The sequence below is a fragment of the Synechococcus sp. UW105 genome (assembly GCF_900473935.1).
GTDB lineage: Bacteria > Cyanobacteriota > Cyanobacteriia > PCC-6307 > Cyanobiaceae > Synechococcus_C.
This window is the reverse complement of the sequence record NZ_UCNN01000012.1, coordinates 56204-105745: the sequence shown is the minus strand read 5'-3', so window position 1 is coordinate 105745 and position 49542 is coordinate 56204. Positions and strand designations below refer to the sequence as shown.

At 58.6% G+C, this 49542-nt stretch carries 60 protein-coding genes and 2 tRNA genes (1 of these 62 running past the window's edge); 39 read left to right on the top strand and 23 right to left on the bottom strand.

Annotation, left to right across the window (positions count from 1 at the left end; genetic code table 11):
* The first annotated feature begins 331 nt into the window (after positions 1-331).
* The 5 genes from DXY16_RS14645 (at position 332) to aroC (ending at position 3300) form a co-directional block, all read left to right on the top strand.
* Complete coding sequence (locus tag DXY16_RS14645; RefSeq protein WP_206749546.1) at positions 332-472, top strand: hypothetical protein; 141 nt, start codon at positions 332-334, stop codon at positions 470-472.
* Between the two features lie 31 nt (positions 473-503).
* Positions 504-857, top strand: coding sequence for a hypothetical protein (locus tag DXY16_RS05050; protein WP_115120079.1), 354 nt, complete (start codon positions 504-506; stop codon positions 855-857).
* A gap of 94 nt (positions 858-951) precedes the next feature.
* Entirely contained in the window at positions 952-1347 is a 396-nt protein-coding gene (locus tag DXY16_RS05045; RefSeq protein ID WP_244281553.1) for a hypothetical protein, read from the top strand.
* 295 nt (positions 1348-1642) lie between these two features.
* Positions 1643-2143: a cupin domain-containing protein gene (locus DXY16_RS05040; RefSeq protein WP_115120077.1), complete on the top strand. Its 501-nt coding sequence runs from the start codon at positions 1643-1645 to the stop codon at positions 2141-2143.
* A 68-nt stretch (positions 2144-2211) separates the two neighbouring features.
* Positions 2212-3300 (top strand): chorismate synthase, encoded by a 1089-nt coding sequence (aroC, locus tag DXY16_RS05035; RefSeq protein WP_115120075.1) that lies wholly within the window; start codon positions 2212-2214, stop codon positions 3298-3300.
* Between the two features lie 39 nt (positions 3301-3339).
* Here aroC and DXY16_RS05030 read toward each other — a convergent pair whose 3' ends face one another.
* From DXY16_RS05030 to psbO, 5 genes are all read right to left on the bottom strand, one after another.
* Positions 3340-4041, bottom strand: a complete 702-nt coding sequence (locus tag DXY16_RS05030; RefSeq protein WP_115120073.1) for a hypothetical protein — start codon at positions 4039-4041, stop codon at positions 3340-3342.
* A 39-nt stretch (positions 4042-4080) separates the two neighbouring features.
* Positions 4081-4695, bottom strand: coding sequence for a bifunctional 4-hydroxy-2-oxoglutarate aldolase/2-dehydro-3-deoxy-phosphogluconate aldolase (locus DXY16_RS05025; RefSeq protein ID WP_244281552.1), 615 nt, complete (start codon positions 4693-4695; stop codon positions 4081-4083).
* Positions 4696-4741: 46 nt separating this feature from the next.
* On the bottom strand, positions 4742-6589 hold the full coding sequence (gene ftsH, locus DXY16_RS05020; protein ID WP_115120069.1) for an ATP-dependent zinc metalloprotease FtsH: 1848 nt from the start codon (positions 6587-6589) through the stop codon (positions 4742-4744).
* Between the two features lie 47 nt (positions 6590-6636).
* On the bottom strand, positions 6637-7797 hold the full coding sequence (gene sat / locus DXY16_RS05015) for a sulfate adenylyltransferase (RefSeq protein WP_115015988.1): 1161 nt from the start codon (positions 7795-7797) through the stop codon (positions 6637-6639).
* 101 nt (positions 7798-7898) lie between these two features.
* Complete coding sequence (psbO, locus tag DXY16_RS05010) at positions 7899-8720, bottom strand: photosystem II manganese-stabilizing polypeptide (protein WP_115015986.1); 822 nt, start codon at positions 8718-8720, stop codon at positions 7899-7901.
* A 24-nt stretch (positions 8721-8744) separates the two neighbouring features.
* On the opposite strand from psbO, the gene DXY16_RS05005 reads away from it, so the two are divergent.
* The gene (locus DXY16_RS05005) at positions 8745-9155 is read left to right on the top strand and encodes a hypothetical protein (protein ID WP_371410868.1); all 411 of its coding nucleotides are present in this window, start codon (positions 8745-8747) and stop codon (positions 9153-9155) included.
* A 10-nt stretch (positions 9156-9165) separates the two neighbouring features.
* Here the strand turns inward: DXY16_RS05005 and coaBC are convergent, their stop codons facing one another.
* Positions 9166-10434, bottom strand: a complete 1269-nt coding sequence (coaBC, locus tag DXY16_RS05000) for a bifunctional phosphopantothenoylcysteine decarboxylase/phosphopantothenate--cysteine ligase CoaBC (protein WP_115120067.1) — start codon at positions 10432-10434, stop codon at positions 9166-9168.
* Positions 10424-10636, bottom strand: a complete 213-nt coding sequence (locus DXY16_RS04995) for a DUF2555 domain-containing protein (RefSeq protein WP_371410867.1) — start codon at positions 10634-10636, stop codon at positions 10424-10426. Before DXY16_RS04995 ends, coaBC begins: the two co-directional genes overlap by 11 nt.
* A 61-nt stretch (positions 10637-10697) precedes the next feature.
* Between DXY16_RS04995 and DXY16_RS04990 the strand changes: the two genes are divergently transcribed.
* The 5 genes from DXY16_RS04990 (at position 10698) to DXY16_RS14320 (ending at position 14799) form a co-directional block, all read left to right on the top strand.
* Positions 10698-10770, top strand: a tRNA-Ala gene (locus DXY16_RS04990).
* A 339-nt stretch (positions 10771-11109) separates the two neighbouring features.
* Positions 11110-11712: a hypothetical protein gene (locus DXY16_RS04985; protein ID WP_137007023.1), complete on the top strand. Its 603-nt coding sequence runs from the start codon at positions 11110-11112 to the stop codon at positions 11710-11712.
* A 32-nt stretch (positions 11713-11744) separates the two neighbouring features.
* A complete protein-coding gene (locus tag DXY16_RS04980) occupies positions 11745-12440 on the top strand; it encodes a response regulator transcription factor (protein WP_115120063.1) in 696 nt (231 codons plus the stop codon).
* Between the two features lie 840 nt (positions 12441-13280).
* Positions 13281-13598 (top strand): DUF3303 domain-containing protein, encoded by a 318-nt coding sequence (locus tag DXY16_RS04975; protein ID WP_115120103.1) that lies wholly within the window; start codon positions 13281-13283, stop codon positions 13596-13598.
* 628 nt (positions 13599-14226) lie between these two features.
* Positions 14227-14799 (top strand): hypothetical protein, encoded by a 573-nt coding sequence (locus DXY16_RS14320; RefSeq protein WP_206749545.1) that lies wholly within the window; start codon positions 14227-14229, stop codon positions 14797-14799.
* A 160-nt stretch (positions 14800-14959) separates the two neighbouring features.
* Here the strand turns inward: DXY16_RS14320 and DXY16_RS04955 are convergent, their stop codons facing one another.
* The gene (locus DXY16_RS04955; protein WP_115120101.1) at positions 14960-15400 is read right to left on the bottom strand and encodes a hypothetical protein; all 441 of its coding nucleotides are present in this window, start codon (positions 15398-15400) and stop codon (positions 14960-14962) included.
* Positions 15401-16047: 647 nt separating this feature from the next.
* Between DXY16_RS04955 and DXY16_RS04950 the strand changes: the two genes are divergently transcribed.
* The 3 genes from DXY16_RS04950 to DXY16_RS14315 all read left to right on the top strand — a co-directional run bounded on the left by DXY16_RS04950 (position 16048) and on the right by DXY16_RS14315 (position 17939).
* Positions 16048-16296, top strand: coding sequence for a hypothetical protein (locus tag DXY16_RS04950; RefSeq protein WP_244281551.1), 249 nt, complete (start codon positions 16048-16050; stop codon positions 16294-16296).
* 989 nt (positions 16297-17285) lie between these two features.
* Entirely contained in the window at positions 17286-17420 is a 135-nt protein-coding gene (locus tag DXY16_RS15245; RefSeq protein WP_256359585.1) for a hypothetical protein, read from the top strand.
* Positions 17421-17741: 321 nt separating this feature from the next.
* Positions 17742-17939 carry a hypothetical protein gene (locus DXY16_RS14315; protein WP_137007021.1) on the top strand — a complete coding sequence of 66 codons (198 nt, stop codon included), beginning with the start codon at positions 17742-17744 and terminating at the stop codon, positions 17937-17939.
* Between the two features lie 92 nt (positions 17940-18031).
* Here DXY16_RS14315 and DXY16_RS04935 read toward each other — a convergent pair whose 3' ends face one another.
* Both DXY16_RS04935 and DXY16_RS04930 read right to left on the bottom strand, forming a co-directional pair.
* Positions 18032-18259, bottom strand: a complete 228-nt coding sequence (locus DXY16_RS04935; RefSeq protein WP_115120047.1) for a hypothetical protein — start codon at positions 18257-18259, stop codon at positions 18032-18034.
* A gap of 215 nt (positions 18260-18474) precedes the next feature.
* Entirely contained in the window at positions 18475-18720 is a 246-nt protein-coding gene (locus tag DXY16_RS04930; protein WP_115120045.1) for a hypothetical protein, read from the bottom strand.
* Positions 18721-19259: 539 nt separating this feature from the next.
* On the opposite strand from DXY16_RS04930, the gene DXY16_RS04920 reads away from it, so the two are divergent.
* The 5 genes from DXY16_RS04920 (at position 19260) to DXY16_RS04900 (ending at position 22077) form a co-directional block, all read left to right on the top strand.
* On the top strand, positions 19260-19424 hold the full coding sequence (locus DXY16_RS04920) for a PCP reductase family protein (RefSeq protein WP_115120041.1): 165 nt from the start codon (positions 19260-19262) through the stop codon (positions 19422-19424).
* A 2-nt stretch (positions 19425-19426) separates the two neighbouring features.
* On the top strand, positions 19427-19621 hold the full coding sequence (locus DXY16_RS04915; RefSeq protein WP_115015884.1) for a hypothetical protein: 195 nt from the start codon (positions 19427-19429) through the stop codon (positions 19619-19621).
* A gap of 28 nt (positions 19622-19649) precedes the next feature.
* Entirely contained in the window at positions 19650-19850 is a 201-nt protein-coding gene (locus DXY16_RS04910) for a hypothetical protein (protein ID WP_007099795.1), read from the top strand.
* A gap of 251 nt (positions 19851-20101) precedes the next feature.
* Positions 20102-20443, top strand: coding sequence for a DUF565 domain-containing protein (locus DXY16_RS04905; RefSeq protein WP_115120038.1), 342 nt, complete (start codon positions 20102-20104; stop codon positions 20441-20443).
* A 119-nt stretch (positions 20444-20562) separates the two neighbouring features.
* Positions 20563-22077 carry an NAD(P)/FAD-dependent oxidoreductase gene (locus tag DXY16_RS04900; protein ID WP_115120036.1) on the top strand — a complete coding sequence of 505 codons (1515 nt, stop codon included), beginning with the start codon at positions 20563-20565 and terminating at the stop codon, positions 22075-22077.
* Here the strand turns inward: DXY16_RS04900 and DXY16_RS04895 are convergent.
* Both DXY16_RS04895 and DXY16_RS04890 read right to left on the bottom strand, forming a co-directional pair.
* The gene (locus tag DXY16_RS04895; RefSeq protein WP_115120034.1) at positions 22020-23066 is read right to left on the bottom strand and encodes an aspartate carbamoyltransferase catalytic subunit; all 1047 of its coding nucleotides are present in this window, start codon (positions 23064-23066) and stop codon (positions 22020-22022) included. The genes DXY16_RS04900 and DXY16_RS04895 overlap by 58 nt on opposite strands.
* Positions 23063-23701: a DNA-3-methyladenine glycosylase gene (locus tag DXY16_RS04890; RefSeq protein WP_115120032.1), complete on the bottom strand. Its 639-nt coding sequence runs from the start codon at positions 23699-23701 to the stop codon at positions 23063-23065. The genes DXY16_RS04895 and DXY16_RS04890 overlap by 4 nt, the downstream gene beginning before the upstream one ends.
* 89 nt (positions 23702-23790) lie before the next feature.
* Between DXY16_RS04890 and DXY16_RS04885 the strand changes: the two genes are divergently transcribed.
* Positions 23791-24042 (top strand): Nif11-like leader peptide family natural product precursor, encoded by a 252-nt coding sequence (locus DXY16_RS04885; protein ID WP_115120030.1) that lies wholly within the window; start codon positions 23791-23793, stop codon positions 24040-24042.
* Between the two features lie 259 nt (positions 24043-24301).
* On the opposite strand, the gene DXY16_RS04880 is transcribed toward DXY16_RS04885, so the two are convergent.
* Together DXY16_RS04880 and DXY16_RS14640 are read right to left on the bottom strand one after the other, a co-directional pair.
* Positions 24302-25087, bottom strand: coding sequence for a transposase (locus DXY16_RS04880; RefSeq protein WP_115120028.1), 786 nt, complete (start codon positions 25085-25087; stop codon positions 24302-24304).
* Positions 25088-25110: 23 nt separating this feature from the next.
* A complete protein-coding gene (locus DXY16_RS14640) occupies positions 25111-25266 on the bottom strand; it encodes a hypothetical protein (RefSeq protein ID WP_170953847.1) in 156 nt (51 codons plus the stop codon).
* Positions 25267-25573: 307 nt separating this feature from the next.
* On the opposite strand from DXY16_RS14640, the gene DXY16_RS04870 reads away from it, so the two are divergent.
* The 6 genes from DXY16_RS04870 (at position 25574) to gatC (ending at position 29155) form a co-directional block, all read left to right on the top strand.
* Entirely contained in the window at positions 25574-26002 is a 429-nt protein-coding gene (locus tag DXY16_RS04870) for a hypothetical protein (protein WP_115120024.1), read from the top strand.
* Between the two features lie 154 nt (positions 26003-26156).
* Complete coding sequence (locus tag DXY16_RS04865; protein ID WP_115120022.1) at positions 26157-26975, top strand: VanW family protein; 819 nt, start codon at positions 26157-26159, stop codon at positions 26973-26975.
* A gap of 11 nt (positions 26976-26986) precedes the next feature.
* Entirely contained in the window at positions 26987-27718 is a 732-nt protein-coding gene (locus DXY16_RS04860) for a queuosine precursor transporter (RefSeq protein WP_115120019.1), read from the top strand.
* Between the two features lie 10 nt (positions 27719-27728).
* Positions 27729-28013, top strand: coding sequence for a hypothetical protein (locus DXY16_RS04855; protein ID WP_115120017.1), 285 nt, complete (start codon positions 27729-27731; stop codon positions 28011-28013).
* 63 nt (positions 28014-28076) lie between these two features.
* Complete coding sequence (locus DXY16_RS04850) at positions 28077-28865, top strand: creatininase family protein (protein WP_115120099.1); 789 nt, start codon at positions 28077-28079, stop codon at positions 28863-28865.
* Positions 28862-29155: an Asp-tRNA(Asn)/Glu-tRNA(Gln) amidotransferase subunit GatC gene (gatC, locus tag DXY16_RS04845; RefSeq protein ID WP_115120015.1), complete on the top strand. Its 294-nt coding sequence runs from the start codon at positions 28862-28864 to the stop codon at positions 29153-29155. The genes DXY16_RS04850 and gatC overlap by 4 nt, the downstream gene beginning before the upstream one ends.
* 57 nt (positions 29156-29212) lie before the next feature.
* Here gatC and crtR read toward each other — a convergent pair whose 3' ends face one another.
* Both crtR and DXY16_RS04835 read right to left on the bottom strand, forming a co-directional pair.
* Positions 29213-30235, bottom strand: coding sequence for a beta-carotene hydroxylase (gene crtR, locus DXY16_RS04840; RefSeq protein ID WP_115120013.1), 1023 nt, complete (start codon positions 30233-30235; stop codon positions 29213-29215).
* 56 nt (positions 30236-30291) lie between these two features.
* Positions 30292-30373, bottom strand: a tRNA-Leu gene (locus tag DXY16_RS04835).
* Positions 30374-30402: 29 nt separating this feature from the next.
* Here DXY16_RS04835 and DXY16_RS15365 point away from each other — a divergent pair.
* Entirely contained in the window at positions 30403-31320 is a 918-nt protein-coding gene (locus DXY16_RS15365) for a hypothetical protein (protein ID WP_371410866.1), read from the top strand.
* Positions 31321-31345: 25 nt separating this feature from the next.
* Positions 31346-34252, top strand: coding sequence for an isoleucine--tRNA ligase (gene ileS, locus DXY16_RS04825; RefSeq protein WP_115120010.1), 2907 nt, complete (start codon positions 31346-31348; stop codon positions 34250-34252).
* 1 nt (position 34253) lies between these two features.
* On the opposite strand, the gene DXY16_RS04820 is transcribed toward ileS, so the two are convergent.
* Positions 34254-34562: a hypothetical protein gene (locus DXY16_RS04820; RefSeq protein ID WP_244281550.1), complete on the bottom strand. Its 309-nt coding sequence runs from the start codon at positions 34560-34562 to the stop codon at positions 34254-34256.
* Positions 34563-34566: 4 nt separating this feature from the next.
* Positions 34567-35178: a DUF3177 family protein gene (locus DXY16_RS04815; RefSeq protein ID WP_115015856.1), complete on the bottom strand. Its 612-nt coding sequence runs from the start codon at positions 35176-35178 to the stop codon at positions 34567-34569.
* A gap of 69 nt (positions 35179-35247) precedes the next feature.
* Here DXY16_RS04815 and DXY16_RS04810 point away from each other — a divergent pair, with 69 nt between their 5' ends.
* From DXY16_RS04810 to DXY16_RS04795, 4 genes are read left to right on the top strand one after another with little or no spacing between them, the layout of a single operon-like run.
* Entirely contained in the window at positions 35248-36537 is a 1290-nt protein-coding gene (locus DXY16_RS04810; protein ID WP_115120006.1) for an FIST N-terminal domain-containing protein, read from the top strand.
* A 2-nt stretch (positions 36538-36539) separates the two neighbouring features.
* Positions 36540-37247: a tRNA (guanosine(46)-N7)-methyltransferase TrmB gene (gene trmB, locus DXY16_RS04805; protein WP_115120004.1), complete on the top strand. Its 708-nt coding sequence runs from the start codon at positions 36540-36542 to the stop codon at positions 37245-37247.
* Between the two features lie 12 nt (positions 37248-37259).
* Positions 37260-38597: an IctB family putative bicarbonate transporter gene (locus DXY16_RS04800; protein ID WP_115120002.1), complete on the top strand. Its 1338-nt coding sequence runs from the start codon at positions 37260-37262 to the stop codon at positions 38595-38597.
* Positions 38591-39559 carry a BadF/BadG/BcrA/BcrD ATPase family protein gene (locus DXY16_RS04795; RefSeq protein ID WP_115120001.1) on the top strand — a complete coding sequence of 323 codons (969 nt, stop codon included), beginning with the start codon at positions 38591-38593 and terminating at the stop codon, positions 39557-39559. Before DXY16_RS04800 ends, DXY16_RS04795 begins: the two co-directional genes overlap by 7 nt.
* On the opposite strand, the gene glmM is transcribed toward DXY16_RS04795, so the two are convergent.
* A complete protein-coding gene (glmM, locus tag DXY16_RS04790; protein WP_115119999.1) occupies positions 39546-40946 on the bottom strand; it encodes a phosphoglucosamine mutase in 1401 nt (466 codons plus the stop codon). The genes DXY16_RS04795 and glmM overlap by 14 nt on opposite strands.
* Before the next feature lie 46 nt (positions 40947-40992).
* Entirely contained in the window at positions 40993-41208 is a 216-nt protein-coding gene (locus DXY16_RS04785; RefSeq protein ID WP_244281549.1) for a hypothetical protein, read from the bottom strand.
* Positions 41209-41246: 38 nt separating this feature from the next.
* Between DXY16_RS04785 and DXY16_RS04780 the strand changes: the two genes are divergently transcribed.
* Positions 41247-43316 carry a transglycosylase SLT domain-containing protein gene (locus tag DXY16_RS04780; protein WP_371410865.1) on the top strand — a complete coding sequence of 690 codons (2070 nt, stop codon included), beginning with the start codon at positions 41247-41249 and terminating at the stop codon, positions 43314-43316.
* Positions 43317-43338: 22 nt separating this feature from the next.
* Here the strand turns inward: DXY16_RS04780 and DXY16_RS04775 are convergent, their stop codons facing one another.
* The gene (locus tag DXY16_RS04775; RefSeq protein WP_115119994.1) at positions 43339-43842 is read right to left on the bottom strand and encodes a hypothetical protein; all 504 of its coding nucleotides are present in this window, start codon (positions 43840-43842) and stop codon (positions 43339-43341) included.
* Between the two features lie 79 nt (positions 43843-43921).
* Here DXY16_RS04775 and DXY16_RS04770 point away from each other — a divergent pair, with 79 nt between their 5' ends.
* Both DXY16_RS04770 and thyX read left to right on the top strand, forming a co-directional pair.
* Entirely contained in the window at positions 43922-44482 is a 561-nt protein-coding gene (locus DXY16_RS04770; protein ID WP_115119992.1) for a thioredoxin domain-containing protein, read from the top strand.
* A gap of 50 nt (positions 44483-44532) precedes the next feature.
* Positions 44533-45258, top strand: coding sequence for an FAD-dependent thymidylate synthase (gene thyX, locus DXY16_RS04765; protein ID WP_115119990.1), 726 nt, complete (start codon positions 44533-44535; stop codon positions 45256-45258).
* A 12-nt stretch (positions 45259-45270) separates the two neighbouring features.
* On the opposite strand, the gene dcd is transcribed toward thyX, so the two are convergent.
* A complete protein-coding gene (gene dcd, locus DXY16_RS04760) occupies positions 45271-45864 on the bottom strand; it encodes a dCTP deaminase (protein WP_115119988.1) in 594 nt (197 codons plus the stop codon).
* The gene (locus DXY16_RS04755) at positions 45864-46472 is read right to left on the bottom strand and encodes a cob(I)yrinic acid a,c-diamide adenosyltransferase (protein WP_115119986.1); all 609 of its coding nucleotides are present in this window, start codon (positions 46470-46472) and stop codon (positions 45864-45866) included. Before DXY16_RS04755 ends, dcd begins: the two co-directional genes overlap by 1 nt.
* Before the next feature lie 191 nt (positions 46473-46663).
* Here DXY16_RS04755 and rph point away from each other — a divergent pair, with 191 nt between their 5' ends.
* From rph to DXY16_RS04730, 4 genes are all read left to right on the top strand, one after another.
* Positions 46664-47410: a ribonuclease PH gene (gene rph / locus DXY16_RS04745; RefSeq protein WP_115119982.1), complete on the top strand. Its 747-nt coding sequence runs from the start codon at positions 46664-46666 to the stop codon at positions 47408-47410.
* A gap of 68 nt (positions 47411-47478) precedes the next feature.
* On the top strand, positions 47479-48207 hold the full coding sequence (ntcA, locus tag DXY16_RS04740; protein WP_115015822.1) for a global nitrogen regulator NtcA: 729 nt from the start codon (positions 47479-47481) through the stop codon (positions 48205-48207).
* A 61-nt stretch (positions 48208-48268) separates the two neighbouring features.
* A complete protein-coding gene (locus DXY16_RS04735) occupies positions 48269-49474 on the top strand; it encodes a DUF3084 domain-containing protein (RefSeq protein ID WP_115119980.1) in 1206 nt (401 codons plus the stop codon).
* Positions 49461-49542: the 5' portion of a resolvase gene (locus tag DXY16_RS04730; RefSeq protein WP_115119978.1), read on the top strand. The gene runs 389 nt beyond the window's last position; only the first 82 of its 471 coding nucleotides appear in the window; the start codon lies at positions 49461-49463; the stop codon falls past the right edge of the window. The genes DXY16_RS04735 and DXY16_RS04730 overlap by 14 nt, the downstream gene beginning before the upstream one ends.

The window sequence follows — 49542 nt, the reverse complement described above, 5'->3', positions numbered from 1 at the left end:
TGCCAGCCAGTCGCGCCGGAGCGCTGTTGGATGGTGGTGGTCATGAGAACGGAAATAATGTCTCCGAAGAGACGGTTACGGAAGGGCAGGAATGCCCTGCCTCAAGCAATGTAACGCAAGATTGCGCTTTGTAAAGAGACCTTTGTGTAAATCGCCTCTCCCTTGGACGGAGCGCCATTGGGGGGCGTCTTTTCGCCCAACGCCCCCCAATGGCGAAGGAAAAGCCGGAATCGGTGAAGAGTTCTTGAGCAAATCCAAACCAAAGGCCCAGCCCCGAGCAAAGGGAAGTCAACAAAGACTTAAGATTCTCGGATTGAGATTCGGTGACCTCGTGGTTCTGATCCGCTGGCTCCATGCCGGACGACGCCTGGAGGAGACCGTCCCCTTCCACCAGGCTCGCCACCGCCGTCTTGAACTGGAAGCACAAGGCGCTGTTGTCTATTGGAGCGAACGCCTGGTCTATCCCTGCTGAAGCAGCAAACTGGGCACTACCGCAGCCACCCATGAACCCTGCGACCCCGTCTCGTCCCGGAGCCGAGACCATCAAACGTCTGGCGTTGATTGGCATCGTCGGGCTCATCACGGTGGGCTGCAGTCCAAAGCAGTCATCCTCCGAGGCGGTCAACCAGACAGAGGCCATCCAGCGGCTTGACTATCGCCTTCAGCAGCTGGAAAGGCGTCTGGACCAAGACCCTTCTCCAGGCCCGGATCCAGGCGACAAAACACCGGCTGGCCCTGTGAAATCCCTGACGTTGCGGCTGGGCACCGTCGATGACCGGCTGCGTATTTATTGGGGCGATGGCTCCACCAGCAACCTCCCCTGCACGGAGGAACAGAACACTTGGGTATGCGGCTGAAAGAGCACTCCGCCCTTGCTGCAGTCACATCCGGTCAGACCTCAAGGCCCATCCAGACCTATCTGTGCAAGCTGCCAACGCCAAGATCGGAGCGATGACTCCCTTTCTCCGAACCATCCTCAAACCTGCCAAAGCGGCCCGTCTGGCGAGCCTGGTGCTCCTTGGCGCAACACTCTCCGCCGCATTACCAAGCAACGGCGAGCCCGGTGCGCTGCCGCTCTCCCAGACCAAAGCCGCCAATCTGGCGCGCATGCGTGCCGAAACCCTCAATGGTGGAGTGTCCGGCTACAGAGCCGATCGCTGCATGTACAGCACTGGCGCGCCCGAGTGTTTGGTGCGTCAAACACCAGACGGCTACACCTTCAGCTTCCGCGGTGGGCCACCAGGCTGGCAACAGCGCAATCCCGTCACTCCCACGGTGACCACAACCGTGACGGTGTCTGCGGATGGTCAGACGATTCGCAGTGTTACCAACACGCCGATTCCCTAACAGCCCCCATAGAAGAGAGCCCCAAGCGGAGGCCATCCAATTCTTAGGCCCTCTGCATGAGCTGGTAACGGCAGCAAGGATTCTGAGTACAGCACCGCTTCCAGAAACAGAGGGCACGACCTGACAGAACTGAAGGCGATGCTTCCACCACCTCCAAAGGGGCTGTGCTCAGCCTCACCGCTGCATCGGCAGGTGCACCAGCAAACCGGGGCATCCGGACCCACAACTCGGTACCAAAGCGAAACGCCTTCACGCGCTGGGCAGACGGGCTACAAGTAGTGAAAGCGGGGAGACAATGACAGACCACCAAGCAGGCCCCACGAGCGAACACAGTGCCAATGCAGTGGTCGAAGGCTTGATCGAGGAGTGGAAGATGCAGCCCCACCCCGAAGGGGGTTGGTACAGAGAGATCCATCGCAGCTCCCAAACCGTCACCCGCTCCGATGGAGCTAAACGCGCAGGCTTCACCACCATCCTGTTTCTACTGAAAGCTGGCTCCACCAGCCGTTGGCATCAGGTGCGCCACGCCGATGAGGTCTGGATCCACCTTCAAGGGGCACCGCTCAGCCTTTGGGACCTGCCGGAGACAGGAGGAGAAGCATCACGACAGATTTTGTCACTGCAGCAGCCAGTTCAGGTCATCCCAGCAAACCACTGGCAGGCCGCCAGGCCTGAGGGCCCCTACTCCCTGGTGAGTTGCTGCGTCGGACCTGGCTTCGCCTTCGAGGACTTCACGATGCTGCACGAACTCCCGCAATCAGAATGGCCAGAAGGCGCGCTCACGGATCTGGTCTGACCTCAACAGCTCAGACCTGACAGACGACTCATTACGCTCTATCCAGCTCTATCCAGGTAGAGAGAGGCATGGGAAGCAGCTTCGGCACACTGTTCCGGATCAGCACATTTGGGGAATCTCATGGGGGTGGTGTCGGCGTGATCGTCGACGGATGCCCACCCCGCCTCAGGCTTGATCTAGACGCGATCCAGGCAGATCTCGAACGGCGCAAGCCAGGCCAAAGCAAGATCACCACCCCACGCAAGGAAGCCGATCAGGTGGAAATCCTCAGTGGTCTGGTCGACGGCGAGACCCTTGGAACGCCGATTGCCATGGTGGTGCGCAACAAAGACCAGCGTCCTCAGGATTACAGGGAGATGGAAATAGCCTTCCGCCCCTCACACGCCGATGCCACGTATCAATTGAAATATGGCATCCAAGCCAGGAGTGGAGGAGGCCGTGCATCCGCCAGGGAAACGATCGGCAGGGTTGCCGCTGGCGCCATCGCCCGCCAGCTTCTGCACAAGGCCGGGGGCACCGAGGTGATCGCTTGGGTCAAACGCATCCATGACCTGGAAGCCAGCATTGACCCAGCCAGTGTGGAGCCCGACGCGGTTGAAGCCAATATCGTCCGCTGCCCGGATCAAGCGATGGCTGAACGCATGATCGAACGGATCGAAGCGATCGGCCGCGAAGGAGATTCCTGCGGAGGGGTGATCGAATGTGTGGTGCGCAATCCCCCCGTAGGTCTCGGCATGCCGGTGTTCGACAAACTGGAAGCTGACCTTGCCAAAGCGGTGATGTCTCTACCGGCCACAAAGGGATTCGAAATCGGATCCGGATTTGCTGGCACCCTGCTCAGGGGTAGTGAACACAACGATGCCTTCCTGCCGAGCGAAGACGGCCGCCTACGCACGGCCACCAACAACTCTGGAGGCATCCAGGGAGGCATTAGCAACGGCGAACCAATCCTGATCCGCGTGGCTTTCAAACCAACGGCAACGATCCGCAAGGAACAGACGACCATCAATTCGGCTGGAGAAGCCACCACCCTTGCTGCCAAGGGTCGGCATGACCCTTGCGTGCTGCCAAGGGCTGTGCCGATGGTGGAAGCGATGGTCAACTTGGTGCTGGCCGACCACCTGCTGCGTCAGCAGGGGCAGTGCAGTCTGTGGTGAGTCGCCTCAGGCTGCACTACGAATCCAGCGCCAATCGAATCAGCTTCGGGCTGGCGAACTGATCCCACTGGTCGCAAGAGCACTGCTACTGCTGAGGCGACCGGCGGCCTTGGCCATGCGCTTGACGACCGACGTGGTGCCAGTGCCACTGGTCGCCTTGCGGGCCCGCTTGGCTGGCCTTGGCTTACGGGTCGCGGATGTGGTGGTCGTCGAGGCCGATTTACGCACGGTCTTGGCACTGGCCTTCGAACTGGTCTTCGTGCTGGTCTTGGCACTCGCCTTCGTCACAGGCTTGGCCGACTTCGAGGTCTTGGCACTGGCCTTGGTCGCAGGCTTAGCGGTTTTGGCAACCTTGGCGACCGCTTTAGCAGCTGTTGCTGTTGAGGCCTTGGTCTTCGCAGCGGCTTTCGTGCGTTTGCGAGGTGCCGACTTGGAGGCTGAACCATCGCTAGCGGAGCGCTGTCGATGGTTCAGAACCATCGCCCATTCAGCATCACTCAACGACGATGGCTTGCTGCCATGGGCATTGGCGAGCTTCGCCGCTTTTTCAATGTCCTTGATCAGATTGGTCCAAGACGTAGCGAAACGCTTGTCGGACTGGGAGCGGGCACCACTTTCAACGAGGGTCTCCACCACACCCGCCGCGGTGACTTTTTTGCGGCGACGGTTGAAGATCTCCTTCTGAAGCTGAGCGATCAAGGCATCAGCCTTATCGGACAGCTTGATCGACAGCTGAGACATCGAACAAAGAATATCTATCTCATCTGTAGCACTTGATTCTCATCCCAACCATGAAAGGAGGCTTTGATCGAGCTTTTCGCCTTCGATCAAACCGCGACCAAGGGCCAAGGCGTGATACCCCGCCGCAAGCCAAGGATCCAGATCTGCTGCCGTGAGACCACCCGCCGCGATCATGCAAGGCAACGGCGAAAGCGGTGCCGATAACTGACGGAGATAGTTGATCCCCACTGTGGCTGCAGGGAAAAGCTTCACGAGCTCACATCCGAAAGCGACGGCCTGCTGCACCTCCGACGGCGAAAACACCCCGGGGACCAGAAGCTGGCCATGGCGACGGGCCAACCGAAGTAGAGATGGATCAAAACAAGGAGACATGGCATAAGCCATGCCTAGGTCGATCACCATCTCCAACGCTTCCCGTCGCGTCACCGATGCAGCTCCTAGCCGCAGGGCTGGATAGCGGTCTCGCAGCCAGCAGATCAGCTCACCCCAGCGGCAATGAGGAGTCCAGGCGATTTCGATGTGGTGAACTCCAGCCTCGACTAGTTGGTTGATCACACAGAGCAGAGGTGCCTGATCAAACGTCTCCACTGACCAATCGAGAGGAGAGGGGCGAAGCACCACCAGAAAGGGCTGCTCACGCAGAGATCGGATCAACTGGTGCTGGCGATCAGTCCAGTTGATCCGATCAGGACGCGATCGATCAGATGTATTCGGCAACGCGAACGTCGCGGCGAATCAACAACTCTTGCAGCTCCTCGGAATCGACTGTCTCCTGCTCAACAAGCATCTCTGTCAGTTCATCCAACACTGCCCGATTATCGAGAAGCACCTTGGTTGCGCGCTTGTAGGCGGCATCAACAAGCTCAGAGACCTCGGCATCGATCGTGGCCGCGGTGTCTTCAGAGAAATCTCTTTCGGCTGCGATGTCGCGTCCGAGGAACATTCCGCCCTGAGCGCGACCAAGCGCGACGGGTCCTAATTTGTCGCTCATGCCAAAGCGAGTCACCATCTGACGGGCAACCTGAGCAACCTGCTGGAGGTCATTGGACGCTCCGGTTGTGACCTCGTCTTCGCCATAGATAATTTCTTCAGCGACACGACCGCCAAGGGCCACTGCCATTTGGCTCTGGAGATAGGTGCGGGAATACAACCCCGACTCCATCCGCTCTTCACTGGGCGTAAAGAAGGTGAGACCGCCGGCATTGCCACGAGGAATGATCGAGATCTTTTGGACTGCGTCGTAATCAGGCATCACAGCTCCCACCAGAGCATGGCCTGCCTCGTGATAGGCAACGAGACGCTTACGCCGTTCCGTCATCACCCGATCTTTCTTTTCGGGTCCCACCATGATGCGCTCAATTGCATCACTGATCTCGTCATTGCTCACCTCCGTGAGGCCACGACGTGCGGCAAGGATCGCCGCTTCGTTGAGAAGGTTCGCTAAATCAGCCCCGGTGTAGCCAGGCGTTCGCCTGGCCACCTTGTCGAGGTCGACGTCCTTGGACAGCGTCTTGCTGCGGGCATGAACGCCGAGAATCTGGAGCCGACCGTTGTAATCAGGACGATCGACAGTGACCTGTCGGTCAAAGCGACCAGGACGCATCAAAGCAGCATCCAGAACATCAGGACGATTGGTGGCGGCGATGATGATGATGCCGGTGTTGCCCTCGAACCCATCCATCTCTGTGAGCAATTGGTTCAGGGTCTGCTCACGTTCGTCGTTGCCACCGCCTAAACCTGCCCCACGCTGGCGTCCAACGGCATCGATTTCGTCAATAAAGACGATGCAAGGAGCATTTTTCTTGGCCTGCTCAAAGAGGTCACGAACACGACTGGCGCCAACACCGACGAACATCTCCACAAACTCCGAGCCGGAGATCGAGAAGAACGGCACACCCGCTTCACCCGCCACAGCCTTGGCGAGCAGGGTCTTACCGGTACCGGGAGGACCGACCAGAAGGCAGCCTTTAGGGATCTTTGCGCCAACAGCGGTGAAGCGGTCGGGGTTCTTGAGGAAGTCGACAACCTCAGTGAGCTCAAGCTTGGCTCCTTCGATACCAGCCACATCTCCAAACGTGACCTGAGTGGAAGGCTCCATTTGGACACGAGCCTTGCTCTTGCCGAAGTTCATGGCTGGATTGCCACCGCCTCCGCCCTGGGCACGGCGGAAGAGGAAGAACAATCCACCAAGCAGCAACAAGGGGAACACCAAACTGCCAGCAGCCTGCTGCCATGCACCCTGTTCTCGGGTGGGTTGCACCGCGATATCCACGTTGTGATCGGTCAACAACTTGAGCAGATCTTTGTCCGGAGCGAGATTCACCTCGGCGCGTCGGCCATCGTTCTCCACGATCAACGCTGAGGCGCGGTCTGGAGAGATGGTCACCCGACTGACCTGATCCTCCTGAACCGCCTCCACGAAATCGCTGTAACGGAGGGTACGGGCTGCGGTCGCAGGGTCTGGACGGTCAAGGAAAGCTGTTCCCACCGCTATGACCACGACCACAAGCAGGACGTAAAGCCCAACGTTGCGCCAACGCTTGTTCAAGGTTCTCTTGCCTCTGATGAAGGAATGTTAATGGAGATGCTCAGGGATCAGGCGGAGCGGAGCACATCAACAACGCTCTTGAACGCGAACCACTCCGGGATCTCCTCACCGCTGCGCAGCATCTTGCGGAATTGGGTGCCGCTCAGCTTTTTGACATGGAGACCACGGGTCTCTGCATGCTCAGCCGTCACATAGCCCTCTTCTTCCGTGAACACAAGATTGAGGGAAGGAACAGTCTCCATCGACAGTTCAACAGCACACTCCTTGGCAAAGTTCTGAGCGTCATAAGGGCCGTAAAAGTCATCGCCGTTCAGCGACGACTTACAGCCAGCCATATCGCGGCCGATGATGAAGTGGGTGCAGCCGTAGTTGCGGCGGATGATCATGTGCTGCAGAGCCTCACGCGGGCCAGCCATGTGCATCGCATAAGGGAGGTACGCCCAGCGGATGCTCGCGTTATCCACTTCAGCCGCTAAACGTTCATAGGTTTGAAAACGCACCACCCCGGGGATGTCGTCTTGTTGGGTGGGGCCGCAGGTGGGATGCACCAGCACCACAGCGTTCTCACTCACGTTTTGGGCATGCAGCGCCCGGGTGAAGAGCTCATAGTGGGCACGGTGAATGGGGTTACGGCACTGGAATGCCACAACATCTTCACCACTGGGCAAGCCTGCACGCACCTCAGCAGGCGTCTTACAGGGGAAGACTCGCTTGGGCAGTGCAAGACCCTGGATCAGCCCACCCAAATAAAACCGCTTCCGCTCCATCGTGATCATGCGAACGGCGGGGTGCTCAATCGACGTGGTGCCATAGCAACCCTTGGCTTCCACCACCTTGTCGGGCTCCCACTTGTCTTCAACAGTGAGCACCGCCAGATCCTGACCCTTGTAGGTGAGCAGCACCCGATCGCCGACCGCAACATCGTCGCAATCGGTGTCCATCACGATCGGCAGGCCGAACAGATATCCCGACGTGGTGCGATGAGACGCCACAACGGAGTCGTAATCGGCCTGATGCATGAACCCCCGCTCAGGGGAGAAGCCACCCACCACAAGCAACTCAACATCGCAAGCATTGCGATCGGAGCACTCCAAGGTCTTCGTGGCTGAAGCCTTCACTGCTGCCTGTTCCGCATCGGAGACCATCAGGTCCACCAGGGTGCCGCCGTAAGGAGCGATCACGCTGTTCGGAGCAGAGCTGGCAGTCATGGCTGAGCTTGGGAGGGAAACAATGGGGGATTCTCACAGACGACACAAAAAAAGGGGGGCCATTGGCCCCCCTTACGATCTGGCAGGTGTTCGGCTTGTGATCAGCCCTCTTCCAGACGTCCGTAAAGATCACCACTGATTTTCACGTCGACAATCTCGCGTCCTCCCATGTCGGAGTCGGAAGGCTGGGTGGCAGAGAACACTCCGGCGAATTCGCCGGTTTCTGGATCCACCTTGGTGATCGAGAGGGTCATTTGACCCACGCCATCGATGTAGCGCTTGATGTTCTCGCTATCCAGTTCCTCGTAGTCACCAGCCAAACCAATCAAACCCTGGGGATAGTCCACACCGGTGGTGAGGGCACGACCCTTGGGATCAATGAAGTTGCTCGTGCGGTAGCTGGGGGTGCGGTAGGTGCCTTCGAAGTCAGTACTGGTGGTGATGGCAGCGCCATCAGCTGTGGCTTCAAGCGACTTACTGGAGAAGGTGAAGGGGTACTCCTCACCGCCAGGAACCAGCACGGTGATCGGCTGAAAGTCGATACCGCCTTGCTCGCTGAAATTGATGCCGTCGCTCTTCACGGTGAGGTTGCCGTACACCTCATCAAGGCTGGAGGTGAAGCGAGTGAGGATCTTGCCCTCAACGAACTGAGCCTCCTGACGCTTGTTCGCGGGCTCACCTTTCACGAAAACCCTTGTGGGATGCATGCAGATGCCCTTGAGCTCATAGGAGCCACCGGGGGTGAGGCTGATCGATCCGCGGGCGGAATCAGAAATAACTGGGCAATCATTCGCTTTGCCGGTGTTGCGAATGTCGTCGTAAGTGATGTTGGAACTGTCAACAGCCTGGGCACCACCGCTGCAGGCGGTCACCACGGTGAGACAGAAAGCCAGCACCAGGGCCAGCAGGGGACGGATGCTCATGAAAGGAAGCCGAATGGCCGAATGATGACGGTATCCACCGATCAGGCGGATCCTACAGGTGGCAAACGCTTGTTCCGGGTACCCTTTCGCAGCTGTAAACAACCCGTCGCGTTGTCCGTCCTCAGTCCTGAGATCGAAACACTGCCTTCAGCTGAGCAGGAACGACTCGAAGCACTGTTGGCAGAACTGAATGCACTGGCCGGCCATCTTCAGGGGCGGCCCCAAGCTCTGCTCACGATGCTGCGCAGCATCGAAGCCCTGCATCGCGACATTCAAGATGGATCCTTCCGCAGCAGCCTGCCGGAAGATCGTCAGCAGTTGTTCAACCTGCTTCAAGCGATTGAGCGGTCAGGCGGATGGCCCTACATCCCCAGCCTGCAGCTCAAGACCTTCATCGCCATGCTCGACCAACCCCAAGTCGAGATGGCAGCCTGAGGGATCGAGATCAGGCTTCCTGCAAGGAGAGCAAACGATCCAGCAACCGATGGGCCAAGCAGAACTTGTCCATCACAGGCACCACCTCTACGCCGCCATTGGCGCTGATCAACCAACCACCATTCGGAGCCTCTCCGAATCCCTGGCCAGGGATGTCGATGGGATTCGCCATCAACAGATCGCAACCCTTGGCTGTGCACTTCGCGTGGGCACGGCTGATGATCTCCTCCTCCCCACCGCTAAGGGCTGCGAACCCAAGCAGCCGCTGCGTTGCTGGTCGGTTGGCATGCAGCCCCGCCAGCAAATCGGGCACAGGTTCAAGGTTGGAGGTGAGGGACGCTTGCAACGCAACCTTGGCAGCCTTGGCAGGGGAAGGCCCGCCTCGCAGACGCAGATCAGCCACGGCAGCAGCCATCACGACTGCATCAGCGTCTGGCTGGAGAGCACCAAGCTGCTCTTGCATCGCTTCTGCTGAGCTGACCGGATAACAGCCGAGCCCTTCCAGCCAGGCTTCAGGCACCTGAAGAGGACCGTGCACAAGCTGTACTGCCGCTCCGCGAAAGCGCGCAGCTTGGGCGATCAGCACCCCCATGCGTCCAGTGCTGCGGTTGGTGATCAACCGGACAGGATCCAGTGCTTCCACGGTCGGTCCCGATGACACCACCAGGGTGCGGCCGGCCCAGTCACGCGGAACGCCACCATGGGGATCACAGCGCTGTAGAGCACTGGTCGCTGCAAGCTGAATGCACTCCGGGGCCGCCATACGACCATCCCCCATGCGGTCGCAGGCCAGCAGCCCGACCTCGGGGCCAAGGCTGAGAACCCGCGGATCCTCCCCCAAGAGAGCCCAGTTCCGTCGCACCGCGGGATGATCCCACATGCCTGTGTTCATGGCGGCTGCAGCCACCACAGGCCGCTCACAGGCCAAAAGCAGGCTGGCCAAGAGACCATCAGCTAGGCCTTGAGTCCATCGCGCCAGGGTGGTGGCACTGAGCGGAGCAACGATCACCACCTCCGCCCATTCCGCCAAACTGACGTGCAGAGGCCTGGGCTGGTCTGGATTCCACTGATCCTCGTCTTGATAACAACGATGACGACTGAGGCTTGACAGGGCCACTGCACTGACCAACCGGGCGGCACTGGGAGTGAGCACACACCGCACCTCCGCACCAGCTTTCACCAGCGCACTCACCAACAGGGGGGTTTTAACTGCGGCGATGCTTCCACTAGCAGCAACAAGCACCCTGCGCCCGCAGAGGGTGCCGGGATCAGTCCTCATCGAAGGGTTCCTGATCAATCAAATGCACATAGGGCGCTGTGAGCTCAGGACGATGAATGGCGAGAGCCCGTAACAGGTGCCAATCCCCCAACCCAGCGAAGGGGGTGGGGTAGTCATCGTCTTCGAGGCGCTGTGCCAAGACAGCCACAGAGGACTCATCAAAGCTCTCGAGCTGTTCTGGGGTGATGGCTGAACTGGCCATGGGCATCTCTGCCGCCTATGCCTGCATTCTGCCTGGACTCTGACGCTAGGTTTTTGCAATCGGGGAATTAGCTCAGCTGGTAGAGCGCTGTGATCGCACCGCAGAGGCCAGGGGTTCGAGTCCCCTATTCTCCATTGACAATTCAACAAAACCCTTGTGCCAACTGGATCTGATCCAGCGACACTGAACAGTGCAGGATCAGATGCGGTGCCAATCTCCACGGCTGCTTTTGCAGAGGAGGACACATGCAGGGCGGCCAGGGCAACAGCATCAACCATCACGCCAGCTCTCAAGCTGGAGCAGTGCGGAACCCGTGAGACTGCAGACCTCTTGGAGCGTGGCCCAGAGAAAGCAAGATGGCGGGGCGGTATCCCTAACGCCCCAAGACATTTTGAACCGTTTTTGAGAGCGACCGCGAGCGCTGTGGACCCGAGACACAAGGCCCAGGTGTCGTCACCATCCATCCAGCTGGGATGACGCTTTATCTCCCCACAGGCTCGCCAACCTCAAGATGTCGTGCTGCTGCGCCTGTGCAGTTCGGCCTAGCAGCCCATCAAAAAAGGACGACCTCCCTCAGCGGCGGGAAGGCGACCTACGTCGCTCGTTGGTGCATGGCTCAACCCAATCAATGCAAAGGAGAGAAAGGTGTAAGCGTCTGGCTCGAGGCGGCCTGGGGCCATGGGCTCGAGGTGTTGGGTTGCGATCTCCAGGAGTACCTAGGGCGATGCGAGCGGAGCGTCGATTGGCGCGGCGAACATTCCAGTGCCGACCAAAAGACCAACCCAGACGCTTGTTTGAGACTGTTGGAGCAGGCGCCAGAAAGTCAGCCTGCTTCTGCAATCTGCTGTGGTGGAGTATCCGCCGTCATGGGCTCCTCCGATCTGGTTGGTCTTAACTTTCCACCCTTGAAGCTGCTTCTGACATCCGTCGAATCGCGCATTGCTCTCGAAGACGAAACAGCCGAAAGTGGCGCTGGCTTGCCTGAACGTGGCGGAAGGATGAATGTCCAGCCCAATCCGATCGGAGAGTCAGACAACACCAAGGAAGCGCTAAGGGCTCGCACGGCTTTGATCTAATGCCTGAACTGCAGACCTAACCAGAGCTCAAGATGGAATTCGCTCGCCAACCGCTTCGAGGCGAAGTCAGCGCTGAGGCCACAGCCCTACTTCAAGGCACTCAGGTCATCGTTTGCATGGCGGACCCATTGACGCTGGGAGCATTCAGCCTCCTACCCCCAATCTCAGAGGGGTTAATTGGGGCCTACACCACAGAAACAGAGGTTGTGGAGATCACAAAGAGCTGCTGCCCAGATCTGCTTTTTGTGACTGAGGACTTGGAAGAGGGCTGCGGCATCAGCCTGGTCAGGAAAACCAAGCTTGCTTGCCCTGACACCATCTGCCTTGTATTCCTGCGCACTGAGACCAAATCGATGGTCCATCACTGCATCGCAGCTGGTGCAGAAGGGGCGATGTTCGTGTCATCTCTCGGTGGCCGAGGTGATGGTGACTTCATGGGTGCGTTACGGAAAACCCTGCATGGCGGCATCTATTACCCGCGCGATGTGCTTCAAGCGGCTGATTTCGCCAACAACCCACAACATTTACTGCCATCTGATCTAACCAAAAAGGAATCCGAGGTCCTGAGCTGCCTGGCCTCAGGCTCAACGAATAAGGAAATTGCTGAGCGGCTCTTCGTGTCTGTGGAAACAGTCAAAAGCCACGTCAGCGCTGTCATTGGCAAATTAGGAGTACGCAACCGTCAAGCAGCCGCAGTCGTAGCGATCCAAGCAGGCGTGGCGATGTAATCAGCCAATACAAGTGCCGCACAAACGAACAGCAAAAGTCACTGACATCAATCCTTCTGGAGTCCTTTCAGCCAGGCCTCACCACATGCCATTGATCCATGCCCTGACAGGGAAGCCAAGCAACGCACAAGCCTTCAACAAACATTGACGCTCTAAACACAATGCATGCGTTAGAGAGCACATCATCATCAAGCTTTCGCCTTCTCACCAACAAGCCAATCCACACCAATCGAAGTATTCAAGCCTTGATCCAAACGCACCAGAAGCCGAGGAAGACCTAATCTTGCACAGGTAAAATTGAGCAGATGCAATTCGGATGCTGCTTAATATAGTCATTGAATTCCATGGCAAGAATGCGAGCTTTCACCACATCAGCAGCAGAAATGGAGGTGCACTCTGTAAAACCGTCAGGTTTTTTGTAGCAAATACTGTAAGCCTGTTCAGCGGTAGACATTTAAAAAAGCGAATCGAATACTCTTAAAGGCTGGCTCGACTATGACGCAAGGCAAAGAAACAACAGATTTCGTCCATCCGCTTGCACAAGCGCAAAAATACTCAAACAGCGTGCACCCTCTTGATGGAGGCATCTTTGACGCTATCAGCCGAGGCCTATGGAGACTTCTCCGTTCCAACCTGCAAATGAAGTCTGCTTGCAGCAACCACCTGTTCAGCAACAGAGGCAGAACACTCAATTGTTGATCTTGGCTCGACAAAGGCCTGACAAATAGGCCTCAAGGCCCTCCAAGCCTTTGGGAAGAAGCCCGAGTGTCAGCACTCCATCGCACAACTGCATCCATCGATCCAAGTGTGGCTACCAACAGCAAAGCCACTGGTCGACTGATGCAGCACTTCCTGATTGTTTGGACGTTCCCAACTGTTGAGGGAGCGTGGGAATCCTGCCCCGGTTTTGCTGACTACATCAATGCAGGAGGCCCTGGCGACACATTCGAAGGCTTTGAGCTGAAATACCGCGTTTGCGAACCTGTCAGCGGGAGCGGCGTCGCCATCGCGAAGGCCAGCGACATCGGAAAAGTTTGGGCACACCTTGGCCCTTGGATCAAGGGATATGGGATTCAATTTGAAGTCACAGCGGTCGTGTCTGACGCAGAGTTCGCTGCTTTATGGCCAAGGGTTGAAGCAGCGGCTGCTGTGGCATAAAGACAGCCACAAACCCGAGAGACGTGAAAGGCCGAGCCATGCACTTGCCAATGGCCCCATCAAACCAAACACGGAAGGTCAACACTTAACGACTGGGCTGGTCGCTCCAGCATTCCTCCCACTCGTCTTGAAGCTCGCTGGCAGTGAGGGAGTTGTAGAAGCCTCTCCACTTCGCCTCGGCTTTGGAGTCAGTCGCCACCAGAGACACCAACAAATTGATGACTTCTTCAACTGAGAAGAGCCGTCCTGTCTGCGATCTGAATTGCATACTCCCAGTCGTCAACCTTGCGGGAAACTATCCTGCCAAAGCAAATGCAGCACGTCAGGACTTTAGAGAGATAGGGCAATCAACAATGAAGAGATCGGCACCCATTTGGAAGCTGGTCTCGTGAGGCCCGAGGGCAGCGGCTCCCGAGTCAGGTTTGATGGGAGCCACCGTTAAGGGGCATCACAGCAGCCACCGCACATCCGAATGGAGACGTGTTAAGACCGCTTTCGCCAAAGCGAGTTAGCGTTGCTCACGTGAAGGGTGCGCCGCTCTTTCTCTTGGACGGCTCGGCACAACCCCATCACTCCGGATTCAACGACTCTGAAGGGAAAGATCCGACCTCAACCGATTTTGCTTTCCTTGAAGACCATGCGCCTCCTGCGCTCTGCTGCACATATTCCGCTCATTTGCGCGCCTTTATTTGCCCTGAGCTCATGCTCAGACCTTCAGGAAAATCGATTCATTTCAGTATATTGCTCAAGCTCCAATCATGTGCTCGACCAATCTAAAGCAGCCTTTGATACCTATCCAGATGCGAGCTCCCTTCATGCACAAAGAGCCTCTCAAGGCAAAGAACCTTTATGGGCTTTTGATAGAAAAACTGGTCAAATCTATGCATACGAAGGATGGCCCACAGAAGCTTTTATCCCTCTTACAAAGACCGAAGAGAAAGAAATAGCAGCAGGATCAGGATCTTACTGGGAAGAGTACCAGTCTTCTCTGAGCCCTGACAAGAAGCGGGTGGAGATCAAGATGCGACATGTGAAGAGAGATTCACTCATGAATGAGAGCCTCATCGGTGAGGCTCTCATTCATTTTTCCTTCGATGAATTGCAAATTACCTGGGGCGCCGGTGGTCCTACTGAGTTAGTAGAGAAATGCGTGCTAGTACCCACTCTTGGCATCCAAATTAATTGGAAGGAGCATGGCTAGGCATCATGCAGAACGGTGATCAGTGCTCCCAATTCCGTGAAGCGATCTGACGAAAAGACTCCTGCTGCTGATGCCGTTGCAGAGTCTCAGCGAGTCACCAGCACGGGCCCAAGACAATTCAGAAGCCTGACTTCCGGCCCATACCAAGAAACAGCTCCAGCTAGTTGAGCACCGTTAGTTGTTGAATTCGAGCCCGACGGACCCAGGCGGCCAATGCATCGATATCTGATCGATCCGGAATGCAGATGCAGCCAGTACCTGGAAAACAGCGATGGATGCCAAGCGCACTGCGAGTGGTTTCAAACCGAGGCTGCAAATCAAACCAGAGATCATGCCCCCAGGGTTCCGGTTGACCAAGGGCATAGATCCCGATCGGTAGAGGAGAAGCATTGCCAGGGCTCCAGCGGCGATCTGCATGTTGTCGCTGGGAGGCCCCACTGGCCGCATCCCAGCTGGCGAGCAGTCTTTGCCCACGATGCAACTCCACTTTCCAGATGGGATTGCCATCCGGAAACCATTCATCCGTACGGCGAGCACTAAGAAGAGGGACCTCTCCGGCCAAGAGATCCGCTGTCGGACCAGCCTGACCGGGTGGTTGCAATGGAAGCTGCGCAGCTACAGCGCCAGAAGAGATGGCACTTGGCTGGAGCTCTTGGGTACTGTCGAGGGACGAACAGGCAGCAAGAAAGCAAATAACAGCCAGTGAGACTGCTCGCAGCAAAACGATCAGCGCAGAAATCACATCAACTCTGGCGGAGCCAAAGCCAAAAGGCTGTGCCTACGAATGATTAGCAGTTGATTCTTATGCGAAGAGCGAACTGGCAAGCCGCTTGTGTGAAGTCAACGCAATGCCTGGTGCAGTGAGCGAGCAAGCCAGAAGGAGCATGGATGCCAACGAGCACGGGATTGGATGGTGGGAAGCAACCATCACACAAACTCTGCGGGCACTATGCAGCAGACGGCTTCTGACTCAGCTCGGAGAGAGTGGGCATCGGATCAGGCTCACCATCAGCGATGACACGAGCTCGCAGATAAAAGCCGCTATGGATTGCACCAGCAGCCTCTAGATCTGATGCGATCTTTTGCCAGTTTTTAATTTCGGATTGATCCATACCAACCTGAGGTCAACACCAATTTGACTGGTCGGACTGGACCACTGCCAGGTTCCAAGGGTGGTTGCCGAACCAACGACCGAACAACACCAACCGTGCGGAGATCCATAGCTTGTCTCGATGATCAATGATCCCCATGAACCACCATCGCTTGTCTGTCGAACAGAGATTTCAGCTTGAAGCCGCCTTCCGTGAGATTGATGCCTGTCAAGAACTGGCTGAACTGAAAGAGGTCACCAAGCAAATCCTTACCGCACATGAGAACGAAAAAGCATTTGTTCGTGAAGCCACCACTCACCTACGCAAGGAGCTAGAAACACGCGTAGCATCCAGAGTTGGCCTCCATACCAAAGCGATGCAAGATTTTTCTGATGCGCGCGAGTGATCAAACACCCACTCTGGGCACAAGCCGCTCTGAGCCCATCACCATCAAGACAGGCTGAGGCAGGCAAGAGAAAGGGCAGTTGCCAATGTGTATCACCGGTGATCACGATGCTGTGTGGTTGCTTCGGAAGAGCCCTTTTTGGCATCAAGTGTCTGCATGAGCCTCACCAACTGAGAGTTTCATGAGTGTGACGATGTTCAGCACTTGCCGAGACACTGCTTCGATGCAGCATCCACCGAAACGGCACGCCATCGATATGTAAAGCCGCTGGAACCCCCACTCACCCAGCCAAGAGAAAACGATAAGATCATTTGACGCGATTGGGCTTCAAAGCCACCGCGCGCGATCCGATAAGCGTCAAATCAAATGAGCAGAAGAGGCATCCACCCCCTTTTGATGGGGTGCAACAAAGCAGAGAGAGCCAAGGAGCAACAGCAGAAGGAACTGACTGGCTATGAGTCAGCCCAGCGCAAGCGTTTCTTGCTCTCCGAAGAGGAAACCAAACAAGAAGAAGCTGCTTAGACAGCCTTTTCAACCGGTTGTGATCAGCTCACACATTTGGATCGATCGCTACACAATCACGAAACTCCTGCAAGCATCACCCTGAACAGAGCAGCCCCCTTAGGTCAACTCTGATCGGTTGGATGAAATTGATGGCAGAGCGATCAGTCGCAATCACCAGACACGAGATCATCGTTCGTCGCAGCCAGCAGAGACCTGTGTGGTCTTGAGAGCGACTGAAACTCCAAGGCGGCAATCGACGCGCGCAGAGTGCCAACCGTGAGAAACAGATTGATGACACGACAAGGCCATCACAGTGACTGGCCTGCAGTCTTGACCATCCACAGCCGATAGCACTGTTGATCTTCCGCGGGCTGGTCAACGCTTGCCAGATGAAAAGTCGGCAACACCGCATTGCATTGAATGATGCGTTCACTTCGCTGCTGCCAGATACAAATGATCAGAGCAGGAACAAGAGCTGATGGCTCGTGACCACCACCTCACTGATCACGAGGCGATACCTCAAGCGATTGGAAGGGGAGAGCCTGCATTCCTGCAGGATGTTGTTCGATGCAATGACCTGGCCAGCGAGGCTGCACGACAACCTGCATGGTCTTGGCTGACCCTGGTCGACTTGATCGTGAACTGGTATGGAGACCACAAAGCAGAGGAACGTTTACTTTCAGCCGAAGGTGACTGCAACGCGGAAGCATGAGCTGCCAACAAAAAAGTGCAACTTGCCATACCAATAGCTGACAGCATCAGCCTCAACTCTTCACTCATACGTGCTCAAAACTGGATCCACCAAGATGCCTAGCCAGAACAGATTGAAGCAAAACCGCCCCTTAGACATCCATCATGTTTGCAACTTGATGCTCGACGACAACAGTGACCAGCTTGTAGAGCTTGGCCTATCTGCTGAAATGCATGCGGAGCTATCAGCCATGCGTTCCACGTATCGAGATGCTGAGCGACTCCAGGAGCTGGCTGAGCAACGAATGGTTGCGTATGAGATGGGATACAACCGCCTGAAGCAGCTCATGCTTGCCGATCAGCCAGCCATCCAGACCACCACACTCGCCTCGAAGGGAAGTGAGATGCAATCACGATCTCAACGGCCAACACGGGAACAAAGTCGTTGAGATCGGCTGCAGAGCCATCGCACTTTCAAGCATGATCAGCAGGATCTTGCTGAAATCGAGGCTCAAGACGAGACTTTGAGCGCTTCGCAGGATCAGGCACGGCTCTGGATGAGACCCACTGCAGGAACGCAGTTGAGGGACAGAGAAGAGTTGGGTAACGCCTGATGCAGCATCCAGACCACACAACCAACGATGCGACGCAGGGCCGCATCGCGTCGTGGAGCCAACCCATGCAGGCTCAACAAACAGCCGCACACCAACAAGGCCAGCGCAATCACAGCATCAAGGCATTCAGCCAAGAGGCCGCCGGAAGAGATCACTTCAACGCGAACATCAAGAGATAAATTTTAAAATATTAAGACGAACAAGCTTCTTATACCAAAAAACCAGAGAAATCATCATCGCAAATGCAAATACCATTCCCATTCCCCACTCAACAGTTCTTTCTACACCCAACCAATCAAGGCAATGGAAAGCTGAGCCCATAAAAAAAATAAATGCCAAGGCGAGACTCCTAGGCGCGAGCAAAATAGAGCTAGACAATTTTCTCACCTTGAGCCCCCAAAGCAATGTTAATCAGAACGATGAAAAACCCCAAGGACACAATAACCATTGGCAAGACGGCAATCCCCATACTCAGCACATCTGCTGAACCTAAAAACATCTTTCGCGCATAGACAGCACTGATCAAAGAAAGCATTGCGCAGACCAACGCTTTACTCATCAGCCCCGTCATCGATTGAGCAACGAGCGCTTTAAAGCGGAGTGCTAGTTCAGCCATAGAGCCAGGAGAACCACAACCTCCAGGTTAAATCGAGCCAACGGCTAACCCTCATCAATTGAGCCAAGCACTGGCGACATACGGCCCATCTCAACGCACAAAGCATACATAGATGCGAACATTTCCTTACAACCTTTTGCCACCATCTTCAATAACCCCAGCCTCACAAGGAAACCATCCAAACTTCCTCACACCGATCATCCAAAAACAAAACATCACTGCTCACGACACAATCACAACCAATGCGTGAATCCCATCCTGCCATTGCCATCAGAGAAAGGAGGCCGCCGTGGCGAGAGTTGATCGCAGCGTGAGCAACAAGTGTGAGCAACAGCCGTGCAGCAACAACTGTGCAGCACATTCAGGCGGGCAGGCTCCAGAACACCCTCCCCTCCCAGCGAGAAGGGCAGACAGAAGCGAGAACACTAAATCACACTCAATCAGAGCCCAAATACCAGTGGCAGCCCAAGGGCTCAAAGATGATGCCCTTCAAGCACTGGATCCTTTAGCCTCTTATTAAGGCGAAGATTGATAAGAGCATGGAGTGGAGCAGCGAAGCGGAACAAGCCCTGAAGGAAGTTCCTTTCTTCGTGCGTCCTGCCGTGCGCAAGAAAATTGAATCGATCGCCAATGCCGCCGGCATCAACGTGATCGATGCTGATGTGTATGCCGAAGCCCGCGCCCAGTTCAACAAAAGGGGATAACCATGGCCAAGCGACGGCCATCAACATTGGCCCGATCCCTAACGCGCCGGCCGCGGCTCCCCCTGCTCACAGCGCTCAGCACACTCGTGGCAGCCACGGTGCTGGCCAGGCCAACCGCCCTCGTCACCTTCGGACTGATCGCTCTGGCAGGAACGCTGAACAGCAAACGCCATCCGCAAGGACGGATCATGAGGTAAAAGGGAGGGCATTAGTAGCTTTTCCCTCATGTCGCAGTCGAAGCGAGAGCAGGTAGTCAGCCACCTGCGCTACATCCGTCAGGAGCTGCGAGAAATGCACCAAGGCGTGATGGAGGACGGGCTGCTTCCAGAAGCAGGCGAAGTGCGTGGTGTGATGGCTCAGATGGAAGCCCTGCTCGAGCTACTGGAAGGGAAGGGATCCAGGAAGGCCAAAGCAGAATCGAAATAAGCAATCGCCCCCTTGCCAAGCCCCTCGTGGGGAGGTTTGCTTGGGACATGCGTGCTGACGGCGGGCCAAGGACTTCAACAGTCGAGCCCTCTTTACCCCCACCCGTAGTGCATCGTTACGGCACGAACACCAGAAATGGTGTATATAGCTAATGGCAGGGCACTGGGTCGGGTGATGGGGATCATCGACTGTCATCCCTGCCTCTTTTTCCACGGGATTGACTGGATCCTTCCGCATGGTGCCGGAGAGGGATGAGTCAACGTTTACAGACAACTCAGCTGCAAAGAAGCTTGGGTGATTGGTGGGGGCGACTGCAGCGCTGGGCAGACAACCCATGGCGACGAGCCTCCTTGCTGCTGATCTTGATGCTTGCCAGCTTCCTGATCGGAAGTTCCGTGGGGTCGATCGCAGGCGCCAGCGCGCTGATGGATCCTGTGGCTGCTCTCATCACAGTGGCCTTCTGGGAACTGCTGGTCAGGATCCGCCGGCCATGGCCGAAGCGAACCGAGACCCTTTTAGGCCTGCAAATGATCGATATGACGAGAATCGGCTTGCTCTACGGCCTGCTGCTGGAAGGCTTCAAATTGCTCTGAACAGAGCCCATCACAACGCGCACGCCTTGCATCCGGATCAATTCCGAAGTTTCAAAGCAAAACGGTCATTTCCTAACAACGTCCATACCCTTCGGGATAGGACCGTTGCTACAGGGTTGATGGCAGCAGAGCATTTCTTCCTCGAGCTAGAGCCACCAGAAGAGAGGCTCCGCGATGCGCCCCACGTTGTGATCGTGGGAGGTGGATTTGCAGGCGTCAGGGCCTGCAAGGCCCTTGCCAAGGCTGATGTGCGCATCACCTTGATCGACAAGCGCAACTTCAATCTGTTTCAGCCCCTGCTGTACCAGGTCGCCACTGGCCTTGTCTCTCGTGGTGATGTTGCCACCCCACTTCGTCAGCTCGTGGGCAAACAAAGCAACGTTCAGGTGCTGCTGGGCGAGGTCACCAATCTCAAGCCTGAAAGCAAACAAATCATTTTCAACTCCAGGGCCTACAGCTACGACCATCTGGTTCTGGCCACGGGCTCCGGAAGCACCTTCTTCGGCCATGAGCAGTGGCGCACCTTTGCGCCGCCAATGAAGATCCTCGAGCACGCTGAAGAAATCCGTCGACGTCTGCTGATGGCGATTGAGCAGGCAGAACAATCACCGGATCCAGCGGCCCGCAAGTTCCTCCAGACCGTTGTCATTGTTGGAGGTGGGCCCACTGGCTGTGAAATGGCTGGTGCGGTGTCGGAACTGATGCGCAACGCCATGCGTCGCGAGTTCAAGCAATTGAACACCGAGGACACGCGAATCGTGCTGGTAGACCCAGGAGACAGGCTGCTCAAGGCGATGCCGGAGTCGTTGTCAAAGGCGGCGCAGAGCAGCCTCGAAAAACTTGGAGTGGAAGTGCAATTCAAGGCTCGGGTGCAAACGATGCAACCGGGCGAAGTGACGATGAGCACCCCGGAGGGTGACCTGCTCATCCAGGCGGCCACCGTGATCTGGACCGCTGGGGTGCGCCCTTCTCACCTTGGCCGAAAACTGGCCGAAGCAATCGATTGCGAACTCGACCGAGCCGGTCGAGTGGTTGTCGAACCAGACTTCTCGATCAAAAGCCATCCGGAGATTCGGGTGGTGGGGGATCTTTGCTCCTACCGCCACACCAGCAGCGGCAACCCACTTCCTGGCATGGCCGGACCTGCCACCCAGGCGGGAGGTTTCGTGGGCAAAGACATTGGCGCCATCGTGGCTCAAACACCTCGCCCGAACTTCAACTGGTTTGATTTCGGCAGCATGGCCGTGCTCGACCGGGTCGACGCAGTCGCCGATCTGCGTGGCTTGAAATTCAGCGGCGGGATTGGCTGGATCCTCTGGGCACTAGCCCACCTGGCGTTCATGCCCGAGCGTGAAAACCGCTTGACCCTTCTGATCAAGTGGATCTTTGCAGTGACATCACAACAACGAGCATCCATGCTGCTCACTGGCATGCCTAGCCAGCACATCGGCCTGGATGCTCCAGATGCACCTTTCCCGATGCAGAGCGGAGGCACAGGCCCCTCGATCTCGGCGCCCGATGCTGCCTTGAAGGCCGCCATGGAGTACTACTCCAATCAGGTGTCAGGCCATCAGGATCATCCCGCAGAAACGTCAGAAGGCTCCACCGACGATTCTGCAGCTGCCATGAGATAAAGCAGGGCCATGCGCACTGGGATGCCGTTGCGCACCTGCTCCTCGACCAAACAGCGGGATGTGTCATCAAGAAGGGAGCTACTCATCTCCACCCCACGGTTGACGGGTCCTGGGTGGAGAACAGGAATATCAGCACCACACCGCTGCAAACGTTGATGGCTGAGGCCGTAGGCGCGGTGATAGCGATCGAGATCGGTGAGCAGATGCTGGCGCATGCGTTCTTTTTGAAGACGCAAGGTCATCACCGCATCCACCCCAGCCAAAGCGGTGTCGAGATCTCGCTCCACGCTGACCCTGCCGCGTTGGGGTACCGGATCCCACTGCTGACCAGGGGGAGGCGCATCCACAAAGCGGGCAAAGCTCTCGGGGAGCAAACTCGGCGGTCCGCAAAGGGTCACATCCACACCACAGGCAGTGAGTGCCCAGAGATTGGAACGGGCCACGCGGGAATGAAGGATATCTCCCACAATCAACAAACGTTTGCCCTCAAGGGCATCGATCGATGCCCCTTGAGGATCGAAATAATGGGCCAAGGTGTAGAGATCAAGCAATCCCTGGCTGGGATGGCTATGCAGCCCATCGCCGCCGTTGAGCACCATCGTGCGTTCACCGGACGCTTCGAGCGATTCCGCCAGCTGCTGAGGAACACTGGTGCACTGATGACGCACCACCAGCACATCCGCCCCCATGGCCACATAGGTGCGCGCCGTGTCGAGCAGTGATTCACCCTTACTCAAGGAACTACTGGCTGGCGCAAAGCTCTGAACATCCGCAGAAAGACGCTTGGCAGCCAACTCAAAGCTGCTTCGGGTGCGTGTGCTGGGTTCAAAAAACAAGGTGGCAACCAGCCTGCCCTGCAACGCCGGCAACTTGCGCGCTCCGGTTAAGGGCATGGAGCGGAAGCGTTGGGCAAGCTCCAACACCATCGCGAAATCGTCGCGAGAGAACGCCGCCAGATCGAGGATGTGGCGATGGCTCCAGCTGCTCATGCCGTTACGGCTCCATCGGGCATCCAGGCAGCGGAAACAGGCGGGAGCCGATCACCACGGGCCCGCTTACTGACGCTGCGGCTCGCCTGGAGATACCAGCGCCAGGGCAATGCATGCCCCTGGGAGATTCCGATCCGGGTGGTCGTCACAAGCACAGGCTGCTCGAGTGCTGCTGGTCGCGGCGCCAGCCACAACTCATTCTCACCACAAACTGAGCAGCTGTCATCACTGCGATCGATCCCGAAACGACGTGCAAGAAGCCCCGGACCGGCCGCAACCCTTTCAGGCTCAGCAGGGAGAGCAATCGCGCGAAGAAGTACCCCGTTAGCCCATTCAGAGCGGTGAGTCACCACATTCACGCAGTGGTGGATGCCATAGCTCACATACACATAAAACCGCCCAGGCTCACCAAACAGCGTTTCGTTCTGCGGTGAGCGGCGGCGGTAACCGTGGCAGGCAGGTTCATCCTGTGAATACGCCTCCGTTTCCACAATCACGCCCCAGAGCAAACTGCCATCGCTCTGGCGTTTCACCAACCTGCAGCCCACCAGCTCAGGTCCCACGAGCTCTGCAGGACGGCAGAAGAAGGATTTGGGTAGAGCTGGGAAATCCTTGGCGATGGGCGGGGTGGCTATGGGCGTGGCTGGAGCGACAACTTTCTTCGCCCAAGTCTGACAAGGCTGCTTGGAGGAGGGACAATTGAATTATCTAAATTCTTTCCCTGATGTCAGAAGAGCAACTCAAAGCCTTTCTAGAAAAGGTCAAAGCAGACACCAGCCTTCAGGAGAAGCTGAAAGCAGCTGCGGACAATGATGCTGTTGTTGCGATTGCAAAAGAAGCTGGGTTTAGTATTTCTGCTGACGAACTTGGAAACGCTCAATCAGAGCTTTCTGGAGAAGAGTTGGAAGGCATGGCTGGAGGAGCTGTTAGCGAGTTTTGCACGGCACAAGATTGTGTATCTGTTCAGCGATGTTGAACAATGCATCACGGCTGTTGAATGATAGTCTTCGAAGTCTTCTAATAGCCTACGCCTTCAAAGCCCCTGCTGCTGCAGGGGCTTTTTATTACTTCAACAGTCTGACTAATCCCATAAATCAGCCTCCAATACCTGGCACCGTGACCCACAAAACATTCACAGCGTTCACCCATCCAGCCACCTAATCCATCTACAAAAAACACAAGGCACAGCAAATAAAGCCTCCGCATTCTTTAGCCTTACATCTACTTATATCTCCTCAACGCAACTGCCAAAACCTTCGCTCCCTATCACCATCACGGATGCCATTCGCCCGTCTAAATCTCACCGCAACCTGATGCCACTCCTCTGGGATTTGATTGAGCCGAACATCAAAAGCAAAAGGGAGTTGCTGTTGACCTGGCGAGACACGCTTTCCCTTGCTTCTACTGCTCCCAACCAATCGCTTCAGCATCCGTGAGCCCCAATGGCACTTCGCTCCTCCCTTGGCGTGATGGCGATACTTCTGGCAGAACCGCTCATATCGCCTGGAGCATCCCTTCAGACTTGATGCCATTTTCAGAAAGCTGGGGTGCCATTCGCTGATGCCATCACACGCCAACCTGCCGTAGTGCCCGTAGTTGGAATAGGGGTCATAAAAACCCTTTCGCACTCCAGCCGCTTTCGGGTTGGCGTGGATATACCGCAAGGTATTCAGCACTCGCCTGTGGTCTTTCGGTGCGATGGCAGTGGCGTAATACCTGGCTTCCCAGAAGTGCCCGCAACGACCACTCAAGCGGTTGAGTGCCATCGCTGAATACCAGCCAAACCAGTGCATCAGTTTTGGCAGTTGGCGTGCATCATCAGCTCGCAGAAGCAAATGCAGGTGATTTGCCATCAAGCACACGGCATACAACCTGTGCGGCACCTTGGCTTGTGCCTTGGCGAGCACTGCTAGCAGCACATCCCGCCTCAATCCTTTCGCAATCAAAAACTGACGGCTATTGCACCTCAAGGTGATGTGAAACGAATAGCCCTGAGGCAGATGGCGTGGTGAGCGGGACATTGCGGCTGCTCAGGCTGACACTTTCAACTTGATGCTCTGCCCTTAGCGGTCTTGGCATATTCCTGCTGGATTTGACTCACCAGAAAACCTTGGATGCCTCTATACGCCCGATTGACCTTCTGCACCTCCACCAGCATTGCTGCCTCCACATCAGGTAGGCGAATGGTGATGGTCTTCATTTGACGAGCTCTTGGGTTTTGACTTTCTGCAATCGCTGCACGACAACATACCGACACATTGAGATGGCGACTTTTATTCAATCAGTGAAGTGTGCAATGAATGCACTTGACTCAACCTCTCAGGAGGCCGTCGTTAGCTCTTGCTTGCAGCCTGACCTGTCACAAGCCTTCAGCCCACAAATTCAGCCCCACCCCATCGGTGGCCCAGAAGAAGGCGTGATAATGAGCCCAGAAATCCTGGGTGATGGGTGGAGTGGCTTCATCAAGCCATCAGTGCAAGACTTGCAATAGACCAGCCTTAAGACCAATGCTCAGACAGTCTTTTGCAGTCACCTGTCTTGCCACCTTGCTGCTCAACACTGCTTGCAGCAAAGCAAAGACGCAGGACCTCAAGGTCACGCCCCTTGCATGGCAAGAGCTGCCACGCGGATGCAGCCTTTATTTCTACAACAACAGCAACACAGAGCCCCTTGTGTGGGCAACTTTTCCAAAAGCCAACACATCTAACAATCGTTTGCTTGTCGGCATCAACGGCAAGCAAAGAGAGGCCTATATCTCCACTTACACAGACACAAGAATAGAAGCAGAAAATGATAGATACAAAGTAGTTCTGTCCGTCAAACAATGGGACAGGGTTGGCTACGAATTACAGAAAGGAATTGGGCTGCTGACAATCAATCAACGAAAAGGGAGCCAGGAGTTAAGGCTCAACGGCACAGCAGAGCGAGGCTGCTAGAGAAACTGCACGACCAACATGAAGCCTAGATTTTGCATGAAAGATTCATGCAAAACGTTCTGGCCTGCACAGCCCGAAAAGATGTTGAGGCGTCCCGATCTGCCTGTGATCTCAGAAAAGGCGGCTTCTCGATACCTGCTGAACAACGGTCTGCTTGGCTGGAATCGGCGGAGGCCTGAGCATGCTGCATCGACTTCCGCCTCCTTTAAAGCGTCGGATCCGGTTAGCTGGATGCCAGGCCATGGCGCAATGGCGTCGGTACCCAGGCACACCAGCGCTCCAACATCGGCAGCTGAGCCAGACAGAAGCCGAAGCCTTCACAGCTCAGGCCAGACCTTGGCAAGAGATCACCACACCCATTCCGGAACGGGGAGACGCCATAACCTGCGCAAACCGCCTCCACAACCTGGAACGTGCGATTGAAACGCTTCACAACCACCTCATCCCTTCCGGTGAGGCTTTCAGCCTGTCGCAGCTGCTCGGAGAGCCCACAGAAGCAGCTGGCTACCGAGCTGGCCCCGTCTTCATTCGGGGGCAAGTTCTCTCCGAGGCCGGAGGCGGCCTATGCCTGATTGCCACCAACCTGTACCAATTGTTCCTTCACGCCGGCTGTCGGGTGCTTGAGCGCCATAACCACAGCATCGATGCCTACGGGGAGGAGCGCTTCTACTCGCTCGGAGAAGACGCAGCGATCGCATACAGCACAAAGGATCTCGCCATCCGCAATCACTTCCAGATGCCGATGCTGCTTCAGATCCGACTCGGCCCCCATGCCGTCCATAGTGCGCTTCTGGGGCCAGGGGCTAGGCCTGTACAGACCCTCGTGCACTCAGTGGTTCTGGAGCGCTATCCACCATCGACCGAGCAACAGCACCCGGGGTGGCAGGTGAGCACGAGCCGCTTTAGCAAACAGGCATCAAGCTCAAGATGGCAACAGGACTACCTGGCCTTCAGCCACTACAGGCCCTGTTGAGCATCCCAGGCATGTCTCCCTTCACCACCGTGACCAGTAGCAGCTTGCAAGCCCGCCGCGATCTGGTGTTTCTCGTGCTGGTGGGATTGTTCCTCGGCACCCTGGGGATGCTCAACATCCTCGGGCTGACGCGCTTTCTAGCTCTGGGCCACATCGGCTCCTGGCCAATCGTGGTGGCCGTCGGTGCACTCCCCTACCCAGTCACCTTCCTCTGCACCGACCTGATCAGTGAACTGTGGGGTGAACGCAAAGCAGCTCAGGTGGTGTGGGTGGGCCTACTGCTCAACGTCTGGGTGGTGCTGATCCTCTGGCTGGGAGGCGTGATGCCGGGGCTCCAAGACGCTCCAGAGACAACCTTCTTTGAGATCCAGCGGCTGGCCTTTGGTTCAGTAGGAGCCTCGATGGTGGCGTATCTCACCGCCCAGTTCGTGGATGTTCGTCTGTTCCATTTCTGGAAAGAACGCACCCAAGGGAAAGCTCTATGGCTGCGCAACAACGGCTCCACCCTGGTGAGCCAGCTAGTCGACACCAGCGCGGTCGTGCTTATTAGCCACTACGCAGCCCACGTGCTGCCAATCCGCACCGGCGAACCAGTACTCCCGCAGCTAACCGCGTTCATCGCCAGCGGCTATCTGTTCAAAGCCATGGCGGCCCTGGCAGACACACTACCCTTCATCTGGCTTACTGCCTGGTTGCGGCAATGGCTGGACGTTCCAGAGGCAGGTCAGGAAATCACTGGTTAACCACCAACCGTTGCATCCTTGGCTGTGTCGTTGCCTGGATCGCGCCAAAACGACAGCTGAGCGATCACTGCACGCCAACGGTGACGATCAGCGCACCAATTCCAACTCCAACCTGATTGGTTGGCATGCTTACAGCATCAAGCATCTGACCATGGACGCTGCCCTCTCAGGATTCAACCTCGGCACCGTGCTGCTCTTTAGCTGCGGGTTTTTCGTCCTGGCGACGCTCTATTTCGGGACCAGAGGTGGCTACTACAACACCGACAAGTACGACGGCAACGGCACCGCCCATTGATCCCTTCCCCGATCGGCAAGCGGGGGGTTGCTGAGCGATCATCAGACGAATGATTCGCTTGGCATGAGTTCCCCCCTCCCAGGACCGGTCTCCAGCACCGAAGCGATTCGACTGGCTCTGCGCAGCTGGCCTGAAGTAGATCGCTATCTGGAGCAGTACAAAGGTGTGATCATCCCGCTCGGATCGACCGAGCAACACGGACCCACCGGAGCGATCGGCACCGACGCACTCACCGCCGAAGCGGTGGCCCTTGAGCTAGGGCGTCAGAGCGGTGTACTCGTGACTCCAGCCCAGGCCTTTGGCATGGCAGAGCACCATCTCGGTTTCGCCGGCACGATGAGCCTGCAGCCCAACACCCTGCTGGCCGTGCTGCACGACCTGGTTTTGTCCCTGGCCACCCATGGCTTCGAGCGGATCTTCGTCGTGAACGGACACGGCGGGAACATTGCAACAGCCAAAGCCGCCTTCGCCCAGGCCTATGGCACCGCCACCAGCCGCGGCCTGCCAGTTGCTCCACGACTGCGCTGCAGGCTGGCGAATTGGTTCATGGCCGGACCAGTGATGCAACATGCGCGGGCGCTCTACGGCGACAGGGAAGGCCAGCACGCCACCCCGAGCGAAATCGCGCTCACCCTGCATCTGCATCCCAGCCTGGAGGACAAACAACGCCCACTACCTGAACCAGCCCCCTGCGGGCCCATCCATGGCCCGGCAGATTTCCGCCGCCGCCATCCCGATGGCCGCATGGGCTCTGACCCGTTTTTGGCGAAAGCCGACCATGGCGCCGAATTCCTGAGCACGGCAGCGACGGCGCTGCGCAATGATTTAGCCACCTTCCTCACCGCCGCATGAGCAAAATCACAGCCGACGACGTGCGCAAGGTGGCCAAGCTGGCTCGGCTCGACCTGCCGGAGGAGACCATCACCACCTACACCGGCCAACTGGAGCGCATCCTCGATTACGTCGAACAACTCCAAGCCGTGGAGACAGAAGGAGTTCCGCCAACCACTCGCGCTGTGGAAGTGGTCAACGTCACCCGCGAAGATGCCGTTGTGCCAACCGATGTGCGCGAAGAACTGCTGGATCAAGCGCCACTGCGGGAAGGCGATTTCTTCAGAGTTCCCAAGATCCTGACGGAGTGATCAGCCACGAACAGAAGGCACCCAGCCGAACCGAATCAGCACAAACTCAATGCTGATTTAGAAGCGTCTGCGTGCCGGAGTAACGGCTGTGCGCTGGAGCAGACCCATCCAACCCCGACGCATGCGAGAACTTGGCATGACCCAAGCAAGACGGCGCATCTTGCTGCCATGTGGCTTGTGGCTACGCACCCCAAGGAAGATGTCGTAGAGGAAGTTGAACAGATCGGTGCGCGTCTCAAAGAGCCCAAGGCGCTGAGGGGAACCCTTTGAATCGAGCAGGGGCTTGGTGGCTTCATAGGCCGGCTTGTACTCGAACCAAGGGATCGAAGGCCAGAGATGGTGAACCAAGTGATAGTTCTGGCCCATGATCAGCCAGTTCATCGTGCGACCGGGATACACGCGCGCGTTCTGCCAGCGGTTACGCGACAGAAACGGACGGTGAGGCAGGTAGTCGAAGAACAAGCCGAGGGTGACACCCACCATCAAGGCTGGGGCAAACCAACAATTGAAAATGAAGGACAGAAAATCAAAACGAACTGCAGCGACCACAATCGTGATGAAGACAGCCCGTTCAAACCCCCACTGCATCAACTCCCAGCGTTTCCAGAGCTTGCGCTGAAAAAAGAAATACTCGTGATAAAAAAACCGCGGTGCAATCAGCCAAAGCGGACCGAAGGTGCTGACGATGTGATCGGGATCGTTCTTGGGGTCATTCACATGGGAGTGATGCTGTAGATGCACTCGCGTGAACACAGGAAAACTGAAGCCAAGCAGCAGAGCTGACCCATGCCCCATCGCCTGGTTGATCCAGGGCACAGGATGGGCGGCCTTGTGGCATGCATCGTGCACAACGGTGCCTTCCAAATGCAGTGCCAGAAATCCCGTCATCAACAGCACGGGCAGGGGCCAGGTCCCGATAAACCACCCCCAAATGGTGACCGCGGCGAGGGCGTAGCCACAGAGGAACAGCCCCACGGTGGGGTTCCACGCCGCAGGGGGGTCAAGGAACTCCTTTGGCACTGAGCGCAACCCCTGGCCCGCAGGCGGTGCAGTGAAGGCAGCAGCGGTTGCGTTGGTCATCGGTTGACGCAGCCTTCTCAACATGTCACAAGCACTTGACCCTAAGAAAAGTGCAATGCCCACCGGGGGACTTGAACCCCCACGACCGAAGCCACTGGTACCTAAAACCAGCGCGTCTACCAATTCCGCCAGGTGGGCAGCGGCCGAACTCTAGGCATCCAACCAGAATGGAGCCAACCCGCACCCACTTGCTGATGCTGGCCAACCTCACCGGAGATCTCTGCCTGCTGGTGGGCATGGCAGTGCTGTTGCTGCCCCTGCTGGCAACTGAACTGAGCCGACCGCGCGATGGTCTCTGGGGGGCAGTGGTTCTGCTGCTGGGGCTGGTGCTGGTGACCAGCAGCGATCTGCTGCGGGGGTCGCCGATGCTTGCAGTGGTCTGCGGCACTCTGCTCATCGGCCGACTGGGCAGTGAAGTGGCCCAGGCTCGCTGGCACCAGCTCAGCAGCGAGGAGAAACAGCGTCTCAGTTCTCGCGAACGCTGGATCACAAGCGTGCAGCAGCTGCTTGCGGCCATGGTGAGCCTTGGCAACAGCGCCGGAGCAGCACTCACCGCTCTCAAGCCCTCCCCAGCGACCACTGCAAAGCCTGAAGGAACAAGCCGCACGGGGAAACGCTGGGTCCGTCCTGAAACAGAGGACACCACCCCTGAGCCATCCAGTACTGACCAGGCCGAAAGCACAGCGCCTGAGGTCCACAACGACACCACAGTGGCCTCCCTCAGTGCTCCTGAACCCCTAGAAGCCGCAGAGACAAACGCGCCATCCGAAGCAGCCGAAGCAGCCGAAGCAGCCGTCAACGCTGAGACGATCACCGTGACAGCGGAACCAGTTGCTGCCAAGCGGAGATCCCCCGAATCGGCCTTGCCAACGCACAGCGCACCCTCAGAAAAAAGAGGCAAAGGCTTCGGCAGCCCTCGTGTGAAGGGAAAAGGCAAACGTTGGGTCCGGCCGGAACCGAAACCAGCAACATCACTGGAACCACCCAGCGATGCAGACATCACAACGGCTTCGAGCACGGTCCTGTCCAAGCCATCCGGCGACGATCCGGAAGCCGAAACCCCGATGAGCACCGGCGAGGACTGATAATCCCGATTGCTGCAGCGCCATTGTGTCCCAGGAGAGCCGCCCGGCCGCTGATGCGCGCCCCTCATACAAGGAAACCCTCAACCTTCTCCAGACAGGGTTCGGGATGCGTGCCAACGCAATCCAGCGCGAACCGCAGCTGCAAAGCTTCTGGACCGAACAAGGAATCGACCAGCGCCTTGGCGAAGAGAACCCAGGCCCGGTCTTCACTCTTCACGACGGTCCGCCCTACGCCAACGGGGCCCTGCACATGGGGCATGCCCTCAACAAGGTGCTCAAAGACATCATCAACAAACATCGGGTGATGAAGGGTCAGCGCGTGCGCTTCGTGCCCGGCTGGGACTGCCACGGCCTGCCGATCGAACTCAAGGTGCTCCAGGCCATGGACCAAGAGCAGCGCAAAGCGCTGACACCGGTGAAGCTTCGCAAGAAAGCTGCGGTCTATGCCCGCAAGCAGGTGGACAGCCAAATGGCGGGCTTCAAGCGGTGGGGGATCTGGGCCGACTGGAGTCACCCCTATCTCACCCTCCAGAAGGAGTATGAAGCCGCCCAAATCGAGGTCTTCGGGAGCATGGCCCTCAAGGGCCACATCTATCGAGGCCTGAAACCGGTGCACTGGAGTCCAAGCTCCCGCACCGCCCTTGCCGAAGCCGAACTGGAATACCCCGATGGTCATACCAGCCCAAGCGTGTATGTGGCCTTCCCAGCTGTCTCCGTGCCAGATGCACTACGTACCTCTCTCAAGGAGCAAGGCCTAGAGCTACCGATCGAGGGTCCCGAGCTCGGGCAGACGCTGAAGGTGGCGATCTGGACCACCACCCCCTGGACTCTTCCCGCCAACCTGGCGGTGTCGATCAATGAGCGCCTGGATTACGCCTTCGCGGCCGATGCAGATGGCCGTTTGCTGATTGTGGCCTCCGAGCTGTGCGAGGGCTTGGCCTCCAAGTTGGAGACCTCGCTAACCCAGAAAGCCGTGGTCAAGGGAGCCGATCTTGCAGGCCTCAGCTACCGCCACCCCCTGCTCGAGAGGGAAAGTCCGATCGTTGTCGGAGGGGAATACATCACCACGGAGTCCGGAACCGGGCTGGTACACACCGCCCCTGGCCACGGTGTGGATGACTTCAACACTGGCCGGAAGCACGGGCTGCCCGTGCTGTGTCCGGTGGATGAAGCAGGCACCCTCACCGCCGAGGCCGGTCCTTTCGCGGGCCTGAACGTCCTGAAAGATGCCAACCCGGCCATCCTCGAAGCACTGGAAGAATCGGGCGCACTGCTCAAACACGAGAGCTATGCCCACCGCTACCCCTACGACTGGCGTACCAAGAAACCCACCATTTTCCGTGCTACCGAGCAGTGGTTTGCCTCCGTGGAGGGGTTCCGCGCCGATGCCCTTGAGGCGATCGATCAGGTGAGGTGGCTCCCGGGCTCCGGCCGCAACAGGATCGAGTCCATGGTTGCTGAACGGGGCGACTGGTGCATCTCCCGACAACGCACGTGGGGTGTACCGATCCCAGTCTTCTATCACCGCAGCAGCGGCGACGTGCTGTTGAACGCCGACTCCATCAGCCACATTCAGGCTCTCATTGCCGAGCACGGCGCCGACGTGTGGTGGGAGAAAGACGAAGCCGAGCTTCTGCCACCCAGCCATCAGGCGGAAGCAGACCAGTGGCGCAAAGGCACCGACACCATGGACGTGTGGTTCGACTCCGGTTCCAGTTGGGCCGCCGTGGCCAGCCAGCGCGAGGGCCTGAGCTATCCCGCCGACCTTTACCTGGAGGGATCCGACCAACACCGGGGCTGGTTCCAGAGCTCCCTGCTCACATCGGTGGCGGTCAACGGCCATGCCCCCTACCGCACTGTGCTCACCCATGGCTTCGCTCTCGACGAGAAGGGCCGCAAGATGAGCAAATCCCTCGGCAATGTCGTTGATCCGATGGTGATCATCGAGGGTGGCAAAAACCAGAAACAAGAGCCGCCCTATGGCGCCGATGTGCTGCGTCTTTGGGTGAGCTCCGTGGACTACTCAGCGGATGTGCCGATCGGCGCCGGCATCCTGCGCCAGCTCGCCGACGTCTACCGGAAGGTGCGCAACACTGCCCGCTACCTCCTCGGCAACCTCCACGACTTCGACCCGACACGGGATGCCATCCCGATTCACGAACTGCCGTTGCTCGATCGCTGGATGTTGCAGCGCACCGCCACCGTGCTCGACAGCATTTCAGAGGCCTTTGAGAATTTCGAATTCTTCCGCTTTTTCCAGTTGCTGCAGAACTACTGCGTCAGCGACCTCTCCAACTTCTACCTCGACATCGCCAAAGACCGGCTTTACGTCAGTGCCCCCAACGACAAACGCCGCCGCAGTTGTCAAACGGTGATGGCTCTCATCATCGAACGACTCTCCGGGGCGATTGCCCCCGTGCTCTGCCACATGGCGGAAGACATCTGGCAGAACCTGCCCTACCCGGTGGAAGAAGACTCCGTGTTCCGCCGCGGTTGGCCCACGGTGCCAGACAGTTGGCGAGACGACAGCCTCCAGGCCCCGATGCAGCAGCTGCGAGACCTACGAAGCGCCGTCAACCGCGTTCTCGAAGACTGCCGCGCCAGGAGAGAACTAGGCGCGTCCCTCGAAGCCACCGTGCGGATCGATGTGCGCAGCCCAGCACTGCAAAACGCAGTGAACTGGATGCAGGAGCACGGGCAACCGGAGGTGGATGGGCTACACGATTGGTTGTTGGTCTCCCAACTACAGCTGGGAGGTGATCCCTGGGCCGAGCTTTTGGCGAGCGAGGAGAGTGAGCTGGCCGTGATCGAAGTCGCCCGTTCCCGTGGTCAGAAGTGTGAACGCTGCTGGCACTACGAAAACGACATCGGGCAACACCCAGATCACCCCGAGCTGTGTGGTCGCTGTGTGGCCGTGCTTGAGCGTCGTTAACTCAGATCCAAGCCTCAGGGTCGAGCAACTGGTGAACGGGGATTGGGCCCAACAGCGGTTGCTCAGCATCCGGATTCAATGGCCCCAGAAGCAACGTGGCCTGCTCAATGCAGGCCCCATCAGGCAACACGCTCTGATCGGGATCAAAGGCTGTGGGGTGAGTGATGCAACTGCTGAAGCCACGGAACAGCAAGAGTTCAAGCGCTTCTGTTGCACCTCCCGACAATTGGACATAACCCGCGAGCCGCACGACACGGTCGGGGCGCTCACGGCTGATGCTCTCCAAGATGACGAGCTCGCCTGACGTCAACGGATCAGAACTCACCTGCGACGCGCCCCTGTCTGGGCAGACGGACCAACAACCACTGGAGCAGGCCCACGACATAGGCCACCAGCATCACGTAGCCAAAGAAGGCTGCGACGGCTTCGTTCCAGTCTCCACCGAACAGGAAATCAAACACTCTCTCCAGCACCCGATGCAATCCTTGGGGGGCCTCAAGCCAGGCTTTGCAGTCACTGCCCTGGAGTGCCGTCACACAAGAGAGACTGCTGATCGCCATCGCGGTGGCGATCACCGAAAACCCACTCAGGGCCCACCGCCAGAGCCTCACCGTCAGGGTGAGTGGGTTGCGCAGAGATCCATCAGCGAGCTCCTCATTCAGATCCACCCAGAACCACACGCTGATCGTCATCAGCACGGGGGCCAACAAGGCTGTGATGTAACCCAGTGGGCGCTGATCCGTCAGCAACAGCAAGGTGATGACAAGCAAGCTGGCCACCTTCCAATAGATGCCGAGCAAACGATTGATCACCGCCTCCCTGCGCACCGCGGCCCAGATCAGCAGGACAAGCGGCAGACCCAAAGCGAAAGTGGCTCCGAGACGATAGGTCAGCCACACCAGGCTGCGGTAAGGAAGATCGGGCACCGGAGTGGTTCAAGTCGGCGCCATTATCGACGCACACATCCGCAAAGGCAGGGTTGGTAAGGTCCAGCCATGCGGCTGTTCTCACCGTTCAACTGGTTGCGACCACGCCAGGCCCAGGCCCGATGTCGCACAGCGCTGTCCAGTCAGACCTCCCTGGATGCAGCCGTGAAGGAGGTCAGCACCGCTCTCGGACCGGCCAAAGCAGACCTGGCCATGGTGTTTGTCTCCAGTGATTTCGCTAGTGATCTCCCCCGACTGCAGCCACTCCTTCAGGAGCGACTGCAGTCGGAGCACTGGCTGGGTTGCATCGGCGGCGGTGTCGTCGGCACCAACAGCAAAGGCAAAGCCTGCGAACTGGAACAAACACCCGCCCTGAGTGTCACCCTGCTCAACCTGCCTGGGGCGGTGCTTCAACCCTTTGCGGTCACAACCGACACCCTGCCCGATCTAGATGGATCCAATCAGCAGTGGCAGCAATGGCTTGGACTGGATCCTGCGGCGCTGCGGTCGCTCGTCATCCTGATCGACCCGAGCAGCTCGAGCATCAACGACATGATGAGCGGCCTCGACTACGCCTTCCCCTCCGCTCCCTGCCTGGGAGGGATTGCCGCTCCTCATGCAGCACCCCATGGCTCTCTTCTGCAGGGACAGGCCGTGAGGAGTGGAGCCGTTGGCATTGCCATTGGCGGGGACTGGACGCTGGAACCGGCGGTAGCGCAGGGCTGCAAACCAATCGGCCCAGTGTTCTCAATCGAGCAAGCTGAACGGAACGTGCTGCTCGAACTCAGTCATAACCAGAAACGCGACACGCCTGTTGCCTGCCTGCAGCGGGTTCTTGCCGAGCTCAATGACGAGGAACGCGAACTGGTGAAAGACTCCCTCTTCCTGGGCATCGAAAGAGGTGCTCTGCTGATGGGAGCCAGCACTTCCCCAGAACCACGCAGTGCCTTCCTGGTGCGCAACCTGATCGGCGTCGATCCCCGAAACGGAGCAGTCGCGGTTGCCGAAAGGATCCGGGTCGGACAGAACGTTCAGTTTCAACTACGGGAAGCAGAAGCCTCCCGCAGAGAGGCCCGCCAGCTGCTCTGCGAGGCCAGAGAACGTTGTGATCAACAGCCACTGTTCGGCCTGCTGTTCGCCTGCCTCGGGAGGGGGGAAGGCCTCTTTGGTAGCAAAAACGGGGATGTTGGGATCGCCCGTTCCGTCATCGCAGACCTACCGATCGCGGGTGCCTTCTGCAACGGCGAAGTTGGCCCTTTGGCCGGGAGCACCCACCTGCATGGATACACCGCCTGCTGGGGACTCCTGCGTCACGCCCCCCTGGCAACCTCAGAGGCTAATCCACCACCCTTTGCCTGATCTTGCGCCAGCACGTCAATCCCCTCAGCCGGTTTTTCCAGCTGCCCCGGGAGCTGCCCGGGCCGGATGCGCTGTTTGACGATCCGAGCAGACCCATCCACCTGGACATCGGCTCTGCCAGGGGCCAGTTCTTGCTAGCCCTGGCGGAAACCCAGCCACACTGGAATCACCTTGGCGTCGAAATCCGCAGGCCCCTTGTGGATGCAGCCCAACGCGATCGGGAGGCCAGGGAGCTGCACAACCTCCATTTCCTCTTCTGCAACGCCAACGTGAGCCTGGAGGGCTGGATGGAAGGGCTACCAGCCGATCGTCTCCAGCGCGTGTCGATTCAATTCCCTGACCCGTGGTTCAAGAAACGGCACCAGAAAAGGCGGGTGCTGCAACCCTCACTGCTGCTCGCCATCGCCTCCGCACTCCAGCAGGGCCGCGAACTGTTCATCCAGAGCGATGTCCTCGAGGTGATCAAGCCGATGGTGGCTCTCACCGAACTGAGTGGATGCTTTGCGCGCCCAAAGGAGGACACCCGTCCCTGGCGAGGGGCTAATCCGCTACCCGTGCCAACAGAGCGAGAGCGTTACGTGTTGGAGCAGCAGCTGCCGGTGTACCGGGTGTTGTACCGCCGCAACAACACGCCAATGCCATCCGTTGCAGAACTCGAACAATCCTGGGAACGGGTTGATAATTCAGCGGACACCACACCCTCCCCGTGATGGCTGACGCTGATGGCTGATGCGGTTGCCACACCTCCGTTATTGCTGCGCTGGCAGGGATGGCTCCCCTGCTCGAGCGGCCAGCAGAAGCGCCTACAGGCCAGCGCCTGCCTGGTGCTGATGGCTCTGCTGGCCACTTTGCCCGTGATCAGCCGCACGGGTCTCAGCCTGGTGGTGATGGCCTGTGGTGCCCTGTGGCTGCTCTGGGCCCTCATTACCCCGCCCGGTCGACTTGGTGCGATCAGCGGCTGGATGCTGCTCTACCTGGCCATTGCCGTTCTGACCACAGGGTTTTCGCCTGTGCCCATCGCAGCTGCAAAGGGCCTGATCAAGCTCCTCAGCTATCTCGGGGTCTATGCCCTGATGCGCCAACTCCTGCAGGCGCGTCCGATTTGGTGGGATCGTCTCGTGGCAGCGCTGCTCAGCGGCAGTTTGCTCAGCAGTGTGCTGGCCCTACGTCAGCTTTACGGACCGACCGAAGAACTCGCCGGCTGGGCTGACCCCAATTCCGTTGCCGAAGGCACGATTCGCATCTATGGCCCCCTCGGCAATCCCAATTTGCTGGCGGGTTATCTGGTGCCGATCCTGCCCATCGCCCTGGTGGCCCTACTGCGTTGGCGCACCTGGGGGCAACGGCTGTTCGCCGGCACTTCCCTAATTCTGGGAACGGGCGCGACGCTGTTCAGCTACAGCCGCGGCGGCTGGCTGGGAATGGTGGCGGCCCTCGGCCTTGTGCTCCTGCTCCTGCTGCTGCGGGGGATCCGCCACTGGCCGCCGCTCTGGCGGCGGCTCCTTCCTCTTGGCCTGCTCATGCTGGCAATCGCCCTAACTGCCGTAGCCGCAACCCAAGTGGAACCAATTCGCACCCGCGTCGCCAGCCTGCTGGCAGGTCGTGGCGATAGCTCCAACAACTTCCGGATCAACGTCTGGATGGCCTCGATCGAAATGGTTCAGGACCGCCCCTGGCTGGGCATCGGCCCTGGCAATAACGCCTTCAACAGCATCTACCCCCTCTATCAGCAGCCGCGATTCAATGCCCTCAGCGCCTACTCAGTACCTCTCGAGATCCTTGTGGAAACAGGAATTCCAGGCCTCATCGCCAGCCTTGGTTTACTTGTGAGCAGTCTGCGCCGCGGCCTCATCGGGCTCGGAGGTGAAGGGCTGCTCAACTTGCCACGGCTGGCGAGCCTTGCCGCCATCGCTGGCTTGGTGGTGCAAGGCGCCACAGACACGATCTTCTTTCGGCCGGAAGTGCAGATCGTTGGCTTGTTCTGCCTCGCCACCCTGGCCCAACCCGTCACAACCGCTAACGAAACAACCCTCATCGACGCAAGGGAACAACCATGCTGATCGCCGGATTCGATGCCGGTCAAACCCACACCCGCTGCCGCCTACAACGCTGGCTCTGCAACCCTGAACCAGGGGCCGATGCAGGTGCTGGAACAATCGTTGGCGAAGGCGAGGGGAGTGGGGTCTGCCACCTCGCTGCCGACGGTGGCGAAGCCGCCTTTCAAGCCGCGATTCGCTCCAGCCTGAACGCTGCTCTCACAGAAGCCGCCCTGCCCCAAACCACCCCGATCAAGGCAGCCGTCGTTGGCGCCAGCGGCATCGAACAGGGCACGGCCCTGCAACAACGCGGGCATGCGTTGCTCTGCCAAGCCCTCCAACTCGACCCGGCCATGGCCCTTGTGAACGGCGACGAACGCACGGCCCTGCATGCCGCCTTTCCCCGTTCAGCAGGGATTGTGCTGATCAGCGGCACCGGCATGATTTGCCTTGGCCGCAATGCCGAGGGGCGAGAACACCGCAGCGGAGGCTGGGGCTGGCGGCTCGACGGCGCCGGATCGGCCTATGACATCGGCCATCAGGGCCTACAGCTGAGCCTGCGCATGGCCGATGGTCGTTTACCCAAGACCCGATTACTGGACCAACTCTGGACAGCTCTGGGGTGCAGCAGCCCCGAAGCGATCAAAACACTGGCAGCAGGCCAGGAGATGGGCGTGGCTGCCATAGCCCGCTTAGCCCCGCTGGTGGAAGCGGAGGCCCAGGCTGGCGACACACAAGCCCTGCAAGTACTCGATCACTCGGCCATGGCGTTGGCAGAAGCGGTGGCGGCGGTCGCCAAAGCTCTAGACCTTCCCTCGGCATCGATCAGTGCCCAGGGAGGCGCGATTACTCATCTTCATTTGCTCCGCAACCTGGTGGAGCAACACCTCACGGCCAAGCTGCCCCACTGGCAATGGGCCAGGAGCGACGGCGATGCCTGCGACGGTGCTCTGAGCCTGGCCCTAGGGCTACTCAGGCCGCATTGAGATGCTGATCAGCAGCAACGGCGAGACGCTCAGTCCAGAGGTCCACACTGGCTTGCTCTGCCGCCTCAACCATCACTCTCAACAGGGGTTCAGTGCCGCTGGCCCGCACCAAAACTCGCCCCTGATCAGCCATCGCTTCCTCTGCTTCACGCACGAGCGCATGCAAGGGCTCACAGCGATCCCAATGTTTGCGACGGCTCAGATCAGGCACCCGCACGTTCACCAACTTTTGCGGATAAGGCTGGAAACTTTGATCCAATAACTCGGCCAGGCTGAGCTCCCGCTGCTGGCAGAGGTTGGCGATCTGCAGAGCGGTGAGCACCCCATCGCCTGCCAGACCATGGGCCGAAGAGAGGATGTGACCCGATTGCTCACCGCCAAGGGCGGCGCCAGAGCTCACCATCGCCGCATGCACGTGCTGATCGCCCACAGCAGTGCGTTGGAGGACACCGCCTCGCGCCTGCCAGGCCCGTTCGAAGCCAAGGTTTGACATCACTGTGGCCACGAGAAGCTGATCAGGAAGAGCCCCCTGATCCTGCAGTGCCGATCCCCAGAGATAGAGCACGTGGTCTCCATCAACCACGCGACCCTGACCATCCACAGCCAACATGCGGTCGGCATCGCCATCAAAGGCAAAGCCCATGGCGGCACCACTGGTCATCACCGCCTCCCGCAATGGCTCGAGATGGGTTGACCCGCAACCGACATTGATGCGGGTGCCATCCGGTTCTCCGTGCAGCACCGCGAGATCGGCACCAAGAGCCTGAAACACCTCCGCACCGAGGGCCGTGGCCGATCCCCAACAGAGATCCAGCACCAGCTTCACCCCCTTGAGTCCCTGCCCAGGCACGCTGGCCAACAAACCATCCCGGTAATGCTGTAGCAGTTCCGGCCGGTGGTGGGCGGGTGCACAGGCCGGCTCCACCTCGGCTGGAGCGGAGGTGGCTGACGCACCGCGCAGTCCTGACTCAATCGCCTGCTGCAACTCAGGGCGCACCTTGTTGCCATCCGCACCAAACACCTTGATGCCATTGTCATGTGGCGGGTTATGGCTGGCAGACACCATCAAGCCACCGGCGGCACCGCATCGACGGATCAAGTGAGGCACCGCCGGGGTAGCGCACAGTCCCAAGGTCCAAACCTCACGCCCCGCAGCGGTGAGACCGGCTGTGAGCGCCGACACCACCATGGCGCCACTGCAGCGTGAATCCATGCCAATCAACACCGGACCCTGCCGCGGGAACACGCGGCCGCACCAATAGCCCACCTGAAGCGCCAAAGCGGGCGTGATCGCAGAACCCACCCGTCCACGCAGACCATCAGTGCCGAAGGCCGCCTGGGAGGGATGGTGGGGCATCCCCAGGGGCGGAGTGGCGTGATCGGCCATCAGGTCGCAGTTGAGAGAGCTGGAGGTTAATCCGCTTCCAGGCGTCTCACCGCCAGCGCTTCGCGGCCAGCAGCAATCCCGCCAGCTCCAGCACTGCCCAGACAGCGATGAGCACCACCACCCAGCCGGGTAGCCACAGCAGAGGCCACATCCATCGCCCCCCCCAAATCAAAAGCAAGAGCAACCACGCCAGTGCACTGCGTTGGCGCTGGAACTGTCCCGGATGCGACTCTCGCTTCACCCTCGCCATGCCAGAGGTCATGCCTCAGCAACAGAATGCCAGCAGTTCGCGCCGGCGGCTTGACTGAGCGTACTTCCCGCGGCCTGCTGCTACTCGGCGGCACAGTGATCGGCAGCGTGGGGCTGATCCTGGCCGGTCAGCAGCTGCTGCGACACCAGCACACCGTGCTCACCCCTGCCGCCAGCGAGGCAGTGCTGTGGAAGAACTACCGATGGTCATGGGATCCCGGCCAACGGCGCGAAGCCGCCTTGCTGCTAGCGACCGCCGATCAAGACTCTCAAAGGCGCCGGCAACGGTTACTGCAGGGACAGGCCTGGGGATCGGCACCGATTGCCGCTGCTGTCCTGCAACAACAAGCCAGTACGGCAAGCCAACTAGGCGACCTTGATCGCGCCAAGTCTCGCTGGCAGGCACTGGTGCTGCTCTTCCCTGACAGCCCGCTCAGTGCGGATGCTGCCTATCACCTCTCCAGGACAAACCCTGACCTCACACAACACCTGCTGAAGCAGCATCCAGCCCATCCCGCCAGCCTTGAACGTGCTGTGGAAACCAAGCAGGCGCTGCATCTAGCGCGCTGGGGCCCAGGCCACCATGGCGCCGGGGGGGTCATCCGTGAGGCCTGCCTCCTGAGCACCACTGCCGCAGCCCCCAGCAACGACGAGCGTCAGTTACTGGCCAGGGCCCTGGCGACCCTCGGGGATGGACAGGCAAGCCTCGACTGCCTGCAGGGAGCGCCCCCTCAACCCGCCACTGCCCTGAGCATCGGCCGAGCCTTGCTGCAGGGCACTCAAGAACAGCGGTCCAAGGGGGAACGCTTACTGGTGGCATTGACCCATAGCAGTGCCAATCCTGTTGGTGCCACTGGCCTCGAGGCGGCACGCCTCCTGAGCGAGCCCTTGTACCCGGAGGCAACACTGCTAGCCCAACTGCCGCAATCGTTGCGCGATCAGTCCGCCGATATCGCAACAGCTGAGGTGCGCCTGGGGAAGCGCAAGGCTGCCTCTGTCTTCCAACGATGGCCGAAGCATCCAGCCAGTTGGCAGCTGCAGTGGGACCTGGCACGAGCGGAACTCTTGGCTGGTCGTTGGCAGCAGGCAGAAGGCTGGCTGCAGGCACTGGCCACCACCGTGCTGCCGGAACCGCTTGCAGCACGGCAGCGCTTTTGGCTCGGGCTCAGCCTTGCCAAGCAAGGGCGTGCTGCGGAGGCCAAACGCCAATGGCAAACGCTGCTGAAACAGCATCCTCCGGGGTACTACACGTGGCGAGCCTCAGCCCGGCTTGGGCAAGACACGCTTCCCGGCCTGAATCAACCAGCGGAGGTCAAGTTGAACTCTGGTGATCGGGACACAAGCCCTCCGAGCTTGAAATGGCGCCCTCTCAAGAGCGACGACGCCTTAGTCAACAACCTATGGCGACTGGGCATGATGAAGGAGGCATGGGAAAGCTGGCGCAGCCGTCATGCCAGCCGCCTGGATCCCACATCACTCAGCCCTGCACCCGATCACACCGAGATGATCACGACAGGACGCCTACGTCTCGCTGTCGGAGACCACTGGGGTGGGCTCGACACTCTTTGGCGCACGAGCCTTCGTCTCGTGGGTGAAAGCTGCAACACGCGCTGGACCCTGCATCATCTCCAACATCCGCGTCCGTTCGCCGCTGTCTTTGCGGCGGCTGCGCACGAAGAGAACGTGCACGAAGCCCTGCTGCGAGCGATCGCCAAACAAGAATCCCGCTATTCACCCGGGGTGCGTTCGGTTGTGGGGGCCCAAGGGTTAATGCAACTGATGCCATCCACAGCAACCGAATTGGCCGGACGCAAGCTCAATGACAAGGAGCTGAAGGATCCGAAGGCCAACTCCAGACTCGGAGCCCGCTACTTAGGCCAACTGTTGGACCAGTGGCAAGGCAACCCCTGGCTCACGGTGGCGAGCTACAACGCCGGTCCAGGCGCCGCCGGAGGTTGGCGCAGCGACGAACTAGAGCAGGACCCGGAACTCTGGAGTGAACGAATCCCCTACCCGGAAACGAGGATCTACACCAAAAAAGTGCTGGGCAACCTCTGGGCCTACCTGCAGAGCAACCAGGCCCCCTGCGCGCCGCGACACGCTGACAGCGCAAACGATTGACCTGGGGGGATCTGTTTCAGATTCAGAAACTGATCGACGCTGAAGCCGCCAGTGGCCAAAGCGGGCTCGGCAAGGAATGGCCCAGCCAGATCCCAGCCAGCACAATCATCGCCATCCAGAACGCCATCACGACAGGCGGCGGCACCACCCTGATTCGGGTGAGATCCAAACGAGCCAAAAGCACAGCTGAGGCAAGAATCAGCACATCAGCCAGCAACTTCAGCTGCAAGACATACAAACCACCTGTAATCACCAAGAGCAAGGTGACCACGAGGCTGAAAACCCTGCTAGAGGCCATCAGCATCGAGATTTGACGAAGCAGCAAATCCGGCATGGTGCAAATGATCACCACCACCAGAGACTGGACCACCTCCACCGTCCAATAGATCTGAGGATCCAGGCCTTCCCCTTGAATCAGCTCCTGCTGGAACACGGTCCAGTGGTGGCCCATCACCGTCGCTACCCCGAACAGGAGGAGCACCAATGGCGCACGAAAAGGCAGCAGCAAAAATCTCAGCAGCGGCATCGGCAGTCGCGCTTGATCAAACGCTAGCAACGCCGTTCACGAGAGCCTGCCAGAGTGAAGTCCGTCTCTGAAGTTCGGCATGACCGGTCAGTCCGCGTCCGCGAGCCTGAGCGCACTGCAAAAGATCCTGCTTGTCATCAGCGCTGTGGTGTTGGCGGTGGTGCTCTTTTTGCTGCGCAATGGCATGTCGGCGGAATCACCGATGGATCAACTCGCGCGGCGATCACTTTCGCCGGAAGTGGCTCTGAGCAATCAAGCTCCAACCATGCTCGAGTTTTATGCCGACTGGTGCGAGGCCTGCCGGGAGATGGCACCAGCGATGCTGGACACCGAACGACGCACCAGCGGACGGATGGATGTGGTGCTGATCAATATCGACAACCCCCAATGGCAAGACTTGATTGACCGCTATGAGGTCAACGGCATTCCTCAGTTGAATCTGTTCGACGCCGATGGGGAGCTCCGCGGCAGATCGCTTGGTGTGCGCACACCCGCCGAACTTGAAGCCCTCAGCACAGCACTGATCGAAGCAACACCCCTACCGCAGTTCTCAGGGATCGGCAGCATTAGCGCTCTAGAACCTGTCGATTCAATTGCTACAGCCACATCCGGCAGTGCCGGGCCTCGCAGCCACGGCTGAAAGAAACGGCCATGATCGGCCAAGACCCGTTCATTTCATTCCCATCCGCCATGGATCCTCGCTTCCGGGTCGACTTGATCGCCGCCACACCCAACCCTCAGCAGTGTGTGTATGCCGGCATGCATCAGGACTACAGCGAAGGCTTCGTGGCCGGGGATCGAGACCAGTGGCCGGATGAACGCCGTGCTGGCGAAGTTTGTGTGAAACGGCTCCTCGCTGGGGAACGTGGCCATTACGGCCCACTCGAACATGCCCAGATCGTGCTGAACGTGGGCTGGTTTCCCCATTCAGTGATGCAGCAGGCCCGCACCCACCGGGTAGGCGTGAGTTTCGACGTTCAATCCATGCGCTACACCGGCGATCGAATCTGCCGTGCAGCCAACGGTGAACTGGACCTCGAGGAAGTGTTCTACCTACGCCCCTTAGGCACCTACAGCGATCGGCAAGGCAAGAAATATGCCTACAGCGAGGAGCAACGAGCACAGGACCTCCAACTCTGTCGCCAGGGAGCTGAGCGCTATCGCGACCTGCTGCAGGGCGGATTTGCCGAGGAGCATGCCCGTGGAATCCTTCCCTTCGACTACCGCCAGCACTTTGTTGTGAGCTTCAGTCTTCGTGCTTTCCTTCACTTCATGGATCTAAGAGCCAAGCTCGATGCCCAGCAAGAAATCCGTGAGTTGTGCGATCTGATGTGGCCGCACTTGCAGCAATGGGCTCCGGAGTTCGCGGCCTGGTACGAAAAAACCCGATTACACAAGGCCAGACTGGCTCCCTGAAGGGGAGAGCCTTCAGACCTTTGCCAACGTCACCCTCTCAGGCTGGTGCTGATACTTGCCCTGCCGATCGCTGTAGGTGGTGTCGCAGGGGTCGCCTTCAAAGAACAACAGCTGACAGATGCCTTCGTTGGCATAGATGCGGCAATCCGCTCCGGAGCTATTGCTGAATTCCAGGGTGAGATGCCCCTCCCAACTGGCTTCAGCAGGAGTGGTATTCACGATGATGCCGAGCCGCGCATAAGTGCTCTTGCCAAGGCAAATCACCGTGATATTCGGCGGCACCTTCATCTTCTCGAGGGCAACACCAAGCCCATAGGAATGAGCCGGAAGGATGAAATAGGCGCCGTCTTCGTCGTGATGAAGCTCAGTCGGTTCAAGATTGGCTGGGTTGAACCGCTTGGGGTTCATCACCGTGCCAGGCACATGCTTAAAGATCAGAAATTCCTGGGGCGAGAGACGAAGGTCATAGCCATAGGAGGAACAGCCAAAACTGAGCACAGGGCTCTTCCGCTGTTCAGGGTCGAGATGGCGCACCAACCCTGACTGAAACGGCTCAAGCATGCCGCCAGAAGCCTGCTCGGTGATCCAGCGATCGTTCTTGAGCATTAGAAACCTCGACGCAATTCGGTGACCTGATCGGCCATGTCCATCAGGGAGTCTGGAATGGATGGACCCGTCACGATCACATCCATAGAGCCCGGCCGCTGGTCGAGCGTGCTGCGAACCTCCTGTTCATCCAGGTAACCCAAAGCAACAGCAAGACCCAACTCATCCAGCACCAGATGATCCAGATCGCCTGCGAGCAGATGCTGCCGACACTCAACCCATAGGGCCTCCACAGCGGCCCTGACATCCGGGCTCTGATCGGCAGCGGGATCGGCCAGGCAGCAGGCCAAATCAGGGCGAAGCCACTGCAGCCGACCACAGAGGGTGAGGCGACGCTCCGGACCCTGGGCCACACCACCCTTCAGAAACTGCACCACCATGACGCGACTGCCGAGCCCAGCTGAGCGAAGCGCCTGACTGAGAACAGTGGCAAAACTGCCGCGATAAGGAGCGGTGTGGACTTGCAGCTCCCCTTCTGGTGAAACCAGATGCAAGGGTGGCCGCGGCGCGGGCAAAGGCAGCGGATGAAGCCCTGCACGCTCCAGAGTCCGATGATCCGCCAATCGGGAATCACCGGGACGATGGCTAGTGCTGAGGCTCGCTGTCATCAAGTTCTCGCGCGTCCGGGAGTATCCCGCTGAATTCAAACCTAGCGCCGCCGGCCAGGTTTACAAGCACTCTGACACTATCCCTGGTGTAAAGGTCCGCAGCGTCCCTCTCGCCCTGCCCGCACAAGACGCAGGTAGCGAGCTGGCCACCTGCCAGGCTCAAGCCACCCCCCTCTCCCCAGGCTCTGGCCATGACAGCTCATACCAGCCATGGCGGCAACTCCGTGCGTGCCGGTGGCCGCACAGCCGCTGATCTGCGCCCGTTCTCGATCAGTTGGGATCCTATGGGCTTTGCCCTCAGTTCGCTGATTGTCCACACCGGAGAGACCGCCGTGCTTTGCAGCATCTGCCACCAGGAGGGCGTACCCCGCTGGCGAAAAGGTGAGGGGAAAGGCTGGTTAAGCGCGGAATACCGCCTGTTGCCAGGGTCTACCCCTGAACGCCAGAAGCGAGAGCTGATGAAACTCTCGGGCCGCACCCAGGAGATTCAGCGCCTGATCGGTCGCAGCTTGCGCGCCTGCATCGACATGGAAGCGCTTGGGGAAAACACGCTGCTGATCGATTGCGACGTGATTCAGGCTGATGCCGGAACCCGTACAGCATCGATCACAGGGGCCTGGGTCGCCCTCCAATATGCCTGCAACAAACTTCTGGAGACAGGGCTGGTGCAGCGACAGCCCATCACCCAACAAGTGGCCGCCGTTTCCGTCGGCCTTCTCGCAGGCAACGGTCTTCTCGACCTCGACTACAGCGAAGACTGCCGAGCGGATGTGGACATGAACGTGGTGATGGCTAGCAGCGGCAATCTGTTAGAGATTCAAGGCACAGCGGAAGGTGCGTCCTTCAGCCGGCAACAGCTCAATCAGCTGCTCGACCTTGCCGAACCGAGCCTGACCCAATTGATGGCAGCACAACGACTGGCGCTGAACGAGCGCTGAATTCCGTACCTGTTGCTACACGAGTCGACAAAGTTCATCCTTAACTTCTGGAGATCAGCAGTGTCTTCATGCCTGGAGTCATGCACGGTTTCAGCCGTACCGTCTCTCCACTTACAGGGCCGGTGAACCTCGCCAACGCCTCCGAGCAGAAGCCACGCACTTTGATGGACGTGATCCGTGGCCTTGATGGCGCCTCCACGGAAATGGTTGAGCGGGGCAAAACAATTTTCTTCCCGGGCGATCCTGCCGAACGTGTTTATCTGATCCGCCGAGGTGCAGTGCGCCTCTCTCGGGTCTATGAGTCCGGCGAAGAGATCACGGTGGCACTGCTAAGGGAAAACAGCCTGTTTGGCGTCCTCTCCCTGCTGACTGGCCATCGCTCCGACCGGTTTTATCACTCAGTCGCCTTCACCAGGGTGGAAATGATCACCGCTCCAGCCGGGTCAGTACGCCAGGCGATCGAAGCCGACTCTGGCGTCGGCCTGCTGCTACTGCAGGGGCTTTCGAGCCGCATCCTGCAAACGGAGACCATGATCGAGACATTGACCCATCGGGACATGTCCTCCCGCCTGGTCAGCTTCTTGCTCGTTCTCTGCCGTGATTTTGGTGTTCCCAGCGATCGCGGTATCACCATCGACCTACGCCTATCTCATCAGGCGATCGCCGAAGCCATTGGCTCCACCCGGGTAACGATCACACGGTTGCTGGGCGATCTGCGCAATTCAGGACTGGTTGAGATCGACCGCAAAAAGATCACAGTGCTCGATCCAATCGCCCTAGCGAAGAAATTCAGCTAGGGATTCAAAGGGTGAGAATGACTGTCGGTTGGCAAGGTCACCCCCCAACCACTAAGGAACGTTGACCGGCTGGCTGCTGATTCTCACTCTGCTCGTACTTGGTGGCGTACTCGCCACCCTGGGCGATCGTCTTGGCTCACGTGTCGGCAAAGCACGTCTGAGCCTGCTGGGTCTGAGGCCGCGCAGCACTGCCGTTGTGATCACAGTGTTGACCGGCAGCCTGATCTCCGCACTGTCACTGGGATTGATGTTGCTGGTCAGCAGACAGCTGCGCGTAGGACTGTTCGAACTGAATGCATTACAGGAGAAATTGCGCTCAAGTCGCAAGGAACTGGAGCGCAGTCGTGATGCGCAGGCTGGAGCAACCAGGGAAGTGAAACAAGCCCAGGCGGAACGACAACGGGCCCGTCAAGAACTCGCCACCGCCCAGGCCAAAGCTGATGCGCTGAGAAAAACTCTGGTGCCCCTGCAACAGCAGCGGCAGAGACTGGAGGCCGAGCGTCAGCGCCTCAGTCGCGATGTGCAGGCTCGTGATGCCGAAATCCAACGCACAGAACAAGAACTGAACGATGTGCGCGAGCGCATCAACAAAGGGGAAGCAGAACTGCGGGAACTCGAGAAACAACGCCTTGCGCTGCGGCTTGGCAATGTGGTTCTCAGCAGCGGCCAGCCACTGGCCACCGCAACCCTTCGCCTCGACAATCCTGGACAGGCGAAGCAAGTGATCGATCAGCTGCTACGAGAAGCCAATCAACAGGCCTATCAAAGAGTGCTGCCTGGCGAGAGCCCTGATCGCCAGATCCTTCTTGTTCCCCGCAACGATATTGAAGGCGTGGAATCCACCATCAAAAAACCGGGCACCTGGGTGGTGAACATTCGCTCGGCAGCCAATGTGCTTTTGGGCGAGAAAGTTGTTTACGCCTTCCCTGAGGTGCGGCCCAACACCACTGTGGTCGAACGAGATGCAGTGCTCGCCCGCACGGCCTTGGAGCGATCCGAAACCGACGCTGAAGCGATTCGCAACCGCCTCAACCTGCTGCTCGCATCGGCTCTGGCCGAAGCCCAGCGGCGAGGATCGCTCGTGCAGGGCCTGCAGTTCGACGCAAACGCCCTCAATCAGCTCGGCAGCACACTGCTCAGTCGTGCCCCCTCAAGGGTCGAGCTTCGCGTGCTGGCATTGCGTCGCAGCGACACTGCAGATCCTGTGATGGTGACCATTGAACCGATGGGAGAGATCCCCCAGCCCAGAAGCAATGACCGCCGCTAATCCGTGCAGCGGTCTTGTCGTCGCCATCGACCCTGGTCGAAGCAAATGCGGCCTAGTTCTGGCGGATT

Coding starts and splice junctions, on each gene's coding strand:
- DXY16_RS04995 (WP_371410867.1), bottom strand. CDS start 10,636: ATGGCCAGTTCAGCCATCACCCCAGAACAGCTCGAGAGCTTTGATGAG.
- glmM (WP_115119999.1), bottom strand. CDS start 40,946: ATGGCCGATCACGCCACTCCGCCCCTGGGGATGCCCCACCATCCCTCC.
- DXY16_RS14640 (WP_170953847.1), bottom strand. CDS start 25,266: ATGAAGACCATCACCATTCGCCTACCTGATGTGGAGGCAGCAATGCTG.
- thyX (WP_115119990.1), top strand. CDS start 44,533: ATGGATCCTCGCTTCCGGGTCGACTTGATCGCCGCCACACCCAACCCT.
- DXY16_RS05050 (WP_115120079.1), top strand. CDS start 504: ATGAACCCTGCGACCCCGTCTCGTCCCGGAGCCGAGACCATCAAACGT.
- DXY16_RS04755 (WP_115119986.1), bottom strand. CDS start 46,472: ATGACAGCGAGCCTCAGCACTAGCCATCGTCCCGGTGATTCCCGATTG.
- DXY16_RS05045 (WP_244281553.1), top strand. CDS start 952: ATGACTCCCTTTCTCCGAACCATCCTCAAACCTGCCAAAGCGGCCCGT.
- DXY16_RS04910 (WP_007099795.1), top strand. CDS start 19,650: ATGTCGCAGTCGAAGCGAGAGCAGGTAGTCAGCCACCTGCGCTACATC.
- DXY16_RS04800 (WP_115120002.1), top strand. CDS start 37,260: ATGGCTGATGCGGTTGCCACACCTCCGTTATTGCTGCGCTGGCAGGGA.
- DXY16_RS15365 (WP_371410866.1), top strand. CDS start 30,403: ATGGAGCCAACCCGCACCCACTTGCTGATGCTGGCCAACCTCACCGGA.
- DXY16_RS14315 (WP_137007021.1), top strand. CDS start 17,742: ATGCGTTCCACGTATCGAGATGCTGAGCGACTCCAGGAGCTGGCTGAG.
- DXY16_RS04850 (WP_115120099.1), top strand. CDS start 28,077: ATGAGTTCCCCCCTCCCAGGACCGGTCTCCAGCACCGAAGCGATTCGA.
- coaBC (WP_115120067.1), bottom strand. CDS start 10,434: ATGAGGACTGATCCCGGCACCCTCTGCGGGCGCAGGGTGCTTGTTGCT.
- DXY16_RS04915 (WP_115015884.1), top strand. CDS start 19,427: ATGGCCAAGCGACGGCCATCAACATTGGCCCGATCCCTAACGCGCCGG.
- crtR (WP_115120013.1), bottom strand. CDS start 30,235: ATGACCAACGCAACCGCTGCTGCCTTCACTGCACCGCCTGCGGGCCAG.
- aroC (WP_115120075.1), top strand. CDS start 2,212: ATGGGAAGCAGCTTCGGCACACTGTTCCGGATCAGCACATTTGGGGAA.
- DXY16_RS04870 (WP_115120024.1), top strand. CDS start 25,574: ATGCTCAGACAGTCTTTTGCAGTCACCTGTCTTGCCACCTTGCTGCTC.
- DXY16_RS05005 (WP_371410868.1), top strand. CDS start 8,745: ATGACGGTATCCACCGATCAGGCGGATCCTACAGGTGGCAAACGCTTG.
- DXY16_RS04795 (WP_115120001.1), top strand. CDS start 38,591: ATGCTGATCGCCGGATTCGATGCCGGTCAAACCCACACCCGCTGCCGC.
- rph (WP_115119982.1), top strand. CDS start 46,664: ATGACAGCTCATACCAGCCATGGCGGCAACTCCGTGCGTGCCGGTGGC.
- DXY16_RS04770 (WP_115119992.1), top strand. CDS start 43,922: ATGACCGGTCAGTCCGCGTCCGCGAGCCTGAGCGCACTGCAAAAGATC.
- DXY16_RS05040 (WP_115120077.1), top strand. CDS start 1,643: ATGACAGACCACCAAGCAGGCCCCACGAGCGAACACAGTGCCAATGCA.
- DXY16_RS04900 (WP_115120036.1), top strand. CDS start 20,563: ATGGCAGCAGAGCATTTCTTCCTCGAGCTAGAGCCACCAGAAGAGAGG.
- DXY16_RS04975 (WP_115120103.1), top strand. CDS start 13,281: ATGCAGCACTTCCTGATTGTTTGGACGTTCCCAACTGTTGAGGGAGCG.
- dcd (WP_115119988.1), bottom strand. CDS start 45,864: ATGCTCAAGAACGATCGCTGGATCACCGAGCAGGCTTCTGGCGGCATG.
- DXY16_RS04920 (WP_115120041.1), top strand. CDS start 19,260: ATGGAGTGGAGCAGCGAAGCGGAACAAGCCCTGAAGGAAGTTCCTTTC.
- DXY16_RS04775 (WP_115119994.1), bottom strand. CDS start 43,842: ATGCCGCTGCTGAGATTTTTGCTGCTGCCTTTTCGTGCGCCATTGGTG.
- DXY16_RS04950 (WP_244281551.1), top strand. CDS start 16,048: ATGAACCACCATCGCTTGTCTGTCGAACAGAGATTTCAGCTTGAAGCC.
- DXY16_RS04880 (WP_115120028.1), bottom strand. CDS start 25,087: ATGTCCCGCTCACCACGCCATCTGCCTCAGGGCTATTCGTTTCACATC.
- ntcA (WP_115015822.1), top strand. CDS start 47,479: ATGCCTGGAGTCATGCACGGTTTCAGCCGTACCGTCTCTCCACTTACA.
- psbO (WP_115015986.1), bottom strand. CDS start 8,720: ATGAGCATCCGTCCCCTGCTGGCCCTGGTGCTGGCTTTCTGTCTCACC.
- DXY16_RS04905 (WP_115120038.1), top strand. CDS start 20,102: ATGAGTCAACGTTTACAGACAACTCAGCTGCAAAGAAGCTTGGGTGAT.
- DXY16_RS04980 (WP_115120063.1), top strand. CDS start 11,745: ATGGAATTCGCTCGCCAACCGCTTCGAGGCGAAGTCAGCGCTGAGGCC.
- DXY16_RS05030 (WP_115120073.1), bottom strand. CDS start 4,041: ATGTCTCAGCTGTCGATCAAGCTGTCCGATAAGGCTGATGCCTTGATC.
- DXY16_RS04885 (WP_115120030.1), top strand. CDS start 23,791: ATGTCAGAAGAGCAACTCAAAGCCTTTCTAGAAAAGGTCAAAGCAGAC.
- sat (WP_115015988.1), bottom strand. CDS start 7,797: ATGACTGCCAGCTCTGCTCCGAACAGCGTGATCGCTCCTTACGGCGGC.
- DXY16_RS04810 (WP_115120006.1), top strand. CDS start 35,248: ATGCGGCTGTTCTCACCGTTCAACTGGTTGCGACCACGCCAGGCCCAG.
- DXY16_RS04860 (WP_115120019.1), top strand. CDS start 26,987: ATGTCTCCCTTCACCACCGTGACCAGTAGCAGCTTGCAAGCCCGCCGC.
- DXY16_RS04785 (WP_244281549.1), bottom strand. CDS start 41,208: ATGACCTCTGGCATGGCGAGGGTGAAGCGAGAGTCGCATCCGGGACAG.
- DXY16_RS04985 (WP_137007023.1), top strand. CDS start 11,110: ATGACGCTTTATCTCCCCACAGGCTCGCCAACCTCAAGATGTCGTGCT.
- DXY16_RS04895 (WP_115120034.1), bottom strand. CDS start 23,066: ATGAGCAGCTGGAGCCATCGCCACATCCTCGATCTGGCGGCGTTCTCT.
- gatC (WP_115120015.1), top strand. CDS start 28,862: ATGAGCAAAATCACAGCCGACGACGTGCGCAAGGTGGCCAAGCTGGCT.
- DXY16_RS04930 (WP_115120045.1), bottom strand. CDS start 18,720: ATGGCTGAACTAGCACTCCGCTTTAAAGCGCTCGTTGCTCAATCGATG.